A 43,039-nucleotide genomic window follows, 5' to 3' on the forward strand; every position below is an offset into this window, starting at 1 on the left:
GATTTTGGATGTATCATTGATAGTTGAATGATTTCCAAGACCAATTTTCTGGTCTTTTGTTTCCAGGTTTGTCATTTGTAATTTTGGATCAAATTCTGGAATTCTCAATGGGATATCAAAATAAAATTCACTTCCTTTGTTTAATTCACTTTTTAATTGTAAATCAGATTTCATTAAAGAAAGTAACTGTTTACAGATAGCTAAACCAAGGCCAGTCCCACCAAACTTCCGTGTTGTGGAAAAATCTTCCTGGGTAAAAGAATCAAATATCTTTTCTTGGCTATCTTTTGCGATCCCAATTCCAGTATCAATTATCGAAATCCTGAGTTTTGCCGTCTTTGTATCTGGATCGTCCAGTCGTTTTACGTTACACTCAACAAATCCTGTCTCAGTGAATTTGATGGCATTTCCAAGTAAATTTAATATCACTTGCCTTAATCGATTTGAATCAAACATAAGAAGCGGTGGAATATTTTCATCTATGTGAAATTGAATATCAAGCCCTTTGATAATAGCTTGTATATTCATGATTTTGATTGCTTCCAAAACCAATTTCTTTAGACTGTATGGTTCTTCTGCTAGCTGCAATTTCCCAGCTTCAGCCTTTGAAAAGTCCAAGATATCATTGACAATGTTTAGCAAAGCATGGGCTGATTGTTTGACTATTTGCGCATATTCATTGTAAGATGAGTTTTCTAATGTTTCGGCGAGTAAATCAGAATACCCAATGATCCCATTCAGAGGAGTTCTAATTTCATGGCTCATGTTCGCTAAAAATTCCGACTTAGCGCTATAAGCTTTTTCGGCAAATTCTTTGGCAATTTTTAATTCTAGCTTAGTTTCATAGGCCTCGGTGATGTCACGGGTAAACATCAATATTCCACCAATGCCACCACCTAGCTGGTTCCATGGACGAATTTCCCATTGAAGGACTTGGTCTTTCTCCCAACCTGGTGGTCGCCATACATCCTCGTCTCGTTTTAAAACTTCTCCACGTAATCCCCGTGAGTGAATATCCTTCCATTCCTGACCAATATTTGGAAAAAGTTCATAATGGCTTTTTCCAATGATCTCTTCCTTTGTTAATGGAATTTTATAATCTTCAATCCAACGTTGGCTAAGGGCTAAATAACGCATTTCCTGGTCTAACATAGCAACGGCGGCGGGTGCATGTTCCACAAAAGACCATAAAATGGCTGTTTGTGCAGCAAGGGCCATCTCCCATTTTTTACGTTCATTGATGTCTTGGATGATTCCGTAAATTTTTACAATTTTTCCATTCTCATACTCTGCGCGACCAATGGTTCGAATCCAAGTTTGGTTTCCTTTGGCAGTGACCATTTCCAATTCCAAATCGTATTCTTTTCCATCAGCTAACAACAATGATACTGCATTTGATATCTTTCGTTTACTTTCTTCAGCTTGAAAAAATTGAATTCCCCCTTCTACACTGGGGATATAATCATCCTCTACTTCATGAATACTTTTGGTAACATTGGTCCAACTAGCTTTATTGGATCGTAAATCCAAATCCCAGCCACCAATTTTAGCAAGGCCAGCCACTTGGTCGAGTAACCGAGAGATGTTCTGTAATTCCATCTCTGCTTGTAAAGACTCTGAGATATCTAAGATTTGAGAGAGATAATAAATAGGATTTCCTAAATGGTCTCGAATGATTGATTTATTTAAAACTGCCCAAATCAAACGTTTGTCTTTAGTAATGTAACGTTTTTTGATTTGAAAACTTTGGATCGATCCCCGATTGAGTTTTTCTAAAAAAGCAAGTTCTAACTCCAAATCTTCGGGATGAGTGATATCCGAAATGGATTTTGTTTTTAACTCCGAAGCAGAATATCCAAGCCACTGGCAAAAGATGGGGTTGACTTCGATCACCTCTCCATGAGGATTTTCAATTTCCATTCCGATACTTGAACTCCGAAAGGAAGTGGAAAACAAATCCCTAGACAATTCAGTTGATTGTAAAATATGAGGATTTGTATGATTCGGACCTTCTATGGTTGTGTCTAAAACCAAAAGGACATATTTTTTTCCAGATTCTGTAAATTCCTTTGGATGCATTCGGAATGGAAAACCCGCGCTATTATTGGGATCAAAACAAATACGACCGATGATAGATTCTTTTGTTCCAATGACTTTATCTAAAAGAATCCCTGAATTTGTCAGTATACATTCTGCCGGAAAGGATTGTTCCTCAGTCATCCCCATCGACTTAGAGGCAACAGGACTAGGGTATACGATTCCAATGGATGGATCCCAGACTAAAAAGCCATGCAAACCAAATTCCAACACAAGTTCACATAACTCCCGTTTGCCTGCAATGAATGTAATCGGATTCATTTTAACTTTTATGATTCATTCAATTGATTTGATAAACCGCACGGAAAAAAGCCCTCGTAAACTACCGACTCGATAGCCTCGAGCAAGATCCGCAGGATATTCTTTGTTCAGAACTTCTAATGTATCTTTTTGGATGTCCAAATTTGGTTCGCCATGGCACTGAAGGCAAAGTCCCACTGTGGGAATGGGTATGTATACGGTTACTGTTTTTTCTGTTCGCACAGTCTTCAAAGGATACTCACCTTCCTTTGAAGGATTGGCACTGATCTCCAAAAAAATCTTTCTTTCTTCATCTGTAACAACATTCAATGGGTTCCTTGGTTTATCAGAAATTCGACGAAGAAGAACTCCTTTTTTCAATCCCAGTTCGTTTGTAAATGTCATAGCATTTTGTTTACAAAACGGAATGGCTTGTATTGTTCCTCCTTTACTTAGGGAAACAGTTAATTTTTCTGTCAGGTTTGTCTTTGCTTCCTTGGCGATTGCTTTGGCAGCCGCCTCATAATCTGTTTTGTGGCAGCCAAAGAAGGCCAGAAGGATTGATACACAAATCGAGTATCCTATTTCTCTTGCAAAAATCTTTTCCATAACAAACCTCTTAAAGGAATTCTAATCCTTTTTCTTTCTTACGCAACTGGTAAATACACACGAAAGACAGTCTCTTGGGGATGGCTTTCAAACTGAAGTCGGCCTCCTTGTTTTTCAACAATTTCTTTTGAGATAAAAAGTCCCAAACCGATTCCCTCCCCTTTTTCTTTTGTGGTAAAAAAGGGATGAAAGATACTCTCTTTCCACTCGCTTAGAATTCCGACACCATTATCGAAGATGGAAACTTCAATCTCATTCTCTGCGGTTCGTTTGACTTGTACTTTTACTTTCCCTGCAGTTTGGTTGGTTGCTTGGATTGCATTATAAATCAAATGTGACCAAACTAATTTCATCGCAGGTTCACAAAGGAATGCGGTAAGGGAATCATCAATTTCTGTGGAAAGGGTCCTGCCGGACTCCCAGTAGTGATTGTAAAGCAATAGAATATCACGAATCCCTTCACCCACTCGGACAACATTTTGATCGCGATCCAAAAATGGCTGAGAAAATTGTTTAAAAGTAGCTACCACTTTTTCAGTTCGATCAATGGCATTGGAAACAAGGAGATTTGCTTTTTCCATGGTTTTATACTTAAGCCATAAAAAAACAAAATCCCATTCTTTCCTATTGTCCTCGGACAAACCTTCAAAGGACCTGTGATCCACACCCAAATCCACACAACGTTCTGCTAAATAATCTCTATCCTTTTTAGGCAAATAAGAATAAAGATTCAAAATTAAATCATGATCTTCTCTTTTTTCTATCCTGTTACGATATAACCATAAAATTTGTTTTTCTTTTTCTAACCAGAGTGGATCTTTTCTATTCAGAAAATATATTTCTTCCTCTAAGAGAAACTCATTCATTGACTTAATACCAGCTAAAGGATTATTAATTTCATGAGCAACGTTCGCAGCTAGATTTCCTAAGGTAACCAACCGATCATTTTTTAATAGAGAAGTTTCTCTTTGGTTCAACTCGTCAGCAAGGGTTTGGTTGTTGTTTTCTAATATATCCAAAAGAAAGGAAACTAACTTCACAATACAAACGGTCTTTGCTAATAATAAAATCACTTTCAAAACTTCTATTGAGAGTATAATGCGACCTGGTGACTGAGGAATGAATCGGTATTCCGTAAATAATTCTGCACCATTCGCATGTGCAATCCCAATCCCTCCCATGTATCCCAGGATTACAACGACACCCATAATTGCAGAAAACTTTTGGTTCAAAAAAAATCCAATATAGAGTTGGTATAAAAAGAAGATGGAGAAAAAAATCGAGTTTTGGATGGGAACTGCTGTAAACCCACTAGGGTAACTTAAGATTGCAGAATAAAAACCAATTAAAATGACAAAATAGTCTATCACCAAAAATGGAATCACTAATCCATTCCTTAATTCAGATATAAGAATTTTCTTAATTTGGTAACGACCGAAAATAGAAGTGGCAAGGAAATAAAATGCAATGCCTGTAGCGATGTAAAATGGTGGTTTACCAATATTTAATAAGGAGGCAAGAATCCCCACCCATCCTATGATCATTCGGATTGAAATCAAAATCATGAGACCCTTTGATTTCATTTGAAGCGAAAATTCTTTGAGAAGACTTGAGGAAGTGACCATAAAAAGGTCTCATAAGTAGAACGGAAGATTTTGAAAAATCAACTCAATTCGGGATTAGAGCCGTTTGACAGCACGTACCAATCCGCAAATCTTGACCTTGGTTCCCTCTATGAAACAAACAAAGATTGCAATCATTGGTGCCGGTGGTCTTACCGGAAAAGAACTCACAAAGCTTATCGCTCACCATCCAGGTTTTGAACTGGTTCATGTCACGTCCAACCAAGTGGACGGCAAACATATCCGTGAAGTTTTCCCCGATCTAAGCCACTTGCCGGATTTAAAGTTTCAGAAACACGATGCCCCTGTTCCCAACGAGGCAGGAATTGTGCTTGCCACTCCGAATGAAGTTTCGCTTGAGAAAGCTCCCCAGTATTTGAAGGAAGGTCGTAAGGTCATTGATCTTTCGGGAACATTTAGACTTCATAACCAAGCCAAATTCGAAAAGGCCTATCAATTTCCTCATACAGAATTTGGGATGATGGACCAAGTAGTCTTTGGTTTGCCAGAACTCTTTCGAGAAAAATTAAAAAATGCGAATTTTGTTTCGAATCCTGGCTGTTATGCGACCTCTGCCATTTTACCCATTGCCCTTCTTGGAAATTTAAGAAAAGAAATCCAGGGCCCAGTCATCGTGGATGCCAAATCGGGAGTGAGTGGAGCGGGTGGAAGGACGGAAGAAATCAAATTTGCCTATACCCATGTATATGAAAATTTCAGAGCATACAAAATCCTTACACACCAACATGAACCAGAAATGGAAGAATACGGTTTTGTAGGGACAGAAGAAAAAGAAATTCATTTTACTCCCCACCTACTGCCGATCTACAGAGGAATCCTTGCTACCATTTACATTTCATTTCCGAAAGGAATGGATCCAAAACAAGTGGAAGAAAAATTTCAAGTCGCAGCAGAGAAAGAACCATTTGTTCGATTGTATCAAAATCCCGAAGAAGTAGAGATCAGAAAAGTGCAGAACACAAACTTTTTGGATCTAGGGTTTCGTATCAAAGGGAATACTCTCGTGATTGTGTCTGCCCTTGACAACCTTGTCAAAGGGGCGGCAGGACAGGCCTTACAGAATTTAAATTTAATGTATGGCTATTCAGAAACGGAAGGACTTGTTACCCTTTAATCCTAACCAAACACTAGTTACCGGAGCATTTGAAGGAGAGATTGGGATCCTTCGGGCTTCAGGTAAATTTCCCCATATTGAAGTGATGGGAATTGGAAACTTAGAGGCTGCCGTTAATTTATCCGATTTTCTTTTTCGAAATAAAAAGATCAGGCATATCCTTTTTTTTGGATCTTGCGGGGCTTATGAATGGACTCATATTCCAATTAGGTCGATCGTTTCGCCTAAGCTTGTTTACACGAAAGAACTGACTCATGCCTTAAAATTATCCAAACAAATCCCAGAATCTCCAGAGTCCTACCAACTAGTTTCTGACAAAGGTTATCTAAAAGTTTCTTGTAATGCCCCGACCACCATCTCGCTTGTGGAACTTAAAAACCCGCCAGAGGAATCTTGGGTTGGTTTGGAAGTGGAGAATTTAGAGCTATTTGGAATTGCGAAAGTTGCGGCAAAGTTTTCTGTTTCTGTCACTGCCTACTTAGCAGTTACCAATTTGGTCGGCCCAGAAGGATCAGCCGATTGGGCCAAAAACTGGAAGGATCTTTCCCATTCCTTACAAAACCAGTTTCTTAAAGAAATGACCCTCCTCCCTGAATCACCCTAATCAGAAAAAGACATATCAAACAGAATTACTCCTTAGTCCCCCAGGGCAGAAACAACACTTGGCTCCACTAACACTCGCTTGGTCCATTTTTCCACAAGAGGGGGAACTTTTATTTCCATAAGTTCGATTTGTTTGACAAAAGGAGCATAAAGAATTTCTAAAAACCCAAATCGATTTTCATGTAAATAATCATTAGATTCTAAGATCCCTTCTAAAATATCCAGATGCCTTCCAATCCGTTTGGAAGAATCTTTCATTCGATTTTTATCCCACTTTTCTTCTGGGACAAACTTCTTTGCAAAGTAGATGATACTTCCGGGAAAACAAAACTCTGATTCACAACGTTGGATGGCTTGGTTCAGAAGAGCTCTCGATTGGATTTCCTTAGAAAAAAAAGGAAATTCAAATGAATGTTTTTCTTCCAAATAACGAATGATAGCTTGTGACTCCGCGAGGAAAAATCCCTCTTCACCGAGAACCGGAACTTTACCATAGGGATTGATTTGTATAAAAGGTTTTTTTCTATTTTCTAATTTTTCTAAGGCAATCGTAATAGTTTCGTATGCAAGTTTTCTATATTGCAAATAAATATGTACGCGTTTGCTATAAGGGGAACGGGAATTGGAATACAATTGATACATTCAAATATCTCCAAAGTTTTGGTAATCAAATTCTAGTGTTATCATTTTCATTAATAAGGAAACCAAAGGATACCTTCTCGTTTTAACTTTTCAATGGCATAGCGGTCTGTCATTCCTGCTATATAATCACAAATGATCCGCATTCTTCCTTCTTCTTCCTCTCTGTTCCTGTACGACTCAGGAATCGACTCTGGATGGGACTCGAAATGTTTGAAGAGTAAAAAAATGGTTTCTTTCCCCCTTTCACTCATCCTGGAAACTTCTGGATGGCGATAGAGTTTTCCAAACAAAAAAGATTTGAGTTCCTTAAATTCGAGTTGGAACTCTTCAGAAAATTGAACAAGTTTCTTTTGGTTAAGAAAGGCTCTCGACACATCCTCTCTCGTCTCAATCGAATGTTTTTGTAAACAACTGTCGGTGCTATCAATCAAATCAGAAACCATCAGGTTGAGAAGCACCCTTCCTGCGGAACGAGAAATGGAATCTTTATCCGATGGATTGGTTTTGGGAAGGGAATCCTCGATTCGTTTCCAGACTTTCAGTTCTTTTACATCGGAAAGTGCCAGAAGTCCACTTTCCAATCCATCCTCCAAATCATGTGCGCTGTAAGTAATTTCATCAGAACTATCGACAACCATTGCTTCTAGCGACGGCCCTGTATCTCGCCTGGAATCCAAGAGTTCGGAAGTTTCATAGTCTCCCCCATGTTTCATAATTCCCAGTAAAGTTTCTCCACAAAGATTTAGACCAGGAAACTCAGGATACCTTCGTTCTAACTTTTGAACTACACGTAACGATTGTTTGTTGTGTTCAAACCCCCCTTTGCCGCGCATCAGTTCGGAAAGTGCTTCTTGGCCAGCATGTCCAAAAGGAGAATGACCTAAGTCATGAGCAAGGGCGATAGTTTCACTTAAGTCTTCATTGAGACCGAGAACCTTCGAGATAGTTTTGGAAATCCCTGCAACTTCTAAAGTATGAGTGAGTCGATTGCGAAAATGATCCCCTTCCGAATATACAAAGACTTGAGTTTTGTATTCCAGGCGTTTGAAAGCATGAGAATGGATGATACGATCACGGTCCCTTTGGAAAGGAAGCCGGTAGGGATGTTCCGGTTCTGGATATTCCCTTTCGCCCGGATTTCTACTGCCTACTGCATAGCGGGCAAGGATTTTTTCTTCTTCCTCTAGGAGTTCATTTCTCCCTTTCTTCATAAATCTCTTTCCTTTTTGAACGAAACCATAAAATCAGTATAAATCCCTCATGGACTTTCTACAAACTCTAGTTTCCATTTTTATGCAATACGGTTATTTTGCCGTTTTTGGAATTCTGATCCTTTGTGGATTTGGTCTTCCGGTTCCCGAAGACATTTCCCTCACTGCCGGTGGAGTCATCTCTGGACTTGGTTATGCCAATGTTCATATCATGTTCCTTGTAGGAATGGCCGGTGTATTACTCGGAGACAGCTTTGTGTTTTGGCTCGGAAGTTACTATGGGGAAAAAGCCCTAACCCTGCCTGTCCTAAGGACAGTCCTCCACCCAGAACGTTTCGACAAAGTACGCGAACAGTTTAAAAAATACGGACGTTGGGTGGTTTTCTTCGGGCGCTTTATGCCAGGACTGCGGATGCCTATTTTCTTTACTGCGGGCACTTCCAAACAAATTAGTTTCCTTCGTTTTTTATTCACCGATGGTTTTGCGGCCCTTATCTCTGTTCCCATTTGGGTATATCTCGGTTATTACGGGGCCCATAATTTTGACGAACTGATGGGGTGGGTGCGAAATGGCCAAACCATCATCTTGGCGCTTGTGGCCATTGCCATTGCTGTGGTTGCCTTCTATTGGTGGCGGAGGAAACACCGAGAAGCAAGAGGCGAAAAATGAACACTGCTCCTTTTTTACCGAAACTCATCTCTTTGTCCTTCCCCCTGTTCCTGGTTTTTGGATGTACCAATTACTCCACGACAGCTTCAGTCCAGGCTCCCCCCACTCTTATTTCCATCACAAACAATGGAAATTCCAATTTTACGCTAAAAGTAAGAGCTCAAAACCCGGAGTTTATCTTCCAAGGGTACCGACTCTATTCGGGGGCCACGGAAACTTTGGCCCAAAACCCGGCCGATCTCGGTTTGGGCAGCGACTGCGTTTTGTCACAGGCAACCGTTGTCCAACCCATCGAGTATATTTTTGAAATCGATCCCTCCACCAACCCCAATACAACAGGGGTGGCTTGCCGTATTTTTGCTACCCTCACCCCGGGAACCTATATTGCCATGAGGACCCTCGGCCTTGCCGTCAACCTCCAGAATAGCACCAGTTCGTTTCGGGTCTCGATCTCCTCAAACGCTCTTATTGTCCCTTAAAATAAAACTTTCTTGCATTTAAGTCAAATGCGTGTATTTTTTTCCGGAATCATGGGAATTCTTTGTGCATTTTTTAGAATTCATCTAAAATTTTGCCCCAAAGTCGGAACTTGAGGATACAAATAGAAAGGGATTCAGGTCCCAAATATCTTTTGGAGGATGATACAAAATGTACCAAACGAAACATTGGTCAAAAATCGCAATGGCAGCTCTCGTGCTCGTTTCCGTGGTTGCCTGTGGAAAATCAAGACAAGTGAAAATCTCTGCGTCTGATGTAGAAAGAGCCACTGCCCCAGCAAAACTTCCGGCTGATCTAGAAAAATTATGGAAGAACCGACAAAACGAACAGGATCTTAGACAAGCACTTGTTGGTTTAGAAAAATTTGCATTAGAGAATCCTCAATATGCAGATGTGAAAGTTTTACTCTGTCGCGGAAATTATCTTCTAAGTGACGGACACCTTTGGTTAAAACTTACAGGTGATGCTGATGCTGACGAAAAAGTAAAAGAAGAATCTATCCAATTCTATGATGCCGCGGTGACTTGGTGTGAAGCTGCACTTGCAATGAATGCAAAGTTCAGAGACAAAGTAGTCAAAGATAAACTAGAGATTGAAAAAGCTTTAGATGTTCTTGGACCACAAGACATCGATGCTCTTTATTGGAGATATGCATCTCTTGCAAAATGGTCACGTTTAGTTGGATTTACAACTCTATTGTCCAACCGTTCGAAATTCTCTGCAATGATCAACCGTGCAAAAGAAATCGAAAAAACGATGGGTAAAGAATATTTCTACTCTGCGACACTTAGATATGACGCAGCAAGTAACGCTCTTTCTCCAACCGGAGACAAAAAATTAGCAGACAAATTGTTCGAAGAAGCCATTGCAAAACACCCTAATTACTTTGCTGTTCGCGTTCTATATGCAGAAAGCCGCCTAAAAGGAAACGAAGACAAATTCAAAAAACAATTAGAATATGTCCTAAAAGGCAAAGCGGCATCTCTTCCTGAAATCGAAGCAGATCAAATCGTAGAACAACGAAAAGCCAAGAAATTACTCGACGAACTATAGTCATTTTACTAGGAGAACTAGATGTTTTTAAGACAATTAAAGTATTTAGTTTGTGTAAGTATCGCCCTCACCATCAGTGGGGGTTTATTTGCTCAAACGACCGTTAAGTTGGCAACAGTGGCACCGGAAGGATCTCCGTGGGCGAACGAACTTGCCAAAATCAAAAAGAAAATTGAATCAGAATCGCAAGGGCAAATTAAATTCAAAATTTATCCCGGTGGACAAATGGGTGGAGAAAACGAAATCCTCCAACAAGTCATTCGTGGAAAACTGCAAGGTGCTGGTCTCACAGCGGGTGCACTTGCCAATACTGTCAAAGAACTAAACGTTTTAGAGATTCCTTATCTATTTAGTTCTTATGCACAAGCAGATTGTGTTCTAGATGATCATTTACAAGAAGACTTTCGTAAATTATTTGAAGCAAAAGGCCTAATCTTTGTTACTTGGGCAGAAAATGGATATCGTTCCATCGGAACAAAATCGGCTCCTGTAAAAACACCTGAAGACCTAAAAGGTGTCAAAATCAGAATCCAAGAATCTCCAGTGCACATTGCTTATTGGAAACAATTGGGTGTGAGTGGAATTCCGATTGCCATCCCAGAAGTTCTTCCTTCCTTACAAACCGGTGTAGTAGAAGGTTTTGATAACACTCCTCTCTTCACTTTAGCAGCAGAATGGCAAACGGCGATCAAATACTTTACTTTAACTCGCCATATTTATCAACCAGCGGCAATTCTTTATTCGAAAAAGTTTTGGGATACCTTAAACGACGAACAAAAGAAAACTCTAATGGGAGAAGGTAACAAACTCGCGCCAGGTGCTAGACAAGCCGTTCGTTCTATCGAAAAAAACATGATTGCTACTTTGAAAAAAGCCGATGTGGTCGTGTATGAACCAACTAACGCAGATTTGGCTGGTTTTAAAGCGGCAGCAAACGCGGTTTCTGGACAAGTCATTAACAAAATTGGTGGCCAGTCGAAACAAATTTTCGACAAAATCCAAAAAGCCAAAGCAGCTTGCGGCGGATAGGTTAAGGAAGGATATAGATACATGAAATTCGTCGAACGAATTCTAAACACTTTGAGTTTCGGCGAGAGATGGGCAGGGGGGATTTGTTTCCTTCTGCTCACTCTTCTCATGATTGCTGACGTTTCCAAACGAGAAGTAATCGATAAAGTTTTCGGTTGGGTATTGGAAGCTACAGAAGCTTATCCAAACACTGGTTTTGCTGGTTTTGTGGGAGATTGGAGCGTTTACATTGCCGAATCCATCCACGGAGGGACCTCTGGATTTTTAGAATGGCTCGGCCTTGGTGGAATCATTTGGGCACAAAAACTTTCCCTCTATTTTATGTTATGGGGAGGACTATTTGGTTCAGCCCTTGCTAGTGCTAAAGGCTCTCATCTCCGTCCAGAAATTGCAGACAAAGTATTACCAAAAGCATTGTTACCTTACATCAAAATTGTAGAGCAGTGGGTAATTTCCTTTTTCTTTTTATTTTTAGCCTACCTATCTGTCATTTATGTTCTAGAAAGTATCAGTTTAGATGAAGTGAATCCCGTAACAGAAATTCACTTGTGGAAAGTCCAGATGATTTTTCCTTACATCTTTCTCTCTATGGGTTTTAGACATTTGTGTTATGGAATTTTTCCGGCACTCATTCCTTCCGATATCAATGAAGCTACAGAAGCATTGGAACTTGCGGAAGCGGAACTTTTTGAACCAAACTCACGGGGGAATCGCTAATGGGTTCTTGGGGAATACTCCTACTCTTACTCGCTTTAATTTTACTCAGACAACCTTTGATTGTGCTTATGGGTGCGATCACTGTGTATTGTTATTACTTTTTACCAGATCCACCTCTTGAGTCCTTCCATGAACTCAACAGTATCATCGGGGATTTGTTCTTTGCTGGAGATAAGGAAATCCTACTTGCGATTCCCCTATTCATCATTGCAGGGAACCTAATGACCCATGGAAGTATTGCCAGACGACTCATTCGGATTGCCCAAGCGATGACAGCTCCTATTCCTGCGGGCCTTGCGATTGCAGGGGTATTTTCCTGTGGGATTTTTGCTGCCATCTCTGGATCTTCTCCTGTGACTCTGATTGCCATCGGTGGACTGATGTATCCTTCCTTAACTAAGGCCGGCTACCCTACTCAGTTCTCTATGGGACTACTTGCCTCAGGGGGAACTCTTGGGATCATCATCCCACCGAGTATTCCTATGATTGTGTATGCGATTATGGTGGGAGTTTCGGTTACCGATCTTTTCATCGCAGGGATAGGGCCTGGAATTTTACTCATGTCACTTCTAATGATCTACTCTGTGTTACGCGCAGGGAAAGTGGGTCGAGGAAAATGGGACTGGGAAGAAATCCGTATCGCATGGAAAGAAGGTGTTCTTGCCCTTCTAATGCCCGTGGTGATTCTCGGTGGAATTTACTCAGGATTTTTTACGGCCACAGAATCAGCAGCGATTGCAGTATTTTATGCCATCCTTGTAGAAGTGTTTATCCACAAAGAACTCAGTTTTCCTAAGATCCCGAAGATCATGGCGGAAAGTGCAGAAATGCTTGGGATTCTATTTCTTATCCTTATCCTTGCGGTAAGTTTAAACAAGTTCATGATCGAAAACGAAATTCCTCAGAATTTGGTAGCCACTATGTCCGGACTCATTTCAAGCCCTGTGACCTTCCTTATTGGTGTAAACATATTGTTACTCATCGTGGGAATGTTTATGGATATCATGAGTGCGATCCTCGTTTTAGCGCCACTACTCGCGCCAATGGCTGTGAACTATGGAATCAACCCAGTCCACTTCGGAATCATTATGATTGTGAATTTGGAAATTGGCTATTTGACTCCGCCAGTGGGAGTGAACCTATTTGTGGCTTCTGGTATCTTCAAACAACCGTTAGGTAAGGTCATCCAATCGGTAGCACCGATTGTTGGGCTCTTTCTGATTGGCCTTGTTCTTATTAGTTGGATTCCAGATATTTCGCTCGGTTTATTGGGTGGAGAAGCGGCTGCAGCACCAACGCCTTAACCAAAACCGACTCATAGATCATTCTTTTTGCCGGAAGGTTTGAACTTCCAATAGGTTCTATGGCAAAAAGAATTGAATTTGAGAAAATAAAAAAAGCCGGGGATTTTCTTCCGGCTTTTTTTTTAACTCCACCAAACTTTAAGGCGTTCTAAAGAATCTTTGGCATCTTTTGCCCAAAGGCTTGTAGAATGTTTTTTTAAAATCTCTGCATAGACTGAAATTACGGGTTCTAGGTCCTTTCTCAATTGGACAAGTTCCTTGTTTAAGTTATCCGATAGTTCAATGGGATGGAGATCCCGTTTTTCATAATAACGCAAAATTGCTTTGGTTTCTTTTTCCTTAGCTTGTTTGTATTCATGAAATATTGGATCTTTGGAGGGTTTTACCAAAGGAGTGTTTGTATCCCCATCTCCATTCCAGTCTCCACTTCCCTCTGCCGAAACTTCCTCTTCGGGATGGATCAGAAGATAATCTTTTAAGGATTCGTAATGTTTGTTTAGTTCCAAAAACATAACATCACTGGTAAATTCGCCGGAATCAGGATGGTATTTTTTTGCTAATTTATGATAGGATTCTTTGAGTTCGGATTCCGTAAAACCGAGAGAGAGACCTAAAAAATGGAGGGAATCATTTAACAGTAATTTTTTGTCCATGAGAGGCCGGAGGACTGCATCAAATGCGATTTTAATCTACGTTTGATACTGAATTCCCAATATTCTTTTTTACTCTCATTCATTTCGAAAACAAGCAATTCTTGCACTTTCTCTTGTAGATTTCTGGCCGCGTCTAACCGTTCAAAAACAGTTTCGGAAATGGCAATCTCCTCTTCTGAGTAAACTTCCATTTCCTGTCTTTCCCAAAGTTCCCGGTCTACCTCTTCCAACTTCCGCACGAATGTTTCATTTTTAAATTCTAACTTCACAGCCGTGTCCGCATCTCTGTAAGAAAGTAATTCTTCTTCTCTTTTCAAATTGGAGATAAGAGAATCCAAGTATTGGATTTTTTTCTGTAAAAGTTGTTTGGTCGTTTGTTTGGATGAAATCATAGATTTGTGAGTATTATTCAATTATCCAGTAATCGAAATTCCTGTAGGTCTTGTGCCGGGAGCAGTATTTGGATTCGGAGTGTCTTTTTTTTCTAACTCTTCCCAAGAGATTTTTAACTCAATGAGGATTTTGATACACTCTTCGATGATCACTTTGTCCTTTAGCATATTCGCTTCTAACAATCGTTTCTTCAAATAAACATATAAGGACAGAAGGTTATTTGCGACTTCTTTCCCCTCTTCCATATTGAGAGAAAGTAGAAGTTCTGTGATGATGTCTTGGGTTTTAATGATATTGTTGTTCACAACATCATACTTTCTGGGAGTCATATTGTCTTTTGCCACACCAAGGAATCGGATGGCTCCGTCGAAGAGCATCACAATCAATTTGATTTGGCTAACGGTAGATATCTCATTGGCTTTGTATTCATTGTAAGCAGAGGCACCGGTTTTTCTCGCAAGCGACATTTTTTTCTCCTGAGTATTCCCATCGACCAAAAAGGATACTTGCTTAATGACCCAAGTGAATATTCTTAGAATATCACATGGGAAAAATAAAACGTGCCGTTTTTTTGGCCTCAGGAAGAGGATCCAATTTTACCGCTTCTGTCGAGTACATTCGAAAAAAAAAGCTAAAGCTCGACCTGGTGGCCCTTGTAACAGACAACCCAGAGGCCAAGGCTCTCGGGATCGCCAAATCCTTTGGAATTCCCACAAAAGTCATCCCGTATGCCACCTATACACAAAAGACGGACTACCATAAGGATTTACTCCTTCAAGTGGAAAGTTTAGATCCAGACCTGATTGTGGCTTGCGGGTACATGCGGATTCTAAAGTCCGAATTTGTACGCCGGTTTCGAAACCAAATCATCAATGTCCACCCAAGCCTACTCCCGGCATTTCCCGGTCTCGATTCCCAAAAGCAAGCCTTGGACTACGGAGTAAAGGTGGCAGGTTGTACGGTTCATTTTGTAGAGGAAGGTGTGGACACGGGTCCCATCATATTGCAAAAAGCGATTGCCATTGCCCCCGAGTGGACCGAAAAAGAACTATCCCTTGCAATCCTTGCGGAAGAACATAAAATCCTTCCTCTCGCTATACAACTGTTTTGTGAAGATAAATTAAAAATCAAAGAACGAAAGGTAGAAATCCTAAAATGATCGAAATCAAAAGAGCACTTGTATCCGTATCCGACAAAGCCGGAATTACGGAAATCTGTTCCTTCTTAGCTAAAAACGGTGTGGAAATTCTTTCCACCGGTGGAACCTATGATGCCCTCTCCAAAGCAGGAATCCCTGTGAAAAAAGTAGATGAATTTACTGGTTTTCCAGAAATCCTCCACGGCCGAGTGAAAACCCTCCACCCAAAAATCCACGGGGGGCTACTGGGTGACACAACCAATCCTGACCATGTCAAACAAATGGAAAGCAATGGAATTGTTCCCATCACTCTTGTCATCGTGAATTTGTATCCCTTTGTCAAAACAGTGATGAAACCAGATGTAACCTTGGAAGATGCTATCGAAAACATTGATATCGGTGGGCCATCTATGCTCCGTTCGGCGGCAAAAAATCATAAAAATGTTGTAGTTCTCACAGATCCAAAAGATTACGAATCCTTCCAAGCAGAGTTTACCAAAAACAAAGGAAAAGTTTCTCGTGAAACAGCTTTCCAATATGCAGCCAAAGTTTTTTCGGAAACCGCTTCTTACGATTCAGCAATCTCCACTTTTTTTAATAAAAAATTAGATATCAAATATCCGGACAAAATCACTTTAGCTTTTAACAAAAAACAAAAACTTCGTTACGGTGAAAACCCACACCAAGACGCAGCTTTTTATGAACCACTATTTATCAAATCACAGTTTGAAGCCTTACAAGGAAAAGAACTTTCTTTTAATAATATGTTGGATTTTGATGCAGCCTTCCATGTAGCAAGCCTACTTCCCAAAAATGCCGTCTCCATTGTAAAACATCTAAACCCATGTGGGATAGCCTTTGGTGAAACAGTTTTAGAATCTTTTGAGCTCGCAAGAAAAACAGATCCTATTTCTGCTTTTGGGGGAATCATTGGAATCCATGGCCGAGTGGAAAAAGAATCGGCAGAAGAGATGACAAAAAACTTTGTTGAAGGTGTGATTGCCGAAAGTTTTTCAGACGAAGCTTTGGAGATTTTTGCAAAAAAACCTAATGTTCGTTTGATCCCCATTGCCAAGTTTGATGAAGCTCTAGATGAACTGGATCTTCGTTCCCTACACCATGGCCTACTCATTCAAAATCGCGACTATGATTTGATCACTAAAGACAAATTGAAAATTGTTTCGAAAAAACAACCAACAGCAGATGATTTAGAAGGTTTGATGTTTGCTTGGAACTGTGTGAAGTTTATTAAATCGAATGCGATTGTTTATACGGACCAAAACTCAACTCTCGGAATTGGAGCGGGACAAATGTCACGAGTGGATTCGGTAGAACTCGGGGCAATGAAGGCCCAAAAAGTAGGCCTCTCGGTTGTGGGATCTTATGTGGGCAGTGATGCTTTTTTTCCTTTCCGTGATGGGATCGATGCCATTGCCAAAGTGGGTGCCAAGGCAATCATCCAACCAGGTGGTTCTATCCGAGATGAAGAGGTGATCCAAGCTGCTGACGAACATGGTCTGATTATGGTCTTTACTGGAATGAGGCATTTCCGTCACTAATGGAATTTTTTCTTTTCCTTCTATTCCTCGTTTTCTTTTGTTTGGTGACGGCCGTAACTACCTATTACGTAAAGATACTTTTCTTTTCTGCCAAAACCAACTACAGAAGAGAGGAACTAACAGACATTCGTGGGGATGTATTCCGCATTTGTCTGGATGTTCTGGAATCAGGGGGAAATTTGGTTTATGGGGTCGCATCCTTTTTCGGAGCGGCCTTATTCGTTTGGCTTTGGTCTCTTCTAGGATCCTTACTCGGGGAAAAGGGACCTGGCCCCCTTGAACATATCTTCCATATGCCGATCTTTTTTTTGGCTATTTTCTTTTCCTTTCCCTTCCTAAAAGAAGCCTACCGGGGAGAAAAATACCTGGCTCTAGCCAAACCTGTTCTCTCTGGCCTGGCTCTCGGAAATTTGTCTGCGGGGGCAGTCCACTATGGGCTTGACCGAGATCTTTTCTTTTTATTTTATCTCCTCCTACTTCTTTTACAAATTCCCGTTCTTGTTTTTCTCTGGAACCGAGAGCCAATTTTTGGTATGAGTTTTGAGGAAAGTCCATCTTCCTTTTCCTATGAATCGGAAGACGATTGGGGTGCACCCACCTCCCCAGACCAGTCAGAAAACAACTCTTGGGAAGCCGAGGAAGACGGTCCCTTTACAAACGAAACTGACGAGTTTGGACTGGGAGATGACCCCTTCCCGGATGAATTTAAGTAAGAAACGGGTTCTCTTTTTTCCTCGTTCGGCCGATAGAAATGGTATGAAGAAATACCTAATTTTCCTTCTTTTTTGCCTACCAGGATTCCTTTCTGCTCAAACCGAAATTCCCAATAGTTTGGATGGATTTGCAGAAGCCTCTTGGGGGATGACCTTTGAATCCATTCGTGAAAAATTTTTATCGATGGCAACTAATCCGGAATCAAAGGAAAAGATCGAACTCTTAAATGAGAAAAAGGATGAAAGTCTCCTCATCAAACGAAATGGTATCTTCTATCTCTATCGCTTTTATAAAACCCCGGAGCTTTTGAAAGAAGTTCGCCCTAAACAAGGAGCGGCGGAAGCAGATCCTTCCCTGGATGGAAAAACAGAATTCCGTGAAAACGGGATTTTGTTTTCTGTAGGTGTGACCTTCAATCTGGTCCCATCAGAAAAAATCAAAGAGAAGATGGAAAAAAAATATGGCAAACCCAGAAAGGAATCTATTGGAGATGATAAGGTCTCCGGAGCTGCCATTTGGGAACTTGTGGAAAGAAGAGAGAATCCTCCCCGCGGTGGATTTGCCGTTGTTTGGAGAGAAGGTTACAAAAAAACTCCCTATACTCGCAGGATCGATTACTTTTCTGCCAATCTCAAAGAGGTCATCGCTAAGGATTATGTCGATTTCTTCAGTGTTCAAGAAACAAAAACCTTGCGGGATTTAATCCCGTAGTTACCCTGTCTCGTGAGGCTTGGCAAACCAATGCCAAGCAGACGAGGCAAAATGAATTTATTTTTAGACACAGCCAACATAGACGAAATTAAAAAAGTCCATGAACTTGGTCTCCTAGATGGGATCACCACGAACCCATCCATCATCGCAAAATCCGGCCGTAAGTTTACGGAAGTCATCAAAGAAATCTGTAGTTTTGTAAAAGGTCCAGTAAGCGCAGAAGTTCTTGCAACAGATGCTCCTACGATGATCAAAGAAGGTTTAGAACTTTCTAAAATTGCAGAAAATGTTGTTGTTAAGGTTCCACTCATTCCAGAAGGAATCAAAGCGGTAAAAGCATTCTCAGAACAAGGAATCCAAACCAACGTAACCCTTTGTTTCACTGCCAACCAAGCCCTTCTTGCTGCCAAAGCGGGTGCAAGCTACATCTCTCCTTTTGTGGGTCGTTTGGATGATATCGGTTATGATGGATTGGAACTAATCTCAGAGATCCGAGATATTTATGACAACTATGGAATTGAAACACAAATCCTTGCTGCGTCAGTTCGTCACCCCATCCACTTCAAAGAAGTGGCCCTTCGTGGTGCCGATTGTGTGACCCTACCTTACTCTGTATTTGAAATGCTTTTTAAACACCCACTCACCGATAGTGGCCTAACAAAGTTTATAGAAGATTCCAAAAAACTTACCTGGTAAAATATTAAAACCACACCACCGGATACTTTCGGTGGTGGACCAAATTATTGATTACTAAAGCATTTACGAGCAATATCAAAACTCCGATTAACACCGGAAATAGAATAAAATCCGCTCCCACTCCTCCAAGCACTCCAATCATTGCAGTAGCGCCACCTGGCGGATGTAAGGTGTGAGTCCAATACATTACAAAAATCGAAAGTCCCACAGAAAATCCAATAGTGAAAAAATTGGTTCCAAGAGTTGCCACAAGAATCACAGCAATGGTTGCAGAAATCAAATGTCCCCCAATTAAATTTCTAGGTTGAGACAGAGGTGCATCGGGAACAGCAAATAAAAGCACCGCCGTTGCCCCAAACGAACCAATAAGAAGCGAATGCCCGGATAAATTGGTAATCGCGAGGATCGACCAAATGGATACAGTGCTACTAATTAGACTCCAGATGGCAAAGCGAAGGGAACGTTCTTTCCGTTTTACCGATAGGGGTGCTTTGATTTTGCTGGGTAAACTTTTAAATCTACTTTTCAGCGTAAGTCACCCAAATCTCTTTCATCTGATCGATAAAACAAAAAGCAGATTGGTGGGAAGCATCGTTAAACAAATCGCAAGTTCCGGCTTTGTTCCAATTTAAAGGGAATGCACCATAGGAAGTAGCGAGTATTTCTATCTCATCCCACCAAACTTCCTTTATGTGAAACTTTTCATAATATTTATAATAATCGCCATAGACTTTTGGCCAAAGAACCAAGGTTTTGATCTGGTGCTCCTTTGTGAGCTCCAAAAATGCTTTTACATAAGGTTTTTGTGATTCACCAAGCGAATAACTGCTCATATACAAACTTCCAATCCGAAGTGTATCTTTTTTGATCTTTTCAACCGGATTGGCTTGTACCCCATACATCAAATATTCACCCTTTGTAAAGTTGATGAGTTGAAATTCTTGATTGTAGAGAGATTTATATTCTTTGAGTTTTTTTTGTTTCAGTCGGGTGCTAAAAAGGGATAGGTTTAATTCGACACTGCGAATAGAAAAAACTGTATCTAAAAAATAAGCCCATTTTTCTTTCAAAGGGATGTCTTTCCAAACTAGATCTAAACAATCGTTGTCGCAACCCATTCTAAGAAAAGGTGATAAAATAAATCCTTTATTATCATCAAAGGCCTCTGGACTGAGCGATAAAATGACAAACTCAGGTTTGACACCTGACTCCAATAGCTTTTTTAATTGGATATAGGAATTCATAGGAATTCCTTGTGGGCTACTGAAATTATATAAAGTCCAGTCTTTACGGTATGGTTCAGGGATCCCTAATTCCGAAAAAGGATACGAACGTGAGTCACCAAAAACAAGTGCTAGTTTTTTCTCATCAACTTCTTTGTCAGCTAATAGTCGTTTGGCTAAAACCTTTCTTTGGAAATAAAAAACAGAGTTACCTGCTTGGAGGAACTCCTCATGAAAGACTGGCAAAAGGAAAATTTTATCTACCAAAAAGACAAAAAAGAAAAGAACCACTGGATATAATAAAAACTGTTTTGATTTCAAAAACACAAATCCCCTAACCTCACCATTTTAAGAGCTGATTGGATTCTTCAACCAATTTAAGGAGTCGGTTTTCCAAGAACCTGCTCTTCGGTGATCACTTTGTATTTTCCTTCTTCGAGCACAACGTCTCGTAGATCCAATTTTCCAATCCGAATCCGATAGAGATCAAGAACCACCATTTCCTTTGCTTTACACATTCTGCGAATCTGGCGTTTTTTTCCTTCTTTTAAGATGATACTGAGATAACTCGTAAATCCAGGAGGAGTCTTTTCGGGAACCACATTCGCTGGTTTCACAGCAAGGGCTCGTAAAGTTTCACCACCTTCCCTTACACCTAACATAAATTCATCGGCTATTGGCTTCCATGCCACAGGTTGTTTCAGGCTAATGATGTATTCTTTATCAATTTTATTTCTAGGGTGTGTTACCTTCTGGATAAAATCTCCATCAATGGATAAAAGCAAAAGGCCCCTGGAATCTAAGTCCAATCGGCCAGCATAATTGTATTTTTGAAAGGCTTCCGGCAAAAGGGAGAAGATGGTGTTCTCATGAAACTTATCCTCGTGGGAAGTTAAGTAACCAGGAGGTTTGTTAAAGGCGATAATTTTGGGTCGCTTTAAAGATTCCTCTTCCATTTGGACTGACTTTCCATCAAAGCTGATCGAATCACTCTCTTCGACTTGAAAGGAAAGATCTGTGATGGTACTTCCGTTGACTTTGATTCGGCCAGCAAGGACCAATTCTTCCACTTTCCGACGGGAACCGAGACCTAATTTGGCTAGAAATGCGTTGATCCTCATGATTTTCCATTTTACAAAGTGGCCTCATTTCAAAAAGTCTAAAGAAGGTATGAATCCTTTAAAAAAGAAACCTCGGTCAAAAAATATCAGCCCCCGGATCCAGCTTCCCGAGTGGATGAAAGTCCGAGTAAGTTTTCCGACGGAAGGAGATGCCCTAACCCAAGTCAGAAAAGAGGTAGAATCCAAACAACTTCATACGGTTTGTGAATCTGCGAGCTGCCCGAACCTCAACCATTGTTGGAACAGACGCACAGCAACCTATATGCTTTCCGGAGACATTTGCACAAGGCGCTGCCAATACTGTGACGTTGCTTTTGGAAAACCGAAGGCCTTAGATTTGGAAGAACCAGAGAAAGTGGCAAGGTCAGTCTCTGCACTAGAACTACGCCATGTAGTTCTTACCGCTGTCAATCGGGACGACTTAAAAGACGGGGGAGCCGGCCACTTTGCCGAAACCATTACCAAAATCAAATCTTACCGTCCAGAATGTTCCATAGAAGTACTCATCCCTGATTTTAAAGCCAAAGAAGAATCTTTACAAGTCCTCTACGCCTCAAAACCCAATATCATCAACCACAACATTGAAACCGTGGAGCGATTGTTTCCCGCAATCACTCCTCAAAAGAACTACAAACGTTCGTTAGAAGTTCTTTCCCATATTGCAAAACATGGATTTTTAACGAAAAGTGGCCTCATCCTTGGTCTCGGGGAGAACGAAGAGGATGTAAAACAATGTTTAGAGGATTTGTTCGCAAACGGGGTTCGAATGCTCACCATTGGTCAATACTTGCAACCAGGCCCCACCCATTATCCGGTTCAGGAATTTATCAAACCAGAAACGTTCCAATTTTGGAAGGAGTATGCATATAAAACGGGATTCAAAACCGTTGCTTCTGGGCCACTGGTTCGCTCTTCTTACCATGCGGATGAATATTTTTCCGACGAAGCCACTAATTAGTCCGAAAGATAAAGTATGGACCAGGAACAATTGGAGGCATTCCAAGAGGAACTTGCCAAAACATTCTTTTTCTCGATTCTAAAAGATTTGAGTGAAATCGGAGAAAGCCTAAATGACTTCGAAGTTAAGGTCCTGATCCAAAAAGCTTTGTCTCACTCTCCCGATTTACAAGTCGAGTGGGGAGATATGGACCATTTTGGAAATAGTACCTTACTTGTAAAATACCAATCCAATTTACTGCTCATCGAAGCAAGCCCACTCATCAGTGCCATAAGAATCCTCTGGAACGAATACAAATCCAAAGAATCATAAATCCTCCCTTTTATCATTCTGTTTTAAAGTAAGAACCTAGAACCTTCGAAACCAATTTGTACATAAAAAAAGCCCGAAAGATTTCTCTTCCAGGCTTCTTTTCTACTTAAGGGTTGGTTTATTTAGAATTTAGATTTCTGTTGAAGGTCGTAAATGACTTCTTCTACATTGTCCATATCAATTCTTTTAACACCATTTTCAGTGTGAACAATCAACTGTCCGTTTTCTTGGTTGATGATCGCGCCAATCACTGTTTTACCATCGACTAATACGATTTTTTCAATTCTTTCGTAGTAGTTTACGATGTCTTTTTTAGACTTAAATTCTTTTGGTTGGTTAGCCAAAGAGTCTTCGAATTTTTTCTTCTCTTCTTCTTGGCGTTTCGCAACATCTTGTTCGATTACATGTCTCTTAGCATCGATTTCTTGTTTTTTCAACTCATCTAACTTTTCGGTTTGAGCTGATTCGCTAAGTCTTGTGATCTCTTGGGCAGTTTGTTTATCAACTGTCACGATTGTTTTGATTTCTTGCTCTTCGTTTTTAGTAAGTTTTGCACTTTCAACAACGAGTTTTTCTTTTTCAGAAGTTTTGAATGCTTTTGTCAAATCCAAAGACTTGATGTCAGCAGAAGACTTCGCAAGGTCAGCAGATTTAGCTGATTGAGTGGATGCTTGGTCTTTCTCTAAGATCACTTCTGCTTTCGCAAGTGAGTCTTGAAGTTTTTTCAAATCGGCATTTCCAGAAATTTCTTCTGAAGAAAGTTTTTCTAAAGCAGGAACACGTGGAGCAAATGCAACCGCACCTTCAACTACTTTTACTTTCGCAGGTTTTCCTTCTGCAGCTTCTACGATAAAAGACGTTCCCCGCACACCCGCAATTGCAGTCGGTGTTACGACAGTAAAGTTGTCTTCTTTCTTAGCTTTGTTGACCTTCGCAAATACCTTTCCAGAAACCAGAGCAATTTGAGTGTCTGTAGTTCCTGAATTGTCTTGGGAAAGTTTAGCAAAGTCAATAGCGGACTTAGGAGAGATACGAATGCTCGATCCATCCGCAAATTGGATGTCTACTTTTCCATTGTCGCCTGTGACTACATTATCCCCGGATTTCAGAAGGGCACCAAGCTGTGCTTTTTCTTCTGTTTGGTCTGCGTGTTGGATTTTTGAATCTCCTACCGCAAATACGACTACCGCAGATAAATCTGCAGCTTTTTTAGGTGCTTCGGACACTTCTGCGTCTGGTTTCTTACAAACTGTAAGACCAGTAAAAAGAAGCGCGAGGCCCATTATGGTTAGTTTCGATGCTTTCATATCGTCCTGTCCCTTAGTGAAATTCAACTTTCGTTACTCTCTAATCAACAAACTGGGGCATAAGAAATTCCCAGCTTTTTTGTATTTTTTTCTAGAATGAAAAAAAATTCATTAGTTCGGAAAAAAAATAATTTAGTGACCGGATTTGTAAACGAATATTCAGTATTTTTCACTGAAACTAGCCATTTTCAAGGGAAAAGAGGGGTTTTTTCGGGAAAATCGCTTTGTCTAAGATCAAGGAAGAAAAAAACTCCCATTATGGCTGAAACCTCCACACTGAACCAAAGACCCGCCTCCTCCATCAAACTCCTGGAAGAAATGGAGAGGATGTACAAAGACCTACCTATGGAAGCCATCGTCAAACAAGACATCCTAAGACAGGGCATTCATTTTTTGCCAGAATCCTTTTTAGTCAAAGATCCTTATAAATCCAAAGATTATTTTATCTTCTCCTTCGATCATATCCCTCTTGCCGACCTAAAAGACGGGGCAGACACCAAAGCTCCTGAGGAAATCAAAATCTCAGGTGGCCATTTTGGCCTTCTAAAGACAGTGATTTCCACAAGAAACAACCCAAACTCCCCATATAAAATGAAATCAAAGGCAGGGATCCCCACGCTGTTTTTAGAAGAAACGGAGATAGGCAGCGCGGAATATCCGCCCATTCCGTCTTGGTACAGTCACAAAACAAAATCAGGAAAATTACCTGGCGAGGTGGCACCAGTCATCGAATGGGGTTATCTTTTGTATCTCACTGTCTTTCGCAACTGCCAATACTTTGGAAAAGACGAAGAATGTGCTTATTGCGATATCAACCATAACTACCGCCAACAAAAAGGTGCCGGTCGCCCTTATACGGGAGTGAAGGATGTGGAAGATATTTTAGAAGTTCTTTCTTGGGTGGATGCAGAAGACCAAATCGCGAAAGTGTACACATTGACCGGTGGATCGGTCCTTACCAATTTAAAGAAAAAATCAGAAGTGGACTTTTACCTTCAATACCCAGAGGCCATTGAGGCACGTTTTCCCAAACGTTGGATGGGAAAACTAGTGGCCCAAGCCTTTGAAAAGGAAGATTGCCAAAAGTTCAAAGATGCAGGAATCCAAATTTATCATCCCAACTATGAAGTTTGGGACAAAGCACTCTTTGAAAAAATCTGTCCTGGTAAGTCTAGTTGGATTGGTTACGAAAATTGGATTCGCCGTGTGGTGGATTCTGCCGAAGTCTTTGGTCCAGAAAATGTGATTCCTAACTTTGTGGGTGGAGTGGAACTTTCGGAGCCTTGGGGATTTAAGACAGTAGCGGAAGCAATCAAATCCACAAAACAAGGCTTAGATTTCTTTATGTCCAAAGGGATTGTTCCGAGATTTACGGCATGGTGTCCTGAACCTTATACAACCCTTGGCCAACAAGCAGGTCCCCCCCTTGTGTATTTTTGCGAACTCCTTCGCACATGGAAAGAAACCTTTGAACTGTACAGATTGCCCACTCCTCCTGGGTACGGGGAACCAGGTCCAGGAAAAGCAGTATTTTCTGTTTCTGCTTTTATGGATGTGATAGGATATTCTGGACGAAATTAGTCCTTTCCTATACAAAGAAAAAACTAAAATCCGTTTATGCGAAAACAAATCCTACTAACGGGAGTTTTTTCTCTCCTGTTTTTTACTTTTAGTTGTCAGAACCCCGAACAGGAAGAACCATATCGGTTCCGCCAAGGGGTTTTGGATCTCCATGACCTGACTTTTAAAGAAAACACCATTGTCGACTTACAAGGGGAATGGGAATTATATTTTGGGGATTTCCACTACCCACCCTTTCACGGTGAAAAACAAATCACAGGTTATTTGGCCATCCCGAGTTCCTGGCAGGATGAAGAGTTTGGTGGAGAAGAATTGCCAAGGTCAGGACATGTCACCTTACGAGCGTTCATTCAAATTAGCAAACAAACAGTAGGCCAAGAATTAAGAATTTATATTCCGGATATTGCTTCCTCTTATCGATTTTTTGCCAATGGGGTTCTGATTGGTGGGCAAGGAAAACCAGGCATCAACAAATTTGATGATACGCCAAGAATCAAATCTAAATACTATACTCTCATTCCGGATAAGGAAGTGATCGAACTTGTATTTCATATTGCCAACTATGATAATAATTTTGGTGGATTTTGGGCCATCCCGAGTTTAGGAAATAAAAATGCCTTAGATCGGGAAAAGATGCTCTCCATTGCCCGAGAACTTTTTTTACTGGGAGCTCTTGTTCTGATTGGTTTGTATCATTTTGGATTGTATTTTTACAAACGAAAAGAAACTTCCATCTTCTACTTTGCCATCTTTTGTTTTTTACTTGGGATTCGTTTGGCTTTTACTGGAGAGCGGTATATCTTGGAATTATTTCCAGGTTTCCATTGGCCTACGGCTTTTCGTATAGAGTTTGCTTCCTATTATTTTGCCGTTCCCATTTTTTTATTATTTATCTACTCTCTTTTCCCCGAAGAATCTAACAAAAAATATGTTCGTTATGTGTTAGTCACAAGTATCGTCTTCGCACTCACACTTCTTTTACCAATTTCAGTATTTACCATTTTATTGTATGGGTTTCAAGCCTTATCTTTTTTTACCATAGGGTATGTCATCCATATCAACTTAAAAGCAGTGTTTAACAAACGACCCAATTCAAAATTGTTTTTTTTAGGACTTTTGGTTTTAGCATTTTCTGTGGCATTTGATATTTTACGACATAGCGTGAATAACCGTGGGATTGGACTTACCCCTTATGCCCTACTCTGTTTTATTTTTATTCAATCACTTATACTTTCCAGTCGCATTGCCAATGCATTTATCAGAGCGGAAGAATTAGCGATGAGTTTAAAGATTAGTAACGAATCGCTACTCGCAGTCACAGAAAATCTGGAACAAATTGTTTCCGAAAGAACCTACCAGTTGAATTCGTCTTTAAATCGAATCAAAAAAGACCTCCTCCTTGCCAAAAAAATCCAACAAAAGATTCTCCCAGAAGATGGAATCAAGTTTGAACATTTAAAAATTCATTTGTATTTTCAACCGCAAGAAGAAGTGGGGGGAGATTTTTATGATATCTTTGAGTTGGATGATGGAACGATTCGTTTTTTTGTAGCAGATGCCACGGGGCATGGAATCCAAGCAGCACTCTACACCATGGCAATCAAATCAGAATACGAAGCCATCAAACGTTTCATTACCAAAACCGATGATTTAATGAACCATCTCAACCAAAAGATTCAGAATAAATTCTCTGGATTAAAAATTGTATTCTCTGGTTTTTTATTGGACATAAACACGAACACAAAGACCATCTACTACTCGTCAGCTGGTCACCCCAATCAAATTTTTCAATCAGGTGACAAGCAAACCATTTTAGATCGTACGGGAAATATCATTGGGCTTAAAAAAGACCAACCCTATACACAAAAACAATTCCAAATGGCAATGGGAGATAGAATTCTTCTTTTTACCGATGGAATGTTGGAACAAAAAAATGAGTCCAGAGAAGAGTTTGGAATGGATAGAATCCAAAAGATTCTAACGGATTACCAAGGAAAGGAATCGGAGAGAGTGCTTGCAGAACTCGTCATCCAACTGTTCCTCTTCCAAGGGAGAGAAGAACAAGAGGATGACCAAACAATGGTCTTAATTGAATGGGAAAAAACTTCTTAAAAGTTTGGAACCAATCTTTATTTTTTTAGGAAAAGATTATCCACACCATTCTTTTCAAATTCAGCATCATACTTTTCTGCTTCTTTAGTTACCTTAGCTTCGTAATCTTCTGGGCTTAGTGCTTCCAAATCTTTTGCTGATACTTTTTGTTCCAAATCTCTTTGGGCAAGTTCTGTAGAAAGATCCGTCCAGAAGATGTCGTCGTTATAAGGTTCGATATAAGACTCGAATACTTCTTGGAAGTATTCTTCCGAGATGGTGAAAAGTCCGTTTTCGGAAACTATGGGTCCTTTATCGCCGCCAGCAGAAAGTTTTTTAAGAAGGGACTGGATGAATTCATCTACAGAAGGGTCTGTTTCTTCGTGTGGAGAATTGCTCACCCATTCGAACACGGCAAGTGCATTCAAAAGGTGTTTTGTTTCTTGGGGATTAAGATCTAGATTCATGATTACCTACTTTGTTTCCATGGAAGCAAGAAACCTTCGCATAGGCAAATCAAAGAATGACGGTGGACCGGTTTTCCTTATAGTTTTGATACATCTGGTCAACCAGGAGACGAAAAGAGGGATCCTCTTTTAGAATTTCCAATTTCTCATCCAGACTCAAAATAGAAAATTTAGGATACAAAGCTTTGGTGACTGCAGGCTTCATACCCAATAAGTAAACAAACGAGTAGTATTGTCAAACAAAAAATACTAAACGTATGTCACGTATTTATGCCTCGATAGACTTTTCTGATTCGTTTCACTCCCTCTTCCATTTCTTCTTTTCCAAGAAAACTAAAGTTCATACGAAAGTTGGATGAAGATCGACTCGCAGGAGAAAATTCACTTCCAGGAACCATAGCAACCCCGCTCGCTAAACAACCTTCCATCAATTCTTTGTCGGAAACCTTGGGATATTCCACCCAGAGAAACATCCCTCCTTCGGGACGGGAAAATTTCGCTTCAGGAAGATACTTTCGCAGTAAAAAAACCAAAGTTTCCTTTTTCTCCGAATAGTAGTTTTGGATGGAACGCAGGTGTCCGTTCCAATCCATAACATCCAAAAGTTTGGAGACAACCACTTGGGAAAACTGGTTTGAATTCAGATCATTTCCTTGTTTGACTGCAATAAACAAGGAACGATAGATTTCTGGAACTACGACCCAACCCAATCGGAAACCCGGAGATAGAATTTTTGAAAAACTTCCCAAGACAAAGGTTAGGTCCCTCTTTTCACGAAAAGAACTGACCGATGGATATACTTTTCCTTCAAAGTCCAAATACCTGTAGGCTTCATCTTCAATGAGGATGATTCCCTTATCATCTAATAGGGAGGCAATCTGTTTTCTTTTTTCCAAAGACCAAGTATAAGTTGATGGATTTTGGTATGAGGGGTTTGCATAAAAAATATGGATTTTGTATTGTGTTAAAATTTCTTCCAACAAGTAAAGATTAGGCCCATCTATTTCCATGGGTACACTAAAAAACTTCGGTTGGTAAGGAGAAAACGCCTGCAAAGCCCCCAAATAAACAGGATCTTCTAATAAGACATTAGTATCCGAATCCATAAACATCTTTCCTAAAATGTCCAATCCCTGTTGGGATCCATGGGTGATGGAAATAGAATTAAGGGACACCCAATAAACATCCGTTAGTTTTTCAGCAATCTGGATTCGGAGTGATTCGTATCCAGAAGAATCTCCATATTGCAGGGCCGTAGTGGAATGATCTCGAACCACAGACTCCACAACGGAACTTAAAATATTTTTTGGAAGTAGATCTGGATTCGGAAGACCTCCGGCAAAGGAAAGCATATCAGAATTTTCTACCGTTAACTTCAAAATTTCACGAATGACAGAAGTCCGAACAAAAGAAGTTCGTTTCGCCGAAAAAATAGTTGGCATTTCCTTTTCCATCGATATAGAATAACAGAAAAGAGTCAATCTGTCCATATACAGTTGATTCATTCTATTCGTATACAGTTATCTTATGACAAAGTACAAACAATTAGCGGAAGATTTAAAAAATGAAATCCAATTAGGATATTATTCAGAAAAAGAACGAATTCCCTCTCTTCGGGAAATTCAAACTCAAAAGTCTTGTAGCCTTACTACAGCCAAGGAAGCCTACCGGATCTTAGAAGAAGAAGGGTATATTTTTGTGGTGCCCCAATCAGGATACTTTGTTCACCCCAACATAGGTTCAGTCATTTCTGGACCACAAAATGAATTTTATCCCGCAGTAGAGGCCGATGACAGAATCCAACAAATCATGCGAACCGTGATGGATCCCAAACTCATCTCTTTTGGTGCGGCGATTCCATCAGACTTTTACCTTCCATTAGGAGGTCTTGTTTCCTCTTTTAAAAAAGCCCTTCAACACAAAGAAATATTCTCTTATGGAGACTTACAAGGAGACCTTGAGCTCCGTGAATGGATTAGCAAACGTCTGTCGATCCAAGGATACAGAGTAAACTCTGATCAAGTTCAAATCACAAATGGGTGCACAGAAGCGATCACATTTTCCTTAGCGACCACAACAGAACCAGGTGATACAGTGATTGTTCCCTCACCTATTTATGTTGGGTTATTTCAAATTTTGGAAACTCTCAAACTGAAAGTTGTTGAAATTCCTTACAGAATGGAGGAAGGAATTTCATCCGATGAATATGAAAAACTCATCAAACGCCACAAACCAAAAGTATTTTTATTCTCAGCTAACTTCAATAATCCGAACGGAATTTTGATGAGTGAGTCCTCCAAACAAAGTTTAGCAAAAATTTCTCATAAATATGGAATTCATTTAGTAGAAGATGATATATATGGAGATTTGTATTTCACTGGAACGAGACCAAAGCCCTTGGTCAGTGATTTTCCATACGATCAAAAAGGTCCAAGATCATTTCTTTGTTCTTCGTTTTCTAAAACCATTGCCCCAGGCCTTCGTATGGGTTGGGTGGCATCCAAAAATGGAATTCGAGACTTAAGTAAACGAACAAGAGCCTATAAAATTTCAGAAAACCACCCCACGCAGATTGCGGTCGTTCAATTTTTGAAATTGCAGACTTACGAAAGACATTTAAAATTTCTCCGCATGGAATACAAAAAACTCACAGAGGAATACACAAAACTTTTGTCTTTATACAGCGAGGGAATTCTAAAAATTCAAAAACCCGATGGAGGATTTGTTTTATGGATCAAATCTCCGTTAGATGGTGATAAGTTACTCAATGAATCCAAAAAAATAGGAATGGCCATTGCTCCAGGTTCTCTTTTTGGCCTTTCCAAACATTGGGACAGCCACTTTCGACTGAATGTATCGGTCGGGTTTTCACCGAAAATCAGAGAGAAACTGTTGCAGTTCTCCAAGTTGTTCTTAAAAAAAAGGAAAAACTAAATTTAAAGTTTTTGGTTGCAAGCAGGAGAACGAGAAACAACGTTTAGGAATATGTCCGAAAACACACGCAAGTATCTGGAAACATCTCAAATCATTCCTTCCAAAGGAATGTCTTACACTATGTATGAAATTGAAGGCCAAGATACAATCTTACGAATGCTTACCTTTATCCCAGACAATGACGAGATCCATATCTATCCCAAACCACCCGTAAAAAAACTATATAAGCCGGAACTTTGTAAGAAGGTAGAAGAAAACGAATTTTTAGGTCTTTGGACAATGGGAGAAGAAAGGAAGGCGGGAAATTAGGCAACCGTGGCCCCGGACAGAATCGAACTGCCGACACGAGGATTTTCAGTCCTCTGCTCTACCGACTGAGCTACAGGGCCTTCGGTTACAACCAAAGTATTTTTTCACATCCCGCTGTCAACGAACCTTTATAAATTTTGTGAGGACAATATGAAGACCCATCGGAAACCATTCGCAACCGCTATCCTATCCACACTCCTTTTTGTTCATTGTGCATCCACCCTCCACAAAACAGGAATTAGCCTAGAAAGATTCAGATCTGACTTAGAAACCAAATCCATTTTGGTAGATAACTTAAACTGGAAGTATACAGAAAAAACCGGTAACGGAGAAACTCTCGTCGTAGTACATGGATTTGGTGGAGACAAGGACCACTGGACCCGGTTTTCAAGGCACCTACCCCAAGGAATCCGAGTCATAGCTCCCGACCTACCCGGTTTTGGAGAATCCGACAAACCAGAAGGAATCATTTACACCCAAGAAGCCCAAGCAGACAGGCTATACCAATTCACAGAAACCTTAGGACTAAAGAGTTTCCACATCGCAGGGAATTCCATGGGTGGTGGCATTGCTGGAATTTTCGCAGCTAAATATCCAGAGAAAGTAAAATCTCTGATTCTTTTTGACAATGCGGGAATCAAAAGCCCGACCCCAAGTGAAATGCAAACGATCGAAATGTCAGGAAAACCGAGCCCCCTCCTACTCACAAGTCCTGAAGATTTTGATAGACTGCTTGCCTTTACTTTTGTGAAACCACCCTACCTTCCTGGATTTTTAAAAACTTACTTTGCAAAAAAGTCCTTTGCCAATAGAGATTGGAACGCATCCATCCTAAAACAAATCAGAAAAGAAGGTTATTTTCTAGAAGGGAAATTGGGAAAAATCCAATCTCCCACCCTTGTCATTTGGGGAAAAGAAGACAAAGTCATCCACTACACAGTGATGGAAGTCTTAAAAGAAAAAATGAAAAGAAAACCAGAGACTATCCTTTTGGAAAATATGGGACATGCTCCGATGATTGAAAACCCTCCCTTGTCCGCCAAACTTGTACAAGACTGGATTTCTAACCCGCAATCACCCAAAAACTAATTAAAAAAATACTTTAGTATTTTTTTTCCAATTTAGGACAAAAAAATACTTGTACTTTCACGGGTTTTTTATGTTATAAACCCCGTGCAACCAAAACATAACAACAAAACATTGATAGGAATTACCGGATCGATTGGGTCGGGAAAGTCCACTGTGCTTGCTATTTTTGGTGAGCTTGGGGCTGAAACCATCAGCTCTGATACCATTGCCCGTGGTTTCACTGAACCAAATAGTCCCGTTATCAAAGAATTGGTTTCCATATTCGGAGAATCCATCCTGGATGCAGGCGGTGTGCCTTCCAGAACAAAGATTGCAGAGATCGCCTTCTCCGACAAATCAAAGCTAAATGCTCTAAACGACCTCCTTCATCCCTTAGTACGTAAATCTTTTTTGGAATTTTTACATTCAAGAAAAGATGACAGCATCATCGCTTGGGAAGTCCCCCTTCTATTTGAAACTGACGCCTACACCCTATGCGACTTTACAGTTACTGTTGCGGTAAAACCTGAGGTGGCTTGGGAGCGAGTGATGGGACGTGGCGGGATGAACAAGGAAGACTTTCAAAGACGGAACCTCTCCCAAATGGACTTAGAGAAAAAAAAGTCTCTCTCCGATTTTGTCGTAACGAACGATAATCAAAGGGAAGAGTTAAAAGAACAAATCGTTATCATCTATTCAGAAATCAAAAAGAGGATTCAAAAATGAAAGAAAGAGTATTTTACGTAATTAACCTAGATAAACAAAGAATTGGAGTTTTGTCCCTCTTTCTTTTTGCGCTTTTCTTTTCGATTTTCTTTCTCGGAGTTTCCGTAGGAAAAGGAAAACAAGAAGAGACCATCACTCGAGCAAAATCTGCGGAGCCATCTCCCGCAGACCTCGCGCTCACCGACGGCTCCATCCCTTCTCCGACAGCTACCAATGTAGCCGATGCGACAGTGGGAACAAATGCAGCATCTTCACTCGTACAAGGAACCAAAACCAAAGAACAAACAAACCTTGGCGCAGAAATTCCAATGGCGGATGTAGGAAACCATCCCTACTTTGTCGAAACTTCCACCGCCAAAGATGAGGAAGAGGAAAGAAAACAACAAGTTGTTGATTTGACAAAACGAACGGAAAAGAAAGTCAGCACAACCAAAGGAGAAGAACGATCCAAAAACTTGGTATCTACCTCCAAACATTCGAAATCGCAAAAAACTTCCTCACAAATTGGGAGTGCTACAAAATCAGAAGGGAAACAATTCACAATTCAGTTAGCAGCCTTTACTAGCAGACAATCAGCTGAGACATTTTTATCCCAACTGAGAGCAGATAACCATGGTAAGTTGGTAGCTAAAACCTTTATCGTAGTAAAAAATGGCTTTTTTGTGGTGCAAATGGGAAAATCAAAAGATAAATCTTCCCTTACCAAAACTCTATCCAAAACTTCCATGCCGAAAGAAATTAAATCCAAGGCTCTGGTTGTGAGTTACCAACCGCTTTCTTAAAAAAGATCGTCAAAAAACCTTGGCCTTCGGCTTTCCTAAAGAAATTTAGGAAAGCCTTTTTCTAATCTATCCTACACCACAATTAGAGAAATTATTTGCAAATTTAAGAAAAGAGCGATTGTCTAATCCCTAGAATGGAAACGCAAGGAATTCCCCACCATAGTCTTACTTATGGAACAAGCAGACTAGCGCCAGCGATCAGTCTTGTGGATCGCGCCAAAGAAATTGAGTTGGCAGAAGAATCCGTTCAACTCCATGTCCACGGAAAATTGGAAGTCATTGCCAATCAAATCCGACGTTTGAAAGAGGAAGCAGAACTAATATTAAAACGTGCAGAAAAGGATATTGAACTTCATAAAGCACGGTGCCAATTTGAAAAAAAACCAGGGCAAACCATTCACCTATATGAAAAAGAAAGTGGATTCTACTTTTCCTTACTTTCTCCGAAAGACTGGGGAGATCATCCTCCTCACTTTTACAAAGGTTCTTATACCATGAACCCTGATCGAAGTTTCACCGAAGTTTTTCTTGATTCCAAGGAATAACACCTAACTTTGAGTTTACTGATTCCAGGCCTAAAGTTAAAAATAAAAGCCACCAAAAGATTATTAGGTGCTATTCTCAGAGGACAATACTTACGATTTGGATTAACTTTAGTAAAGAAACCAGATGGGGATTGGCTGGAAGAAACGGCGATTACCTTACCCGTTTTCGACTCACCTCTCAAGGAAGGAAAACTCCATAACCTTCGAATTGCCATTGAACGAATGAATAATCGTGTTTTACTTCCTGGTAAAATTTTTTCTTTTTGGTATGAAATTGGTGAACCTACCATTGGAAAAGGTTATAAAGAAGGAAGAGTGATTCGCAATGGGACTCTGAGTTCCGAAATTGCTGGTGGACTTTGCCAATTGGCCGGAATCATTTATTATCTTTCCTTGGAACTTGGTCTCCGGATCCTTGAACGTTTCCCCCACTCTCGTGATTTGTATACGGAGAAAACAAGATTCACACCACTAGGTACTGATGCATCGATTGTTTATCCCACAAAGGATTTACGAATCCAAAATACATTCCCCTTTCCATTACTTTTCCATTGGGAACTCACAGATTCAAAACTTACCTTTTGTATTCGAACCAAAGAACCTTTAAAACGAAATAAATTGAATTTCCAACAAACGACAAAAAATGGATTTTCGAATGTGAAAGTCTTCTTAGAATCAGAGGAAGATGGCAATTCCCTCTTATGTTCTTCCGATGATTATCTATTGTAAAAAGAGAGGAATCGTTCTCGGAATTTTTCTCCTCATTGTTTGTTTACAATCGGTAGTTCAATTTAGTTCAAATTTTGCCTATGGTGCGGATGGCTATTATTACGCCGCACAAGTAAATTCTTATCTCACCAAAGGACGATTCTTTAGCCCAGATTCTTCTCCCATTTTGTATGGACTTGTCTATTTTTCCAAACTAGGAACGAGTATAGTTGCCACGAATAAAATTTTTGTCTCGTTCATCGTTGGTATATTATTCCTTTCGGGTTATAGGCTAGCAGTCCTTGTAACAAAAAAAGTTTCTACTTCGATCCTATTTGGAATCCTCCTTGTTTCATCTTCATTTTTGCCTCATTTTAGTTTTAACTTTATCAAAAACTTGGGTGGGATTCTATTTTTTATTTTATTTCTTACAGAACTTTGGATTTTGGAGCAAAACAAGAAGAAAGGGAAACTAACAATTTATATTCGGTTGGGTTTTAGTTTTTTACTGGTTTTTTTCAGTCACAAACTCACGGCAGGAATTTCCTTTTGTTTTCTACTGGCCTGGGTTTGGAAACAAATTCCAATTTCTAAATTCTTTCGTTTTTGTATCCTAGTGGGATTACCATTTGTCCTTATGGGATTGGCTCTTGTTTTTCCTAACCTTCTGCACTGGAATGATTTAAAAACCATTGTATTAGAAGATTTAAAATTTCAATGGCTATCTCCTTTTTACCAATATGCGAAAATTTTTCCGGAATTTATTTTTGAACAAATCCTATTTTTTGTCTCACCCTTTGTTTATTTGCTGACACGTTCCCAACTAGACCAAAAATCCAAGTCTTTCTACGATCAATTATTTGTTCTATTCTTTTTACTCTCACTTCCTATCTTTAGTTATACGGCATTTAGTTTTCCGTTTCGATTGTTTCTACTTGTTTTTATTCCGGGAAGTATTCTCTTACTCCCCGCACTTACCAAAATCAAATCAATAGTTTGGATAATCTTTCTGTGTGTTTTCCTAATTCTGTATCAATGGTTTGCAATGATTCGTGAAAAAGACTTCAATAACCAAGACTATAAACTCTACTCGATTTTAATTCCTCTGTTTCAATTTCCGAAGGATAGTTTGATTATTGTTCACCAAGGGTTTGATTATTTTATCTGTTACAATAAAGCAGGAGACGCATTTCACTTTTTGCCGGAAGAGAAACATAAAAAGCGACCAATTTATCGGATTGCGTATGGAGTGTCCGCCGCAGAATATAAAAAACACCTACCAAAAGAGGTAAAGATCCAATATTTGCCCGGATTTTATTCTGTTTTGGAAGAAGGGAAATGGCAGGAGTTTCTAAAAGCACTTCCTGCCGAATCAAAGGATCGTATTTTGGATTGGAGGAATCCGCATACTTATAGAACCAATACGATGTTACGAAATGAATCTTTTAAGGTGTCGAGTAAGAAGATTTAGTATAGGCAAATTCACTTGCACAAGCGACATCTTTTTCTTTCTTTTCTCGAAATAACAGAAGTTTGTCGTTACAAATATAAAAGTAAACATCTTCTTTTCCAGTAACAGGATAGGTGCTAAGAGAAACCAAATGGGTATCTGAATCCGAATATCCAAAGTATGCATTGTTGTAAGCTGTTCTTTCTTCTTCCGTTTGCGGATATTGGATAAAAATAGATGGGCGAACCATTCTTGATTTTGTATCCAGAACTAAATGGTCCGAGTAAACATCAAACACACCCTCTAACTTTTCACTGATTCCCGAATACTGATTGAATTCTCTGTAAACAAAACTCTCTCCATCAAACTCGATAGTATTTGTACATTCCATACGATCAGGAAGTTTGCAAAAAACAAAATTTCCTTGAACGGCGGCAATCATGACCTCCCGAGATTCTACTTTGGTCATCGAAAGATAACCGCCGAACACCCAACCAGTGATTTCTTTGGATTGAACCCGATACCAATATGCAGAAAGACCGTCGATTTCCATATCCTTCTCTGATCTCTCCAAAACTTTCACTTCATCGCCGAGTTTTAGCTTTCCTACTTTCTCGCCATCTAAGGTAGGAGTTTTTCTCGCGTTAAGGATAGTGGCGGAAATAAAAGCATTTTTACCCAACTCTATCGTTGGTGTTTTTTTACACTGAAAGAAAACAAAGGGGATAAGGATGACCAAGATCAGTTTCTTCATGAGGGAAAGATTGATTTTGGGGAGAAATTTTGGCAAGAATAATTGCAAAGTGCAGAAAAAGAAATACCACCTAATTTAATATAGGTGGTTCGGTAAAAAAATACTATTTGATAAACAGAGAGGCCAAAGAAGAAAGTTGGGAAGTGATATCACCACCTGGTTCTTTTCCGTCTGGTGAAAGATTATCGATCACTACTGGCAATAAATTTCCAATGAGACCAGCAGTCGCTTCTGAATCCAATCCTACCTTTTTTGCCAACTCTTGAATGGATTCATTTCCGAGGACTTTCATCACATCATTGGCACCAATGTTTACATTCTCTCCTGTTCCGATCCAAGAAGAGGCAGCATCTGCAAATCCTTTATCCTTAAACTTTTGCACAATTCCAGAAACCCCGCCATTCTCCTCTACGATCTTTTGGATCCCAGAAACGACTTGTGGATTGTTTTGTACGAGCTCAACGGCCTGAGCTGCAACGGCTTTCAAACTTTCAAAAAAACTCATGCAGAGGAGGTTACTTAAAGATTCCGAAAAGGAAAGAAATTTTTTGAATTCTATTTTTTATTTACCAAATTTTGATTCAAGATTGTCCTAAAAAATCCAAGATATTTCCCAGAGGAATAGAGGACAGAAATCGTTGTTATGCGAAATTTTAATAGACTGAATTTAGTTTAGAGAATAGAGTTTTAAAAACTCTATGTCAGGCATAAAAACTAAACTACTACTTTCGTTAGTAATGATTAGCTTAAACCATTGTATTCTCACTTGGGGTAATCTTCAAATGATGAAAAGTAAAGATGCTTCTATTGAAATAGCTCCCAAAAATGTGATGGGGATTACTGTATCAGAAAACAAGATTTTTGCAAAAGTTAAATTTTTAGAGACATCTACGGATGATACGGATCGTTATTTTGATAGAAAACATGAACTTTGTTTTCTCCTACCGGAGAAACAAAAAACTTATCCGTATCAATTGTCTGTTCCAGATGCCGTTCCTTGTCCCGATCCTTTTCCAGGTAACCACTTCCAATCTTTAGAAAAAACGCATGCCTTACTCTTTGTCAAAGATTCTTTAATTTTAAAATCTCCTGATAATTATGATATATTCTGCGAGTGTAAAAACTTCCCGTTAGAGAAAGAAATCAAAAATATATTAGTGGGTAAGGGAATTTTCGAAGGTATCTTTTTCGTTCAATTCCAGGATGGAACCGCATATAAATTTTATTCACAAACACATTATAGTTTTTGGGAAAGAAAGGAAGAGAAAAAGGAGGGAATCTTTTCCCAAATAGAAATAGAAGAATACCTAAATTCTACCTCATGTAAACATTTTAAACAAGGTCTCTGCGGAAAGGAATATAACAACCCGGATTTGGGTGACAAAGTAGCGGATTATTTTCCCTCACAAAACATCGTCCAAGTGGATCCAGACATGGGACTTCTTTCAGTTATGTATACGGACTCTCAATTTTATATTGCAAAAGTAAAAGGAAGGAGTGATATCACAGGAAAGTATTATTCCTTTTCGAGAAAAAATTCTCCACTCAAACATTCCATTTCTTATATTGAAATCATACCAGATGCCAAACCTTACAAATCCAGAACCAAATACGAAAGAGTTCTATTCATTCCGGTTTTCTTAGTTGGCGACATTCTCACGTCGCCATTTCAACTCATTTACATTCTTATCGCATTAAGCCGATGATCAAAAAAAAGGTAGGTACATATGAAAAACCAAGGAACACTTTCAACATTCTTATTTTTGTCACTCGATGGATTCTACAAAGGAGAAAGCGAAGATATCTCCTGACATTCCCATAGTTCCTAAATTCTCGAAAGAAAACCTAAACTCAGGAAACACATTGGTGTTTGGGAAACGAACCTTTCAAACGATGGAATCTTTTTGGACAAGTAAAGATGCTTTCCAACTCTATCTCGTTGTCGCCAAACCAACAAAAAACGCTTATAAGTTAGTCCTTTCGCATTCGAAACTCAAGTACCACTTGGAACCATACGGAAGCCTTGGAACCTAACTGGCTAGAACACATAAAGCGGTTAAAAGAAGAAGGAATCAGTATGACAATTTTAGGAAGTGGAGAGGTTGTCAGACAATGGTGTGAGTTAGAGTTAATCGACCATTATTCTCTGATGATTGACCCAATTGCTATAGGAAAAGGAGAATCTTTGTTTGCGGGCTTAAAATCGGCCCAATCCTTAAAACTCGAATCGACGAAAACATTTACCTATGGATCGGTGCTCCTCAGTTACAAAAAACAAAAAACACCCTTTGTATAAATTTTAAGCATTTCCAAAAATCCTCGGAAACAATTAAATACACGGCCAATACAAAACGGGTAAATCTTCCCTTCCTCTGTTTTTATTTTCCCACTAGAATAATTTATTGCGTTCCCATCCCAAAGACCTAACATCAATCCAATGTTAGCCTTCCCCAACCATGGTAAATAAAACATTCATTCAATCTTTGAACCTTCGACTTCTACCACTGCTTTTATCTTTAGGACTCGGGGGATGTTGGGCCAATCCCTTCACCCACCCACCAATTGAATGTTTGATGAAGTTATCCAACTTTCTTTGCTCTGACAAAGATGTTTTAAAACGATGGTCACCTGCTTATTACCTACTCTTACTACCCGAATCTACTGTTACGATTTCCAATCTCACCAACCACTCCATAGTCGAAACGGGATTTGTTGTGGGAACCGTCCCCCAAGGTCCAACCTTCGTCAATGTAGGAATCGATGACGCACCACCCACCCAAGTGCCCGTGATTGATGGAACTTGGCGCTATGCCCTACCCGCCAAAGCGATCACAGGTACCTTTTGGACTTATGGAAGCCTTCATACCATCTACGCCCACTTACCTTATGAAAAATCCAATACCATCCAAGTGCGAATGGGAACCAATCATGATACCGATGGGGACGGATATCCTGATTTGATAGTTTCGGCATCGGAAAGTCTTTCATTTCAGGGGTATGCTTATATTTATCGAACAAATTCTGTAACCAAACAACTTCCAACTACTCCGAATACAACACTTACTGATGGTGCATTGTCTAACACATATTTTGGTTCAAAAATTAGTTCTGGTGACTACAATGGAGATGGATATGCAGATGTATTAGTCGGAGCGCAAGCTTACGGATTGTTTCCGGGAAGAGTTTACCTTTTTTTAAGCCGAGGCCAATCTGGCATAACTTCACAAAATTTGAATTCTGGAGGAGTGGCAGATGCTATCTTCTCTGGAGTAGCCGGTTCAGGAAGACTCGGTAGTTTTATCGTTAGTGCCGATGCCAACAATGATGGATATGATGACGCAATTTTTACATCACCCTGGAATCGAGGTGCCTACATATTCCACAGCCTGGGCGCCAATGGATTTACCTCGCAAAACACAACTTCAGCAAACTTCACTTATATTTCCGCTGTCTCAGATAATTTTGGAAGCCATACGGTCGCAGGGGATGTCAATGGTGATGGTTACCAAGATTTAGTTATTGGTGCACCTTACTATTCTTCAAGGTTAGGTCGAATTTATTTGTTCCTTTCCAATTTTGGAACCTTACCGAATACTCCTCAACAATATTTAATTAATCCACTCGAATCATCCAATTGTCCCGGTGTTAATGGGTGTCAATTTGGAAGTAATTTTGTTTTGGACTATTTTAATTCTGACAAATGCATCGATCTTGCCGTTGGTTCTTATGCCTATAATTCCAACCAAGGTATTGTTCACGTTTTTCATTCCACATGTGATCCAACAAATCCTTTTGGAAATCCACCAAACGTTTCTCTTATCGGGCCACCTACAACCAGTTGTAACGGAAACCTATGTAATTTTGGGGGAACTTTAGCTTCTGGAGATACGAATGGAGATGGATTGCCTGACCTATTGATTGGAGCCCCCGGCGCGAGTGCCGGGATTGGAGACGTATACTTAGTGTTAAACGATCCAATTACAGGTTTTCGGAATATGAACCTGAGTGCTGGCGGATCTGCCGATAGCCTCTTTTCCGGTTCCGTATCTGTTGGTAATTTTTCCATGGGACTTCAGTTCCAAGATACCAATGCAGATGGGCTTCAGGATATCGTGATCTCCGAACCGACAACCGCTAATCGGGTCTATACCTTCCATAGTGTGAGAGGTAGCGTACCCGCAAGCCAAAACTTAAATGGAAGCGGAGTGGCTAGCCAAACTCTTTCTCCGCCGGCAGGTACATTTATGGGTAATTCCATTGCATATTGGAATACCAAAGTAAAAAGTTATTTTTGGGCATTGGTAGTGAAAACAAAAGAGTATATTGATATGATATAACAAATGTTGGTTTGTATAGTTCCCCTGGCCGCCTCGCAACCATTTGGTGGTTTTGAATTTGAATCAATTCAGCGACCGCGCTTTTCGTTCCAATCTTTTGCTTCGCAAAAGGATTTCCACTGCAATCGCTGGCGGAAGAAATCTTCATCCCCGAACAAATCATAAATTTAATTTTGAGAATGCATACCCAATTTATTTCCTTCCGTATCCAAAAACAAAGCATAAAAACCCATCTCTGGACTAATTTGAGTTTTCGGTAATATGATCTTCCCACCGCTCTTTTCTACTTTGTCCAAGGTTATTTGTAAATCATTTCCGACATTTAGATATACCAAAGCACCATTGTTAGTTGGAACGTAATCATTCCCTTTTATCAGCACAACGTTAACTGAACCATTACCGGCTGGTAGCACACCCATTTCCGTATCTTCCATTGTCATCTTTTCGATGGTAACACCAAGGATTGTTTGATAAAACACAACGGCTCTTGCTAAATTTGTAACAGGAATTTCTACTATCGAAATCATATTCTTCACACCTTTTTTACTCTCAACTTCAGTCGCCCCATTAAAGCTATTTCCATTCTTACAAGTGGCAAAACTAAAACCTAATAACACCACGATGATAATAAACATTGATCGATTCATTCTTTACTTACCTCTCCTAATCCACTCATTCTACGATACAAAATCATACAAAAATTGTAAAATTGCGACAACTCATTCTTTTTCGTAAAAAAGAGAAGAGAGGAACATTCCATCATCATTAAAAAAATGTTTTGGACTGACCCCTGTAAACTCTCGGAAGTCCTTAATGAAATGTGCCTGATCAAAATAATCACTCTCATAAGCAATTTGGGTCAAATTTGGAAGTTGTCGATTCAGAACCAATTTCAAAGCCGCTTGCATACGGATAATTTTGCCTAGTTTTTTGGGAGAAAGCCCTATTTGTTTTAGAAATTTTCTTTCCAACTGTCTTCTTTTGGTTCCATCGTATGTGCTAGTATAGTATTCACCTGACAGTTTCGTAAAGAAGCAGTGGTCACACATCCTCTAATTAGAAAAATGATTTT

The 43,039-nt window shown here is 39.8% G+C and carries 47 protein-coding genes and 1 tRNA gene (1 of these 48 only partly in view); 29 read left to right on the forward strand and 19 right to left on the reverse strand.

Features of this window, described 5'->3' with window-relative positions; translation table 11 throughout:
* The 3 genes in view from JWG40_RS02345 to JWG40_RS20005 are tightly spaced (at most 38 nt apart) and all read right to left on the reverse strand, a layout consistent with a single transcriptional unit that may run on beyond the window.
* Positions 1-2,358, reverse strand: partial view of a PAS domain S-box protein gene (locus tag JWG40_RS02345; protein ID WP_205284255.1) — the 5' portion only. 360 nt of this gene lie to the left of the window's left edge; the window shows 2,358 of its 2,718 coding nt (coding positions 1-2,358); its start codon is at positions 2,356-2,358; the stop codon falls past the left edge of the window.
* 15 nt (positions 2,359-2,373) lie between these two features.
* Positions 2,374-2,946 (reverse strand): Tll0287-like domain-containing protein, encoded by a 573-nt coding sequence (locus JWG40_RS02350; RefSeq protein WP_205284256.1) that lies wholly within the window; start codon positions 2,944-2,946, stop codon positions 2,374-2,376.
* A 38-nt stretch (positions 2,947-2,984) separates the two neighbouring features.
* Positions 2,985-4,529, reverse strand: coding sequence for a sensor histidine kinase (locus JWG40_RS20005; RefSeq protein ID WP_269751576.1), 1,545 nt, complete (start codon positions 4,527-4,529; stop codon positions 2,985-2,987).
* 151 nt (positions 4,530-4,680) lie between these two features.
* Between JWG40_RS20005 and argC the strand changes: the two genes are divergently transcribed.
* On the forward strand, positions 4,681-5,703 hold the full coding sequence (argC, locus tag JWG40_RS02360; RefSeq protein ID WP_205284258.1) for an N-acetyl-gamma-glutamyl-phosphate reductase: 1,023 nt from the start codon (positions 4,681-4,683) through the stop codon (positions 5,701-5,703).
* On the forward strand, positions 5,690-6,307 hold the full coding sequence (locus JWG40_RS02365; protein ID WP_205284259.1) for a phosphorylase: 618 nt from the start codon (positions 5,690-5,692) through the stop codon (positions 6,305-6,307). The genes argC and JWG40_RS02365 overlap by 14 nt, the downstream gene beginning before the upstream one ends.
* 32 nt (positions 6,308-6,339) lie before the next feature.
* On the opposite strand, the gene JWG40_RS02370 is transcribed toward JWG40_RS02365, so the two are convergent.
* Both JWG40_RS02370 and JWG40_RS02375 read right to left on the reverse strand, forming a co-directional pair.
* Positions 6,340-6,948, reverse strand: coding sequence for a glutathione S-transferase family protein (locus JWG40_RS02370; RefSeq protein ID WP_205284260.1), 609 nt, complete (start codon positions 6,946-6,948; stop codon positions 6,340-6,342).
* A gap of 50 nt (positions 6,949-6,998) precedes the next feature.
* The gene (locus JWG40_RS02375) at positions 6,999-8,159 is read right to left on the reverse strand and encodes a deoxyguanosinetriphosphate triphosphohydrolase (protein ID WP_205284261.1); all 1,161 of its coding nucleotides are present in this window, start codon (positions 8,157-8,159) and stop codon (positions 6,999-7,001) included.
* 49 nt (positions 8,160-8,208) lie between these two features.
* Here JWG40_RS02375 and JWG40_RS02380 point away from each other — a divergent pair, with 49 nt between their 5' ends.
* The 6 genes from JWG40_RS02380 to JWG40_RS02405 all read left to right on the forward strand — a co-directional run bounded on the left by JWG40_RS02380 (position 8,209) and on the right by JWG40_RS02405 (position 13,430).
* Positions 8,209-8,829, forward strand: coding sequence for a DedA family protein (locus JWG40_RS02380; RefSeq protein WP_205284262.1), 621 nt, complete (start codon positions 8,209-8,211; stop codon positions 8,827-8,829).
* On the forward strand, positions 8,826-9,308 hold the full coding sequence (locus tag JWG40_RS02385; protein WP_205284263.1) for an LIC11661 family lipoprotein: 483 nt from the start codon (positions 8,826-8,828) through the stop codon (positions 9,306-9,308). Before JWG40_RS02380 ends, JWG40_RS02385 begins: the two co-directional genes overlap by 4 nt.
* A 169-nt stretch (positions 9,309-9,477) precedes the next feature.
* Positions 9,478-10,380, forward strand: a complete 903-nt coding sequence (locus JWG40_RS02390; protein ID WP_205284264.1) for a TRAP transporter TatT component family protein — start codon at positions 9,478-9,480, stop codon at positions 10,378-10,380.
* A 21-nt stretch (positions 10,381-10,401) separates the two neighbouring features.
* On the forward strand, positions 10,402-11,409 hold the full coding sequence (gene dctP / locus JWG40_RS02395) for a TRAP transporter substrate-binding protein DctP (RefSeq protein WP_205284265.1): 1,008 nt from the start codon (positions 10,402-10,404) through the stop codon (positions 11,407-11,409).
* 21 nt (positions 11,410-11,430) lie between these two features.
* Positions 11,431-12,126, forward strand: coding sequence for a TRAP transporter small permease (locus tag JWG40_RS02400; RefSeq protein WP_205284266.1), 696 nt, complete (start codon positions 11,431-11,433; stop codon positions 12,124-12,126).
* On the forward strand, positions 12,126-13,430 hold the full coding sequence (locus tag JWG40_RS02405; protein ID WP_002975919.1) for a TRAP transporter large permease: 1,305 nt from the start codon (positions 12,126-12,128) through the stop codon (positions 13,428-13,430). Before JWG40_RS02400 ends, JWG40_RS02405 begins: the two co-directional genes overlap by 1 nt.
* 122 nt (positions 13,431-13,552) lie before the next feature.
* Here JWG40_RS02405 and JWG40_RS02410 read toward each other — a convergent pair whose 3' ends face one another.
* Genes JWG40_RS02410 through fliS form a run of 3 tightly spaced genes read right to left on the reverse strand, consistent with a single transcriptional unit; the run spans position 13,553 to position 14,943 of the window.
* Entirely contained in the window at positions 13,553-14,083 is a 531-nt protein-coding gene (locus JWG40_RS02410; protein ID WP_205284267.1) for a DnaJ domain-containing protein, read from the reverse strand.
* Entirely contained in the window at positions 14,062-14,475 is a 414-nt protein-coding gene (locus JWG40_RS02415; RefSeq protein WP_205284268.1) for a thioredoxin domain-containing protein, read from the reverse strand. The genes JWG40_RS02410 and JWG40_RS02415 overlap by 22 nt, the downstream gene beginning before the upstream one ends.
* Before the next feature lie 21 nt (positions 14,476-14,496).
* Positions 14,497-14,943, reverse strand: coding sequence for a flagellar export chaperone FliS (gene fliS, locus JWG40_RS02420; RefSeq protein ID WP_015681737.1), 447 nt, complete (start codon positions 14,941-14,943; stop codon positions 14,497-14,499).
* Between the two features lie 77 nt (positions 14,944-15,020).
* Between fliS and purN the strand changes: the two genes are divergently transcribed.
* From purN to fsa, 5 genes are read left to right on the forward strand one after another with little or no spacing between them, the layout of a single operon-like run.
* The gene (gene purN / locus JWG40_RS02425; RefSeq protein ID WP_205284269.1) at positions 15,021-15,635 is read left to right on the forward strand and encodes a phosphoribosylglycinamide formyltransferase; all 615 of its coding nucleotides are present in this window, start codon (positions 15,021-15,023) and stop codon (positions 15,633-15,635) included.
* On the forward strand, positions 15,632-17,173 hold the full coding sequence (gene purH, locus JWG40_RS02430; RefSeq protein ID WP_205284270.1) for a bifunctional phosphoribosylaminoimidazolecarboxamide formyltransferase/IMP cyclohydrolase: 1,542 nt from the start codon (positions 15,632-15,634) through the stop codon (positions 17,171-17,173). The genes purN and purH overlap by 4 nt, the downstream gene beginning before the upstream one ends.
* On the forward strand, positions 17,173-17,886 hold the full coding sequence (locus tag JWG40_RS02435; protein ID WP_205284271.1) for a hypothetical protein: 714 nt from the start codon (positions 17,173-17,175) through the stop codon (positions 17,884-17,886). The genes purH and JWG40_RS02435 overlap by 1 nt, the downstream gene beginning before the upstream one ends.
* A gap of 43 nt (positions 17,887-17,929) precedes the next feature.
* Positions 17,930-18,598 (forward strand): hypothetical protein, encoded by a 669-nt coding sequence (locus JWG40_RS02440; protein ID WP_205284312.1) that lies wholly within the window; start codon positions 17,930-17,932, stop codon positions 18,596-18,598.
* A gap of 51 nt (positions 18,599-18,649) precedes the next feature.
* Positions 18,650-19,294 carry a fructose-6-phosphate aldolase gene (gene fsa / locus JWG40_RS02445; protein ID WP_135658737.1) on the forward strand — a complete coding sequence of 215 codons (645 nt, stop codon included), beginning with the start codon at positions 18,650-18,652 and terminating at the stop codon, positions 19,292-19,294.
* 4 nt (positions 19,295-19,298) lie between these two features.
* Here fsa and JWG40_RS20010 read toward each other — a convergent pair whose 3' ends face one another.
* From JWG40_RS20010 to JWG40_RS02460, 3 genes are read right to left on the reverse strand one after another with little or no spacing between them, the layout of a single operon-like run.
* Complete coding sequence (locus tag JWG40_RS20010) at positions 19,299-19,823, reverse strand: HPP family protein (protein ID WP_269751577.1); 525 nt, start codon at positions 19,821-19,823, stop codon at positions 19,299-19,301.
* On the reverse strand, positions 19,813-20,838 hold the full coding sequence (locus JWG40_RS02455; protein WP_205284272.1) for a DUF1574 domain-containing protein: 1,026 nt from the start codon (positions 20,836-20,838) through the stop codon (positions 19,813-19,815). The genes JWG40_RS20010 and JWG40_RS02455 overlap by 11 nt, the downstream gene beginning before the upstream one ends.
* 56 nt (positions 20,839-20,894) lie before the next feature.
* A complete protein-coding gene (locus tag JWG40_RS02460; RefSeq protein ID WP_205284273.1) occupies positions 20,895-21,638 on the reverse strand; it encodes a pseudouridine synthase in 744 nt (247 codons plus the stop codon).
* A gap of 49 nt (positions 21,639-21,687) precedes the next feature.
* Here JWG40_RS02460 and lipA point away from each other — a divergent pair, with 49 nt between their 5' ends.
* The gene (lipA, locus tag JWG40_RS02465; RefSeq protein WP_205284274.1) at positions 21,688-22,596 is read left to right on the forward strand and encodes a lipoyl synthase; all 909 of its coding nucleotides are present in this window, start codon (positions 21,688-21,690) and stop codon (positions 22,594-22,596) included.
* 15 nt (positions 22,597-22,611) lie between these two features.
* Positions 22,612-22,908 (forward strand): hypothetical protein, encoded by a 297-nt coding sequence (locus tag JWG40_RS02470; protein WP_205284275.1) that lies wholly within the window; start codon positions 22,612-22,614, stop codon positions 22,906-22,908.
* A 122-nt stretch (positions 22,909-23,030) separates the two neighbouring features.
* Here JWG40_RS02470 and JWG40_RS02475 read toward each other — a convergent pair whose 3' ends face one another.
* On the reverse strand, positions 23,031-24,215 hold the full coding sequence (locus tag JWG40_RS02475) for a lipoprotein LipL45 (protein ID WP_205284276.1): 1,185 nt from the start codon (positions 24,213-24,215) through the stop codon (positions 23,031-23,033).
* A 258-nt stretch (positions 24,216-24,473) separates the two neighbouring features.
* Here JWG40_RS02475 and JWG40_RS02480 point away from each other — a divergent pair, with 258 nt between their 5' ends.
* Together JWG40_RS02480 and JWG40_RS02485 are read left to right on the forward strand one after the other, a co-directional pair.
* Positions 24,474-25,796: a radical SAM protein gene (locus JWG40_RS02480; RefSeq protein WP_205284277.1), complete on the forward strand. Its 1,323-nt coding sequence runs from the start codon at positions 24,474-24,476 to the stop codon at positions 25,794-25,796.
* A gap of 36 nt (positions 25,797-25,832) precedes the next feature.
* A complete protein-coding gene (locus tag JWG40_RS02485; protein ID WP_205284278.1) occupies positions 25,833-27,908 on the forward strand; it encodes a PP2C family protein-serine/threonine phosphatase in 2,076 nt (691 codons plus the stop codon).
* Positions 27,909-27,925: 17 nt separating this feature from the next.
* Here the strand turns inward: JWG40_RS02485 and JWG40_RS02490 are convergent, their stop codons facing one another.
* Both JWG40_RS02490 and JWG40_RS02495 read right to left on the reverse strand, forming a co-directional pair.
* Positions 27,926-28,354, reverse strand: a complete 429-nt coding sequence (locus JWG40_RS02490; RefSeq protein ID WP_205284279.1) for a hypothetical protein — start codon at positions 28,352-28,354, stop codon at positions 27,926-27,928.
* 260 nt (positions 28,355-28,614) lie between these two features.
* Positions 28,615-29,808, reverse strand: a complete 1,194-nt coding sequence (locus tag JWG40_RS02495) for an aminotransferase-like domain-containing protein (protein ID WP_205284314.1) — start codon at positions 29,806-29,808, stop codon at positions 28,615-28,617.
* Between the two features lie 73 nt (positions 29,809-29,881).
* Between JWG40_RS02495 and JWG40_RS02500 the strand changes: the two genes are divergently transcribed.
* Together JWG40_RS02500 and JWG40_RS02505 are read left to right on the forward strand one after the other, a co-directional pair.
* Complete coding sequence (locus tag JWG40_RS02500) at positions 29,882-31,288, forward strand: aminotransferase-like domain-containing protein (RefSeq protein WP_205284280.1); 1,407 nt, start codon at positions 29,882-29,884, stop codon at positions 31,286-31,288.
* A 51-nt stretch (positions 31,289-31,339) separates the two neighbouring features.
* Entirely contained in the window at positions 31,340-31,597 is a 258-nt protein-coding gene (locus tag JWG40_RS02505; RefSeq protein WP_039937811.1) for a hypothetical protein, read from the forward strand.
* A 7-nt stretch (positions 31,598-31,604) separates the two neighbouring features.
* Here the strand turns inward: JWG40_RS02505 and JWG40_RS02510 are convergent.
* Positions 31,605-31,677 (reverse strand) — tRNA-Phe (locus JWG40_RS02510).
* A gap of 70 nt (positions 31,678-31,747) precedes the next feature.
* Between JWG40_RS02510 and JWG40_RS02515 the strand changes: the two genes are divergently transcribed.
* From JWG40_RS02515 to JWG40_RS02540, 6 genes are all read left to right on the forward strand, one after another.
* A complete protein-coding gene (locus JWG40_RS02515) occupies positions 31,748-32,686 on the forward strand; it encodes an alpha/beta fold hydrolase (protein WP_205284281.1) in 939 nt (312 codons plus the stop codon).
* 84 nt (positions 32,687-32,770) lie between these two features.
* Positions 32,771-33,391 (forward strand): dephospho-CoA kinase, encoded by a 621-nt coding sequence (gene coaE / locus JWG40_RS02520; protein ID WP_205284282.1) that lies wholly within the window; start codon positions 32,771-32,773, stop codon positions 33,389-33,391.
* The gene (locus JWG40_RS02525; protein ID WP_205284283.1) at positions 33,388-34,173 is read left to right on the forward strand and encodes an SPOR domain-containing protein; all 786 of its coding nucleotides are present in this window, start codon (positions 33,388-33,390) and stop codon (positions 34,171-34,173) included. The genes coaE and JWG40_RS02525 overlap by 4 nt, the downstream gene beginning before the upstream one ends.
* 134 nt (positions 34,174-34,307) lie before the next feature.
* Positions 34,308-34,718 (forward strand): DUF2452 domain-containing protein, encoded by a 411-nt coding sequence (locus tag JWG40_RS02530; protein ID WP_205284284.1) that lies wholly within the window; start codon positions 34,308-34,310, stop codon positions 34,716-34,718.
* 18 nt (positions 34,719-34,736) lie between these two features.
* A complete protein-coding gene (locus tag JWG40_RS02535; RefSeq protein WP_205284315.1) occupies positions 34,737-35,447 on the forward strand; it encodes a VanW family protein in 711 nt (236 codons plus the stop codon).
* Positions 35,404-36,897: a hypothetical protein gene (locus tag JWG40_RS02540; RefSeq protein ID WP_205284285.1), complete on the forward strand. Its 1,494-nt coding sequence runs from the start codon at positions 35,404-35,406 to the stop codon at positions 36,895-36,897. The genes JWG40_RS02535 and JWG40_RS02540 overlap by 44 nt, the downstream gene beginning before the upstream one ends.
* Here JWG40_RS02540 and JWG40_RS02545 read toward each other — a convergent pair.
* Together JWG40_RS02545 and JWG40_RS02550 are read right to left on the reverse strand one after the other, a co-directional pair.
* Positions 36,872-37,630: an SH3 domain-containing protein gene (locus tag JWG40_RS02545; RefSeq protein ID WP_205284286.1), complete on the reverse strand. Its 759-nt coding sequence runs from the start codon at positions 37,628-37,630 to the stop codon at positions 36,872-36,874. The two genes, JWG40_RS02540 and JWG40_RS02545, sit on opposite strands and share 26 nt — an antisense overlap.
* 103 nt (positions 37,631-37,733) lie before the next feature.
* Positions 37,734-38,135 (reverse strand): YidB family protein, encoded by a 402-nt coding sequence (locus JWG40_RS02550; protein ID WP_205284287.1) that lies wholly within the window; start codon positions 38,133-38,135, stop codon positions 37,734-37,736.
* Between the two features lie 193 nt (positions 38,136-38,328).
* Between JWG40_RS02550 and JWG40_RS02555 the strand changes: the two genes are divergently transcribed.
* The 4 genes from JWG40_RS02555 to JWG40_RS02570 all read left to right on the forward strand — a co-directional run bounded on the left by JWG40_RS02555 (position 38,329) and on the right by JWG40_RS02570 (position 41,967).
* Positions 38,329-39,336: a hypothetical protein gene (locus JWG40_RS02555; protein ID WP_205284288.1), complete on the forward strand. Its 1,008-nt coding sequence runs from the start codon at positions 38,329-38,331 to the stop codon at positions 39,334-39,336.
* A 67-nt stretch (positions 39,337-39,403) separates the two neighbouring features.
* A complete protein-coding gene (locus JWG40_RS02560) occupies positions 39,404-39,664 on the forward strand; it encodes a hypothetical protein (RefSeq protein WP_205284289.1) in 261 nt (86 codons plus the stop codon).
* Positions 39,654-39,926 (forward strand): dihydrofolate reductase family protein, encoded by a 273-nt coding sequence (locus tag JWG40_RS02565; protein WP_205284290.1) that lies wholly within the window; start codon positions 39,654-39,656, stop codon positions 39,924-39,926. The genes JWG40_RS02560 and JWG40_RS02565 overlap by 11 nt, the downstream gene beginning before the upstream one ends.
* A gap of 277 nt (positions 39,927-40,203) precedes the next feature.
* Positions 40,204-41,967 (forward strand): FG-GAP repeat protein, encoded by a 1,764-nt coding sequence (locus tag JWG40_RS02570; protein ID WP_332470259.1) that lies wholly within the window; start codon positions 40,204-40,206, stop codon positions 41,965-41,967.
* A 167-nt stretch (positions 41,968-42,134) separates the two neighbouring features.
* Here JWG40_RS02570 and JWG40_RS02575 read toward each other — a convergent pair whose 3' ends face one another.
* Both JWG40_RS02575 and JWG40_RS02580 read right to left on the reverse strand, forming a co-directional pair.
* Positions 42,135-42,614, reverse strand: a complete 480-nt coding sequence (locus JWG40_RS02575) for a VOC family protein (protein WP_205284292.1) — start codon at positions 42,612-42,614, stop codon at positions 42,135-42,137.
* Between the two features lie 72 nt (positions 42,615-42,686).
* A complete protein-coding gene (locus JWG40_RS02580; RefSeq protein WP_205284293.1) occupies positions 42,687-43,016 on the reverse strand; it encodes a helix-turn-helix domain-containing protein in 330 nt (109 codons plus the stop codon).
* Positions 43,017-43,039 lie beyond the last annotated feature (23 nt).

The sequence above is a fragment of the Leptospira abararensis genome (assembly GCF_016918735.1).
In the GTDB taxonomy this organism is placed as follows: Bacteria; Spirochaetota; Leptospiria; order Leptospirales; family Leptospiraceae; genus Leptospira_A; species Leptospira_A abararensis.

Bases quoted from the DNA above. Each gene is read 5' to 3' on its own strand.
- JWG40_RS02515 (WP_205284281.1), top strand. From the start codon at position 31,748: ATGAAGACCCATCGGAAACCATTCGCAACCGCTATCCTATCCACACTC.
- fliS (WP_015681737.1), bottom strand. From the start codon at position 14,943: ATGTCGCTTGCGAGAAAAACCGGTGCCTCTGCTTACAATGAATACAAA.
- JWG40_RS02580 (WP_205284293.1), bottom strand. From the start codon at position 43,016: ATGTGTGACCACTGCTTCTTTACGAAACTGTCAGGTGAATACTATACT.
- dctP (WP_205284265.1), top strand. From the start codon at position 10,402: ATGTTTTTAAGACAATTAAAGTATTTAGTTTGTGTAAGTATCGCCCTC.
- JWG40_RS02500 (WP_205284280.1), top strand. From the start codon at position 29,882: ATGACAAAGTACAAACAATTAGCGGAAGATTTAAAAAATGAAATCCAA.
- JWG40_RS02525 (WP_205284283.1), top strand. From the start codon at position 33,388: ATGAAAGAAAGAGTATTTTACGTAATTAACCTAGATAAACAAAGAATT.
- JWG40_RS02530 (WP_205284284.1), top strand. From the start codon at position 34,308: ATGGAAACGCAAGGAATTCCCCACCATAGTCTTACTTATGGAACAAGC.
- JWG40_RS02390 (WP_205284264.1), top strand. From the start codon at position 9,478: ATGTACCAAACGAAACATTGGTCAAAAATCGCAATGGCAGCTCTCGTG.
- JWG40_RS02385 (WP_205284263.1), top strand. From the start codon at position 8,826: ATGAACACTGCTCCTTTTTTACCGAAACTCATCTCTTTGTCCTTCCCC.
- JWG40_RS02485 (WP_205284278.1), top strand. From the start codon at position 25,833: ATGCGAAAACAAATCCTACTAACGGGAGTTTTTTCTCTCCTGTTTTTT.
- JWG40_RS02540 (WP_205284285.1), top strand. From the start codon at position 35,404: ATGGCAATTCCCTCTTATGTTCTTCCGATGATTATCTATTGTAAAAAG.
- JWG40_RS02350 (WP_205284256.1), bottom strand. From the start codon at position 2,946: ATGGAAAAGATTTTTGCAAGAGAAATAGGATACTCGATTTGTGTATCA.
- fsa (WP_135658737.1), top strand. From the start codon at position 18,650: ATGAATTTATTTTTAGACACAGCCAACATAGACGAAATTAAAAAAGTC.
- JWG40_RS02475 (WP_205284276.1), bottom strand. From the start codon at position 24,215: ATGAAAGCATCGAAACTAACCATAATGGGCCTCGCGCTTCTTTTTACT.
- JWG40_RS02495 (WP_205284314.1), bottom strand. From the start codon at position 29,808: ATGGAAAAGGAAATGCCAACTATTTTTTCGGCGAAACGAACTTCTTTT.
- JWG40_RS02480 (WP_205284277.1), top strand. From the start codon at position 24,474: ATGGCTGAAACCTCCACACTGAACCAAAGACCCGCCTCCTCCATCAAA.
- JWG40_RS02380 (WP_205284262.1), top strand. From the start codon at position 8,209: ATGGACTTTCTACAAACTCTAGTTTCCATTTTTATGCAATACGGTTAT.
- argC (WP_205284258.1), top strand. From the start codon at position 4,681: ATGAAACAAACAAAGATTGCAATCATTGGTGCCGGTGGTCTTACCGGA.
- JWG40_RS02410 (WP_205284267.1), bottom strand. From the start codon at position 14,083: ATGGACAAAAAATTACTGTTAAATGATTCCCTCCATTTTTTAGGTCTC.
- JWG40_RS02560 (WP_205284289.1), top strand. From the start codon at position 39,404: ATGGATTCTACAAAGGAGAAAGCGAAGATATCTCCTGACATTCCCATA.
- JWG40_RS02440 (WP_205284312.1), top strand. From the start codon at position 17,930: ATGAAGAAATACCTAATTTTCCTTCTTTTTTGCCTACCAGGATTCCTT.
- JWG40_RS02460 (WP_205284273.1), bottom strand. From the start codon at position 21,638: ATGAGGATCAACGCATTTCTAGCCAAATTAGGTCTCGGTTCCCGTCGG.
- JWG40_RS02370 (WP_205284260.1), bottom strand. From the start codon at position 6,948: ATGTATCAATTGTATTCCAATTCCCGTTCCCCTTATAGCAAACGCGTA.
- JWG40_RS02415 (WP_205284268.1), bottom strand. From the start codon at position 14,475: ATGATTTCATCCAAACAAACGACCAAACAACTTTTACAGAAAAAAATC.
- JWG40_RS02400 (WP_205284266.1), top strand. From the start codon at position 11,431: ATGAAATTCGTCGAACGAATTCTAAACACTTTGAGTTTCGGCGAGAGA.
- JWG40_RS02405 (WP_002975919.1), top strand. From the start codon at position 12,126: ATGGGTTCTTGGGGAATACTCCTACTCTTACTCGCTTTAATTTTACTC.
- purH (WP_205284270.1), top strand. From the start codon at position 15,632: ATGATCGAAATCAAAAGAGCACTTGTATCCGTATCCGACAAAGCCGGA.
- JWG40_RS02470 (WP_205284275.1), top strand. From the start codon at position 22,612: ATGGACCAGGAACAATTGGAGGCATTCCAAGAGGAACTTGCCAAAACA.
- JWG40_RS02375 (WP_205284261.1), bottom strand. From the start codon at position 8,159: ATGAAGAAAGGGAGAAATGAACTCCTAGAGGAAGAAGAAAAAATCCTT.
- JWG40_RS02550 (WP_205284287.1), bottom strand. From the start codon at position 38,135: ATGAGTTTTTTTGAAAGTTTGAAAGCCGTTGCAGCTCAGGCCGTTGAG.
- JWG40_RS02435 (WP_205284271.1), top strand. From the start codon at position 17,173: ATGGAATTTTTTCTTTTCCTTCTATTCCTCGTTTTCTTTTGTTTGGTG.
- lipA (WP_205284274.1), top strand. From the start codon at position 21,688: ATGAATCCTTTAAAAAAGAAACCTCGGTCAAAAAATATCAGCCCCCGG.
- JWG40_RS20005 (WP_269751576.1), bottom strand. From the start codon at position 4,529: ATGAAATCAAAGGGTCTCATGATTTTGATTTCAATCCGAATGATCATA.
- JWG40_RS02555 (WP_205284288.1), top strand. From the start codon at position 38,329: ATGTCAGGCATAAAAACTAAACTACTACTTTCGTTAGTAATGATTAGC.
- JWG40_RS02570 (WP_332470259.1), top strand. From the start codon at position 40,204: ATGAAGTTATCCAACTTTCTTTGCTCTGACAAAGATGTTTTAAAACGA.
- JWG40_RS02490 (WP_205284279.1), bottom strand. From the start codon at position 28,354: ATGAATCTAGATCTTAATCCCCAAGAAACAAAACACCTTTTGAATGCA.
- JWG40_RS02575 (WP_205284292.1), bottom strand. From the start codon at position 42,614: ATGAATCGATCAATGTTTATTATCATCGTGGTGTTATTAGGTTTTAGT.
- JWG40_RS02505 (WP_039937811.1), top strand. From the start codon at position 31,340: ATGTCCGAAAACACACGCAAGTATCTGGAAACATCTCAAATCATTCCT.
- JWG40_RS02545 (WP_205284286.1), bottom strand. From the start codon at position 37,630: ATGAAGAAACTGATCTTGGTCATCCTTATCCCCTTTGTTTTCTTTCAG.
- purN (WP_205284269.1), top strand. From the start codon at position 15,021: ATGGGAAAAATAAAACGTGCCGTTTTTTTGGCCTCAGGAAGAGGATCC.